A 46,687-nucleotide genomic window follows, 5' to 3' on the forward strand; every position below is an offset into this window, starting at 1 on the left:
CTCGCTCCCACAGGGACTTTCGCCTGGCAAGCTGACACGCTCATAAAACCGTCATTTTTCTTTGATACAAGCCTGTGCAGGCGCCGGAAAAGCCGGGCCATCCATCAGGGTAATGTATGCAAGTGACCGTTTTGGGCTGCGTATGAGCGTACTGGTCACTGGTGCTGCTGGGTTCATCGGGTTTCATACCGCCAGGCGGTTGTGCAGCGAGGGCCATCAGGTCATCGGCATCGACAACCTCAACAGCTACTACAGCGTCGAACTGAAGCAGGCACGGCTGGCGTTGTTGGCTGAGTACAGTAACTTCCGCTTCTTGCGGCTGGATGTGGCCGACAAGCAGGCGCTGCTGGATGTATTTGCGAAAACCCCATTCGAGTACGTCGTCCACCTGGCGGCCCAGGCTGGCGTGCGCTATTCCATCGATAATCCCGACCTGTACGCGCAAAGCAACCTGGTGGGGTTCCTCAACGTGTTGGAAGCCTGCCGTGCCCACCGGCCGGCGCACCTGGTGTTCGCCTCGAGCAGCTCGGTGTATGGCTTGAACGACCAGTTGCCCTATGCCACCACCGATCCGGTGGATCAGCCCGTGTCTTTTTATGCGGCGACCAAGCGCGCCAATGAGCTGATGGCCCACGCTTACTCGCATCTCTACGGCATTCCCACCACCGGCCTGCGGTTTTTCACCGTGTATGGACCGTGGGGGCGGCCCGACATGGCACCGTTCAAATTCACCGACGCCATCCTCAACGCTCGCGCCATTGATCTCTACAACGATGGTGCGATGTCGCGGGACTTCACCTACATCGACGACATCGTCGAAGGCCTGGTGCGGTTGTTGCCGCGGCCGCCGGCCAATGAAACAGGCGTGCGCCACAAGCTCTACAACATCGGCTTCGGCGCTCCGGTGAAGCTCTTGCAGTTCGTCGAGTGCCTGGAAGAGGCCCTGGGCATTCCCGCGATCAAGCATTTCTTGCCGTTGCAACCGGGTGACGTGGTCGACACGTGGGCGGACACGCGGGAGCTGGAAGAACACATCGGGTTTCGCCCGCAGGTCGCGGTGCCCGTCGGCGTGCAGTCGTTTGTCGATTGGTACCGCGCGTATTACCGCGTTTAACCCCTCAGCTTTTTTACTGGAGCGTCATGCACGAACCCCTTTATGTGTCGGTCCTGATTCCGGCAAAGAACGAAGCCGGCAACCTCATTCCACTGTTGGAAGAAGTGCGGGCGGCGCTGGTGGACGAGGCCTTCGAAGTCATCGTGGTCGACGATGGCAGCACCGACGCCACTGCCGCGCAACTGCGGGCGTTGCAAGACAGTGGCTATCGCCAGTTGCGGGTGCTCAGCCATGCCCGCTCCCTCGGACAAAGCACGTCGATCTACCACGCCGCTGAGGTGGCCCGCGGGCATTGGCTGGCAACCCTCGATGGCGACGGGCAGAACGACCCGGCCGACCTGCCAAAGATGCTCGACCTGGTGCGCGGTTCGGAGGGGACGCCCGCCGGTGTCAAGCTGGTGGCGGGGCATCGCGTCAACCGCCGGGACACGGCGAGCAAGCGCTGGGCCTCGCGGTTCGCCAACAAACTGCGGGCCAGCCTGCTCAAGGACCAGACGCCCGATACCGGTTGCGGCATCAAGTTGATCGAGCGCGAGGCGTTTCTGCGCCTGCCGTATTTCGATCACATGCATCGCTTCATTCCGGCGCTGATCCGTCGGCACAACGGCCGGATGCTGGTTCACCCGGTGAATCACCGTGAGCGCGGGGCCGGGGTGTCCAACTACGGCAACCTCGACCGGGCGCTGGTGGGCATTGTCGATCTGTTCGGGGTGTGGTGGTTGATAAGACGCACCCGCCTGGATATCAACGCACAAGAAACCGAGGTGTGACATGGGCAGAGAATCGATATGGCTGGTCGTTGGCTTCGGCGGCCAGTTGGCCTTCACCGGGCGTTTTGCCCTGCAATGGCTGTATAGCGAGTACAAGAAGCGCAGCGTGATACCCGTGGGTTTCTGGTACTTGAGCATCATCGGTAGCGCGCTGTTGCTGGCCTATGCCATCTACCGCGAAGACCCTGTGTTCATTGTCGGCCAGTCCTTCGGCTTCATCGTTTACCTGCGCAATTTGCAGTTGATCGCCAAGCACCACGAGCAGGAAAACCGCGAACTGGCCGAGAAGGGCTGAGACGGTGCGGATACGATTGTCTTCCTCGCGACTGGAGCTTCTGGCGCTTGTGGCATTGGCCTTGATCATGGTGGGCGCCGGCCTGGGTTGGCGCCAACCGATGAACGTCGATGAAGAGCGCTTCCTCGGCGTTGCCCTGGAGATGCTGCAGAACGGCTCATGGTTCATTCCCCATCGCGCTGGGGAAATCTACGCCGACAAACCGCCGTTGTTCATGTGGGCGGTGGCCTCGTTCGTGCAATTGACCCACCTGCCGAAAGTCGCCCTGTACCTGCCCGCGCTGTTAGCCGGCGCCGTCACCACCGCATGCCTGTATGACCTGGGCCGGCGCTTGTGGGGGCGACGCGTGGGGGGGATCGCCGCGCTTCTGTTTCTCGCCACCTACCAGACCTACAGCATCCTGCGCACCGGGCAGATCGATGGTTTTCTTGCACTCTGGACCATCCTGGGGATCTATGGCTTGTGCCGGCATTTGATGCTCGGCCCGGCGTGGCGCTGGTATTACCTGGCCTGTGCGGCGATGGGGCTGGGGGTCATCAGCAAAGGCGTGGGGTTTCTGCCGGTGTTGATGTTGATTCCCTACGCCTATGGGGTGCGTCGAGGGTGGAAAGGCCTGATGTCCATGCCGGGCAAGGCGGGGGCCTGGTGGCTGGGGCTGGTCGTGGCGCTGGCCGCCATCGCGCTGTGGCTTGGGCCGTTGCTGCTGATCGTGTGGCAGGGCAGCCCCGACAGCCTGGCGTACGCCCAGGAAATCCTGCTCAAGCAGACGGCGGGGCGTTATGCCAATGCCTGGGAGCACCGCGAACCCTTCTGGTACTTCTTCGTCCAGGTGATTCCGAAATACTGGCTGCCGATCTTTTTCATGTTGCCATGGCTGGTGCCGGCCTGGCGCAGGCAGTTGCTCAAGCAGGATGGACGCGTGCTGGTACTGCTGGGGTGGGTGGTACTGGTGCTGTTGTTCTTCAGCCTGAGCAGTGGCAAGCGCAAGCTGTATATCTTTCCCGCGTTGCCGGCCTTGATCCTGCTGGTGGCACCGCTTGTGCCGTGGCTGCTGCACCGCTGGTTCAGCCGGCGTCCGAGGGGCAGGGTGGTATTCGCTGCCTTGACGGTGGTGTGGTTGTGCGCCTGGTTTGTGCGCGGCTTCATCGAGCCCTACAGGGAAGGCATCAACCCCCACCAGACCTTGATGCGTGATGTCGCGGAGCTGACTTCAAATGCCGAGTTGGTGCTCGTCGGGTGGCGCGAGGGGCATTGGCTGTTCGCCCAGCAGCCCATCGTGCATTTTGGCTTCCATGATCGCCAGTCCCTGGAACGATCCGCCACCTGGCTACGCAGCCACCCCCAGGCCTTTGCCTTGGTGCCCGCGCGGGACCTGGCGCGTTGCTACGACCCGCAAAAGGCGCGCCGGGTCGGCGATACCTCGCGGGCCGAGTGGTTCCTGGTGGGGCCTGATGCGGACAACCAGCGCTGCCAGTCCCCGGCGCCGGAGAAGGTTTACTCGTTCACATGGGCGCATCCTTTGTAGTGGCTGAAAACTTCCTGTGGCGAGGGAGCTTGCTCCCGCTGGGGCGCGAAGCGGCCCCAGAACCGCACAACCTGGTGTGTAAGGCTAATTGAGTTGAATGCTTTGGGGCTGCTGTGCAGCCCAGCGGGAGCAAGCTCCCTCGCCACAGGGGCTCGACTGGCAATACATCCCTCGAACCATGGCCAAACCAGTCAAGCAACTTGATGGCTTTGACCATTGCCGCCACCGCCCTTCGGCGCGAGTATTTGCCTGCTCTTCACGGTTCCCCCAGCCAATAAAAAGTACAGAGGGATTCTGGTCATGCGCGATTATTCGTCCGCCACGTCACAGTTCGATTACCAGCACACCGTCAACACCGCGCTGCACGGCTCGCTCGAGGCGCTCAATGCCTGTGTCGAGTGTTGCGACCGGCATGCATTGCCGGGTCGCATCGCCTTGTTCTGGGAGGGCCGTGACGGCAGCGAAGCCACCTGGACTTACCGCGACCTGCAGGACAATGCCGCACGGTTCGCCAACTTCCTGCGCGCCCAAGGCGTCGGTAAGGGCGACAAAGTGGCCGGCCTGCTGCCGCGCACCGCGGAACTCTTGATCGTCGTACTCGCCACCTGGCGTATCGGTGCGGTGTATCAACCGCTGTTCACCGCGTTCGGACCCAAGGCCATCGAGCACCGCCTCGGCAGCTCGGGTGCGCGGATCGTCGTGACCGACGCCGTCAACCGTCCCAAGCTCAATGAAGTTGCCGGTTGCCCCACCATCGTCACGGTCGGCGGCGAAAAGGGCCAAGGCATCGTGCGGGGCGACTACAGTTTCTGGGCCGAAGTGGCGAACCAGTCCAGCCAGTGCGAACCGCTGATGCTCACTGGCGAAGACCCGTTCCTGCTGATGTTCACCTCCGGCACCACGGGACCTGCCAAGGCGCTGTCGGTGCCGCTCAAGGCCATCGTGGCGTTCCAGAGCTACACCCGTGACGCGGTGGACCTGCGCCCTGAAGACGCCTTCTGGAACGTCGCCGACCCCGGTTGGGCCTACGGCATTTATTTTGGCGTGACCGGGCCGCTGGCCATGGGGCATCCGATTACCTTCTACGATGGCCCGTTCACCCTGGACAGCACCTGCCGGATCATCAACAAATACGGCATCACCAACCTGACTGGCTCGCCCACCGCGTATCGCCTGTTGATCGCCGGGGGCGAGCAGTTTGCCCGCTCGATCAAGGGTAAGCTGCGCATCGTCAGCAGCGCCGGTGAGCCATTGAACCCAGAGGTGATCCGCTGGTTCGCCGACAACTTGAACGTGGTGATCCACGACCATTACGGCCAGACCGAACTGGGCATGGTGCTGTGCAACCACCACGGGCTGGAACACCCGGTGCACCTGGGTGCGGCCGGTTTCGCCTCGCCGGGACACCGGATCGTGGTATTGGATGAAGACCAGCGCGAGCTGGGCGTGGGCCAGCCGGGCATTCTCGCGGTGGACCGCAGCCAGTCGCCCATGTGCTGGTTCGCCGGTTACGAAGGCGCGCCGACCAAGGCCTTCGTTGGCGACTACTACTTGAGCGGCGACACCGTGGAGCTGAATCCGGATGGCAGCATCAGCTTCGTCGGCCGCAGCGACGACGTGATCACCACTTCCGGCTACCGGGTCGGTCCGTTCGACGTGGAAAGCGCGCTGATCGAACACCCGGCCGTGGTGGAAACGGCGGTGATCGGCAAGCCTGATCCGGAGCGCACCGAGTTGGTGAAGGCCTTCGTGGTGCTCAGCAGCCAATATCGCGCCTCACCGGAGCTGGCCGAGGAATTGCGCCTGCATGTGCGCAAGCGCCTGGCGGCCCATGCCTATCCCCGTGAAATCGAGTTTGTCAGTGACTTGCCGAAAACCCCAAGTGGCAAGTTGCAGCGCTTTATCTTGCGCAACCAGGAAATCGCCAAGGCTCAAGAGGCTGCGGCGCAGAACGTTTCAGCTTGACCCCAAGGAAACCATGATGCAGATCGACAACAAGATTTTCCTCGTCAGCGGCGGTGCTTCCGGCCTCGGCGCGGCCACCGCTGACATGCTGGTCAAGGCCGGCGCCAAGGTGATGCTGGTGGACCTCAACGCCGACGCCGTGGCCGCCCAGGCGCAAAAGCTGGGTTGCCAGAGCGTGGTGGCCGATATCAGCAACGAAGCGGCGGCTGAAGCGGCAGTCAAGGCCACGGTCACGGCTTTCGGGGGGCTGAATGGCCTGGTGAATTGCGCCGGTATCGTGCGCGGCGAAAAAATCCTCGGCAAGAACGGCCCCCATGGGCTGGACAGCTTCAGCCAGGTGATCAACGTCAACCTGATCGGCAGCTTTAACCTGCTGCGCCTGGCGGCTGCGGCCATTGCCGAAACCGAGGCCAACGCCGACGGCGAACGTGGCGTGATCATCAACACTGCTTCGGTAGCGGCCTTCGACGGCCAGATCGGCCAGGCCGCCTACGCGGCCTCCAAAGGCGCCATCGCCAGCCTCACGTTGCCGGCCGCCCGTGAGCTGGCGCGTTTCGGTATCCGGGTGATGACCATTGCTCCGGGGATTTTCGAAACCCCGATGATGGCCGGCATGACGCCCGAGGTGCGTGATTCCCTGGCTGCCGGCGTACCGTTTCCACCGCGTCTTGGGAAACCTTCCGAGTACGCGGCGCTGGTCAGGCATATCATTGAGAACAGCATGCTCAACGGCGAGGTGATCCGTCTCGACGGCGCCTTGCGCATGGCAGCCAAATAAGTAAGGAGGATTCATGATGTCCAACGATCCTATTGTCATCGTCAGCGCGGTCCGTACCCCCATGGGCGGTTTCCAGGGCGAACTGAAAAGCCTCACCGCCCCACAACTCGGTGCCGCCGCTATCAAGGCCGCCGTGGAGCGGGCCGGTATCGCGCCGGGTGCGGTTGAAGAAGTGCTGTTCGGTTGCGTGCTCGCCGCTGGCCAGGGCCAGGCGCCGGCACGTCAGGCCGCGCTGGGCGCCGGGCTCGACAAGTCGACCCGCTGCACCACGCTCAACAAGATGTGCGGTTCGGGCATGGAAGCGGCGATCCTGGCCCATGACATGCTCATCGCCGGGAGTGCCGAGGTGGTGGTGGCCGGCGGCATGGAGAGCATGTCCAACGCCCCGTACCTGCTGGACCGCGCCCGCGGCGGTTACCGCATGGGCCATGGCCGGGTGCTTGACCACATGTTCCTCGATGGCCTGGAAGACGCCTACGACAAAGGTCGGCTGATGGGCACCTTCGCCGAAGATTGCGCCGAGGCCAATGGCCTGGGTCGCGAGGCCCAGGACGCCTTCGCCATTGCGTCCACCACCCGCGCCCAGCAGGCGATCGAGGACGGCAGTTTCGACGCCGAGATCGTGCCGTTGCAGGTCATGGTCGGCAAGGAACAAGTGACCATTCGCCACGACGAGCAGCCACCCAAAGCGCGGATCGACAAGATTGCTTCGCTCAAGCCGGCGTTCCGCGAGGGCGGCACGGTGACGGCGGCCAACTCCAGCTCCATTTCCGATGGCGCCGCAGCCCTGGTGCTGATGCGCCAGAGCCAAGCGGTCCAACGTGGCCTCAAGCCTCTGGCGGTGATCCATGGTCATGCCGCGTTCGCCGATACCCCGAGCCTGTTTCCCACCGCGCCGATTGGTGCCGTAAAGAAACTGATGCAAAAGACCGGTTGGACGCTGGATCAGGTCGACCTGTTCGAAGTCAACGAAGCCTTTGCCGTGGTGGGGCTGGTGACCATGGACAAGCTGGAAATCGCTCATGACAAGGTCAACGTTCACGGCGGCGCCTGTGCGCTGGGCCACCCGATTGGCGCGTCTGGCGCGCGGATCCTGGTGACCCTGCTGTCGGCCCTGCGCCAGAAAGGCTTGAAGCGCGGCGTCGCGGCCATTTGCATTGGCGGCGGCGAAGCCACGGCCATGGCCGTTGAATGCCTGTATTAAGGAACCACCATGCTCCCGACTGAAGAACAGACCCAAATCCGCGACATGGCCCGGCAGTTCGCCCAGGAGCGCCTGAAACCGTTCGCGGCCGAATGGGACCGCGAGCACCGTTTCCCCCGGGAAGCCATCGCTGAGATGGCCGAGCTGGGCTTTTTCGGCATGCTGGTGCCGGAACAGTGGGGCGGCTGTGACACCGGTTACCTGGCCTATGCGATGACCCTGGAGGAAATCGCCGCTGGCGATGGCGCCTGCTCGACCATCATGAGCGTGCACAACTCGGTGGGTTGCGTGCCGATCCTCAAGTTCGGCAACGATGAGCAGAAGGCGAAATTCCTCACGCCCCTGGCCAGCGGCGCAATGCTCGGCGCGTTTGCCCTGACCGAGCCCCAGGCCGGTTCGGACGCCAGCAGCCTGAAGACGCGGGCGCGCTTGGAGGGCGATCATTACGTGCTCAACGGTTGCAAGCAGTTCATCACCTCCGGGCAGAACGCCGGGGTGGTCATTGTGTTTGCGGTGACCGATCCGAGCGCCGGCAAGCGTGGCATCAGTGCGTTCATCGTGCCGACCGATTCGCCGGGTTACAGCGTGGCGCGGGTCGAAGACAAACTCGGCCAGCATGCGTCCGACACCTGCCAGATCCTTTTCGAGGAGGTGAAGGTGCCGATGGGCAATCGCCTGGGCGAGGAGGGTGAGGGCTACAAGATCGCCCTGGCGAACCTGGAAGGCGGACGGGTGGGCATCGCGGCGCAAGCGGTGGGCATGGCCCGCGCCGCGTTCGAAGCGGCCCGGGACTATGCCCGGGAGCGCTCCAGTTTCGGCAAGCCAATCATCGAGCACCAGGCCGTGGCGTTCCGCCTGGCCGACATGGCGACCCAGATCGCCGTGGCCCGGCAAATGGTGCACTACGCCGCCGCCCTGAGGGACAGCGGCCAGCCGGCGTTGGTGGAGGCGTCCATGGCCAAGCTGTTCGCTTCGGAAATGGCTGAAAAAGTCTGCTCCATGGCGTTGCAAACCCTGGGCGGTTACGGTTACCTCAACGACTTCCCGCTGGAGCGCATCTACCGCGACGTGCGGGTCTGCCAGATCTACGAAGGCACCAGCGACATTCAGCGCATGGTCATTTCGCGCAATCTTTGAACAGGAGTCCTGCATGAGCTATGAAACGATATTATTGGAGATCAAGGACCGCGTCGGCCTGATCACCCTCAACCGTCCACAGGCCTTGAACGCCTTGAATGCGCAGATCGTCAGCGAGCTGAACCAGGCGCTGGATAGCCTGGAGGCGGATCCGAAGATCGGCTGCATCGTGCTGACGGGCTCGAAAAAAGCCTTCGCCGCCGGTGCCGACATCAAGGAAATGGCCGAGCTGACCTACCCGCAGATCTACCTGGACGACCTGTTCAGCGACAGCGACCGCGTGGCCAACCGTCGCAAGCCGATCATCGCGGCGGTGAACGGTTTTGCCTTGGGCGGTGGTTGCGAGCTGGCGTTGATGTGCGACTTCATCCTGGCCGGCGACAATGCCAAGTTCGGCCAGCCGGAAATCAACCTCGGCGTGCTGCCGGGCATGGGCGGCACCCAGCGCCTGACCCGTGCGGTGGGCAAGGCCAAAGCCATGGAAATGTGCCTGACCGGGCGCTTTATCGACGCGGTAGAAGCCGAGCGCTGCGGCATCGTTGCGCGGATCGTACCGGCCGATGAGCTGCTGGACGATGCGCTGAAAACCGCAGCGTTGATCGCCTCCAAGTCGGTGCCCATCAGCATGATGGTCAAGGAAAGCGTCAACCGCGCGTTTGAAGTCAGCCTGTCCGAAGGCGTACGTTTCGAGCGCCGGGTATTCCACGCGGCGTTCGCGACGCAGGATCAGAAAGAAGGCATGGCGGCATTCGTGGCCAAGCGCGCGGCGGAGTTTCAGGATAAGTAAGGCGGCGTTCCGACTGACGCCATCGCGAGCAAGCTCGCTCCCACAGTGGATTTGGGGTGTACGCGTCATCTGTGTACGCCATCAAACCCTGTGGGAGCGGGCTTGCCCGCGAAGACGCCGGCACATCCAGCATGGAAGTGACTGACCTACCGCTTTCGCCAGCAAGCCCGCTCCCACACTGGATTTGGGGTGTACGCGTCATCTGTGTACGCCATCAAACCCTGTGGGAGCGAGCTTGCTCGCGATGCTTTTCCTGCTGTTACACCAGGTAGTGCTTGAGTTCCCGGGCGATGACCATCCGCTGTATCTCGCTCGATCCTTCGTAGATCTGGGTGATCCGCGCATCGCGGTAATAGCGTTCTACCGGGTAATCCTCGAGGTACCCGTACCCACCGTGAATCTGTATGGCCGAGGAGCAGACTTTCTCGGCCATTTCCGAGGCAAACAGCTTGGCCTGGGAGGCTTCCGACAGGCATGGCTTGCCGGCGCTGCGCAGGCGGGCGGCGTGGAGGATGAGCAGGCGGGTGGCGTTGATGCGGGTGTGCATGTCCGCCAGCAGGTTGGCGATGCTCTGGTGCTCGATGATCGGCTTGTCGAACTGGACGCGATCGCGGGCGTAGGCGAGCGCCGCTTCGAATGCCGCGCGGGCAATACCCAAGGCTTGCGCCGCGATGCCGATGCGACCGCCTTCCAGGTTGGACAAAGCGATGGCCAGACCTTTGCCACGCGCGCCCAGCAGGTTGGCCTCGGGGACGGTGCAATTGCTCAAGGTGACCGCGCAGGTGTCCGAAGCGCGGATGCCCATCTTGTGTTCGGTGCGATCGACGATGAACCCGGGCGTATCCGTGGGCACCAGGAACGCCGAAATACCTTTTTTGCCCAGCTCCGGATCCGTCACCGCAAACACGATGGCCAATTTCGCTCGCTTGCCGTTGCTGACGAACTGCTTGGCGCCGTTGATGACCCACTGACCATCGCGCAGTTCGGCCCGGGTGCGCAGATTGTGGGCTTCGGAACCGGCCTGGGGCTCGGTCAGGCAGAAGCAGCCAATGGCCTGGCCGCTGGCGAGCTCGGCCAGCCAGGTCTGTTTCTGTTCATCGGTGCCAAAATTCAGGACCGGCCCGCAACCCACCGAGTTGTGGATGCTCATCAGCGCCCCGGTGGCACCGTCGCCCGCGGAGATTTCCTCCACCGCCAGGGCATAGGCCACGTAATCGACGTAGGTGCCGCCCCATTCTTCCGGTACCACCATCCCCAACAGGCCCAGTTCACCCATCTTTGCCACCAGGCCGTCGTCGATCCAGCCGGCCTTTTCCCACGCCTGGGCATGGGGAGCGATTTCACCACGGGCGAAGTCCCGGGCCATGTCGCGGATCATCACTTGTTCTTCGGTCAGTTCGAGGTCGTGCATGGCTCAGTTCCCGTGGTCGTCGAAGCCGTCGAAGAAACTCGCCACATGGTCGGCGTCCAGCGCCTCCAGGGTCGGCGGGTTCCAGCACGGGTTCTTGTCTTTGTCGATCAGCAAGGCGCGCACGCCTTCGATCAGGTCACCGCGTTCGAACCATTGCCGGTCCAGATGCAGTTCCAGGGCAAAACAGTCTTCCAGGCTCAAATGCCGACCGCGCCGCAGCATTTCCAGGGTCACGGCCATGGCCAGGGGCGAGCGACTCTCCAGCAAGTCTGCGGTCTTCAGCGCCCATTCGTGGCTGTTGACGACGGTGACCTGGCGCAACTGCTCGACCATGCTTGGCACATCGGGCAGGGCAAAGAAATGGTCAATGGCCGGCCGCAAATCGGCCAGGGGGGGCGCAGGGAGTTGTTGCTGGCCGAGTTTGGCCAGCAGGCTTTGCAGGTCCTTGAGCGGCGTGTCGTGCCATTCCAGCCTATCGAGGCGCTCATCGAGCTGTTTGAGTTTGCGGCTGTCGAGATACCAGTCGGCCAACCCACAGTACAGCGCGTCGGCGGCACGGATCTGTACGCCGCTGACCCCCAGGTAGATCCCCAGCTCACCAGGAATGCGCGGCAGGAAATAACTGCCACCCACGTCCGGGAAATAGCCGATGGCGACTTCCGGCATGCCCAGACGACTGCGTTCGGTCACGATCCGCAGGTCGGCGCCTTGCACCAGGCCCATGCCACCGCCCAGCACGAAGCCGTCCATCAAGGCGAGAATCGGTTTGCGGTAATGGTGGATCGTCAGGTCGAGGGCGTATTCCTCGACGAAGAAATCTTCATGCAGGGTGTCGCCCTGCTTGTGGCTGTCGTACAGCGAGCGGATATCACCGCCGGCGCAGAAGGCCTTGTCGCCCGCGCCACGCAGTACCACCGCACGAATGTGTGGGTCGAGTGCCCAAGTATCGAGTTGTTGCTGCAAGCTGCGCACCATGCCCAGGGTGAGGGCATTGAGGCCGGCGGGGCGGTTCAGGGTCAAGTGGCCAATGTGATTGCGAACGTCGACCAGCACCTCATTGGCCACGGTTTCCATGGTTTCCGCAGCTTGGGATGAAACCTGAGCTGTCATCGCTAACTCCCTGCTTTTATTGTTTTTTACGAATGGTGTCGCGCGTACCCGTTCAGGATCGTACCAGTGCAAATTTGCCTTGCACAACCGGGATACGTGCAGGTCCTGTCTGCATATTTATAGCAGCCACAGGCTCAACCGCGACCGGAAAGCACCTCCGCGATGCTGCGGCGCCTGGCGTTTCGCTCGCTGGCCTGGATCAATTGTTCGAGATCTTGCGGGGTGACGTCGAAGAAGGCCTCCATTTCCGCCAGCGCCAATTTCAGGTCTTCGGCGGTGATGGCCTGGCGGTCGACGGGAGGGTGGTCAGCCGGTATGACGGCCGCCGGTTCGCTGGCGCGCTTGGGATAGCGCACTCGCGTCAGGTTGTTGTAGGCCAGCGCACAGGCGAGCAACCCGGAGCCGGCCAACATGGCCGCGCCGACCGCCTGCCAGTCCAGGGCAACGATGGACGGATCCGCCAGCACCAAAGTCGCCGCCAGGGCGCCTGCCGGTGGGTGCAGGCAACGCAGCCAGCACATCAACACCAGCGCCATGCCGGCCGCCAGGCAGGCGCTGCCCAGCGTCCGCCCCAATACATGGGCCACCAGCAGTGCCACGACCGACGCACACAGGTAGCCGCCGACAATCGACCAGGGCTGGGCGAGGGCACCCGAGGACACGGCAAACAACAACACGGCCGAAGCGCCGAGGGGGCCGATCAGGTGTTGCGCCACCTCAAGGCCAAAGACCTGGCCACATAGCCAGACACTGAACATCGTCCCCAGGGCCATGCCGAGGGCGGCGCGACTCCATTCGGTGGGGCGGGTATTGATAGCGGCGGGAAACCAGCGAGAAAGCATTTAGCGAGAATCCAAAAAACGAACAAAAAAAGGGGCTTACGGGAAAATCCCAGAAAGCCCTTTAAGTGTTCCAACAGTTGGGGGAGGAACGGTGCACAGTGTGCCGGTCACAACCCTTGCTTACAAATTCATATTAATGCTGGTTGAGTGCATTAATTTTGAGGTAACGGTCAGGCTCAAGCGCTTCTTGAGGCGGGGAACCACGTTTGCTGGGCAATGGGCAGGTTGCGTGACTGGCCGCGGCCCATGGGAAAATAGGTAAAGCCCTTGTCGGCCATGCGTTCGGGGTCGAACAGGTTGCGCCCGTCGAAAATCACCGGGGCCTTGAGTCGCTGCCGGATCAGCTCGAAGTCCGGCGCCTTGAAGGGCTGCCATTCGGTGCAGATGACCAGCGCGTCGGCCCCTGGCAACACCGATTCCGGCGTGCCCATCAGCATGAGTCGGGTTTCGTCTGGATAGAGCAGTTGCGTCTGCTGCATCGCCTCGGGGTCAAAGGCGCGGACACTGGCTCCCGCAGCCCAGAGCGACTCCAGCAGGGTGCGGCTCGGAGCATCGCGCATGTCGTCGGTGTTGGGTTTGAAGGCCAGGCCCCACAGCGCGAAGGTCTTGCCGCGCAGGTCGCCCTGGTAGAACGCGTTGATCCGCTCGAACAGCTTGTGTTTCTGCCGACCGTTGATGGCTTCCACCGCTTGCAGCAGGTCGCTGGAACAGTGCGCCTGCTCGGCGGTGTGGATCAGGGCGCGCATGTCCTTGGGGAAGCACGAGCCGCCGTAGCCGCATCCCGGGTAGATGAAGTGGTAACCGATGCGCGAGTCGGCACCGATGCCCAGGCGCACGGACTCGATGTCGGCCCCCAGGTGTTCGGCCAGCTCGGCGATCTGGTTGATAAAGCTGATCTTGGTCGCCAGCATGCCGTTGGCCGCGTATTTGGTCAGCTCGGCGCTGCGAAGGTCCATGAACAGGACTCGATCGTGATTGCGGTTGAACGGTGCGTACAGGTCGCGCATGGTTTCGCGCACTTCATCGCGCTCGCAGCCGATCACGATGCGATCCGGACGACGGCAATCGGCGACGGCCGAGCCTTCCTTGAGGAATTCGGGGTTGGAGACGATATCGAACTGCAGCAAGCGACTGGCCTTGAGCAGGTATCTGTCGATGTGCGCCCGCAGAACGTCACCGGTGCCCACCGGCACGGTGGACTTCTCCACCACAATGAGCGGTTGCTCGCGATAACGGGCGACAGCCTCGCCAACGGCCAGCACCTGGCTCAGGTCGGCACTGCCATCGTCCCGGGAGGGCGTACCCACGGCGATAAACAGTACCTGGCCGTGTTGCACGGCAAGCTGTTCGTCACAGGTGAAGTGCAAACGCCCGGCCTCCAGCCCTTCGCGCACCAGCGCGGCCAGGCCGGGTTCGAAAATACTCACCTGGCCTTGCCGAAGGCTGTCGACCTTGCGCTCGTCGATGTCCATGCACACCACGTCATGGCCCACCTCCGCCAACACGGCGGCTTGCACCAACCCTACGTAACCACTTCCGAATACACTGATCTTCATGGCGGATTCCCTGGATCATTCCGAGCGAGCGACATGCACAACCAGCGTTCGCCGCAGTGCGCTTGGTCCAGAATAAGTCGGGGATATTGCAGTTCACTTACAGTCCGCTGAAGTCTTGCCCCGCCAATCGGTACGCGGCTGGCAGTTGCGCGACGAACTCGCCGACCACCTCCCGGGTCAGGCTGACGATGTCTTCCACTCGCTCCATTCCGGCGCCGGTCCGCCAACTGGCGACAATGTCCATGACCGATGGCAGCGGCACGCCGTCCACCAAGGTCAATGTACCCTGGGCCAGTTCGCCGACCACCAGCGCCGCGGGCATGGCGCCGATGCCAAAGCCGTCGCGAACCAGGCGGGTGATGGCCGAGGCCGAGTTCACGCAGTTGATGCGTGGCGAGACGATGTTGGCCGAGTGCAGCAGGTTGAGGATGTCCTGGTGAGGCCGTGAGTTGCGTGAGAACGTTACGATGCGTTCCTGGGACAGTTCTTCCAGTGACCCATAGGTTCGGTCATAGGCGGAGCCGGTGCGCACCACCCAGTGCATCGGATAACGGGTCAGCAACGCATTGCGCACGCTGTCCAGGCGCAGGATGTCGGTCTGGAAAATGATGTCCTGGTAGCCTTTTTCCAGCTGTGAACAGAGGTTGCTCGCGGTGTCGGCCGACAGTTCGATCTCCAGGGCCGGGTAGCATTCCATCAGGCGTGTCACCAAGGGACTAAGCCAGGTGTGGATCACCGTATCCATCGCGCCGATACGGATCCGGCCACGCACCTGGCGCGGATCCTTGATCACGGCTTTCATGCTTTGCAGGGTGTCCATGATGCGCTCGGCGTATTCCAGCACGCGCTGGCCTTCGGAGGTCAGCGACACCCCTTTGGAATCGCGCACGAACAGGCGCACGCCCATTTCATCTTCCAGGGCGGCGATCCGGCTGGAAATGGAGGCCTGGGTGGTGAACAGCTTTTCCGCGGTGAGGCGAAAGCTCTTCAGGCGGGCAACCCAGACGAAGGTTTCGAGAAACTTGATGTTCACTGGGGGCGGTTCCTTGGGACAGTCATGGGCGCATAGAAACAATGGCGACGGGAGTAACCCCACCCGGTGGGAGCAAGGCTTGCCCGCGATGAAGATAACGCGGTCTCCCTAGGAACCGAGGCCTTTGCATCGCGAGCAAGCTTTGCTCCCACAGAGAAATCCCCTCGTCACAATTGCCTAGGCGGGCTTCATTTTCTTCACTGCTCCGGTATTAGCCAAGCAGCGGACTACCTCTAGCAATTCGTCCAAATCCGGCGCGTTATCAATAATCGCCTCGGGCCGGCACCATGGATAGTCCAACCTTGATACCCAGGCCATGATCATCGGCAGATCGGTCGCCGGCAGGGTCTTCATGTGTTCTATGGTGATGGTCAATCGCTTGACCCGTTGCGACTGCGGATCGAACTGCCAGTCGTACAGGCCGCAACCGACACGCGCCTCGCCGCTGTTCTTGTCTGACATCGCCACCAGCCATTTGCACTGGAACGCCTCGGCGTTTGCCGGCGGAGGGGCGGCCAGGCAGAACGTGTAGACGTTTTCGAAGGTCTGGCCGAAGCGCCTGACCAGCACATCGCCAATGGCGGCACGGCCTTCAACGTGGTCGGGAAACGTGATGGCGCCGGTGTGCACGACCATGTCCAGGATGGCAGCCGCTGTAAAGGCCTGGTCCAGCAGGTGCGGGCGGTTGCCGTCCTTGGCACGGATGTACTGTTGAATCGAGAACTGAGCAGTATTCATCGTGGATCCCTTCAAGTCGCAAAGCAGCCTCGTTCGAGGCCTACAAATCACTGTTCCATAAGTCCGTCACCAGCATGCAACCCGGGGCGTGGGTGATGCACAGCGGTGGACGCGAGGCCTGGACCACCGATTGAGGCGTCACGCCGCAGGCCCAGAACACCGGGATCTCGTCCGCTTCCACCGGTACGGCATCACCGTAGTCCGGCGTGTCCAGGGATTGAATGCCGATCAGTGATGGATCGCCGATGTGCACCGGGGCGCCGTGGACATTGGGCATGCGCCCGGTAATCTGGATCGCCTGGATGGCCGCGGCGGCTTTCATCGGCCGCATGGTCACCACCATCTTGCCAGACAGGCGGGCGGTGGGTCGCGTGTCGATGTTGGTCTGGAACATCGCGACATTGCGTCCCAGTTCAATGTGCCGCAAACGGATGCCGGCCTCCAGCAAGGGTTGTTCGAAGGAGAACGAACAACCGAGGGCGAAGGCCACCAGGTCGTCCTGCCACAGGTGTTCGATGTCCAGCGGCGACTCGCTCAACTCGCCGTGGCGATAGACCCGGTATTGAGGCACTTCATGACGGATATCGATGGCCGCGCCCAGGTTGCGGAAGAACGGATCCCCTGGCTCGGTCACGTCAAGCACCGGGCAGGCCTGGCGGTTGAGGGTGCAGTAGCGCAGGAATTCATTGGCCCAGTCGCCGGGCAGAATCACGATATTGGCTTGCACGCGACCCTGGCCCAGGCCGCTGGTATGGCCCTGGTACTGGCCGGCGGCGATGCTTTGGCGCAGGACGAGAGGCGTGCATTGCTGCAGTTGTTCGAAGGACGTCATCACGGGTTCTCCAAGTGTTCGTTCGCTACTTTGAGAACAGCGTGGTGAGGACGTCCAACAAGGAATATTGGTACCCCGCGACAACTAAAAGTTATTCGAGAGGCGCCTGGCTGTTCAGGCCGGGGGCGGCCACCATGCGCAACGGCCCGACATCGACGGCGTACTGGCTGACCACCTGGCGGCTCATCTGGACGATGTTCTCGATCAACTCCAGGCCGACGCCAGCGCGCCAGGACGCAACGACGTCCAGTTGGGGCAGGGCGATACCGGGTTCGAGCGGGATCAATTCGCCGCTGGCCAGGGGCTTGGCCACCAGCGCGGCCGGTAAGGCGCCGATGCCGAAACCGTCACGAATCAGCCGGGTCATGGCCGAGACCGAATTGACGCAACTGACCCGCGGCGCGCTCACGCCATGGGCGTACAGCAGGTTGAGCACGTCCTGATGCGGGCGCGAATGCTTGACGAAGGTGATGATGCGCTCGCTGGCCATCTCCGCCAACGACCCATAGGGTCGGGCATAGATCGACTGGCTGGCGGCGATCCAATGCATGGGGTAGTGCCCCAGTTCCAGATTGCGCACGCTTTCGTGGCGCACCAGATCGGTCTGGAACACGATGTCCAGGTAGCCTTTCTGCAATTGCTCACAGAGGTTGCGTGCGGCATCGGCGGTGATTTCGATTTCCACGGCGGGAAAGGCCTGCATCAGCATCGACATCAATGGGCTGAGCCAGGTGTGGATCACCGTATCCATCACGCCGATGCGCACCAGGCCTTGCTGGGGGCTGCTGGTGTCCAGTGATTGCTTCAGCGCCCGTTGGACGTCGAGCATCTGTTGCGCGTAATCGAGCACCTTGAGGCCTTCGGGTGTCAGCGAGACGCCGCGCGAATCCCGTACGAACAGGCGCAAGCCCAGTTCCTCTTCCAGTGACGCGATCCGGCTGGAGATCGCCGCCTGGGTGCTGAACATCTTCTCAGCGGTGAGGCTGAAGCTTTGCAGCCGGGCGACCCAGACGAAGGTTTCGAGGAATTTGAGGTTCATGAAGGCTCTCTGGGGACGTGTAGTTCTTATTGATTGCAATTGTTACTCCAGATCGGGCCATCGGGCGCATCAAATTTTCTTATGCCCGATCCGGCTTTTTTCCCGTTTGACGCTGCGCGGATCCGGCACCAAGAATCCGCTCCACGACGCAGGCCCATTGCGCCGGTATCCCCATGACAACAATAACGAGGCGTGCGCACAGCCCTGGCGGGTTCGCTCGCGCCCATAAAAGGAGCGCGCCATGCAACATGCCACATTCCCTCGATGGACCTGCACCTCGGCGGGCACCTTGCTCAGCCTGAGCCTGATCGGCGTGCCGTGCGCCCAGGCTGACTTCATCGCCGACAGCAAAGGCAGCCTGGAGGCCCGCAACTACTACTTCAACCGCGACTTTCGCCAGGAAGGGGCACGGGACAAGGCCGAGGAATGGGCCCAGGGCTTTCTGCTGCGGATGGAATCGGGATACACCGCCGGGACCGTGGGTTTCGGCCTCGATGCCTTGGGCATGGCCGGTTTCAAGCTGGACTCCGGCGGCGGCACGGCCGGCACCAATCTGTTGCCAGCGGATTTGTCTGGCGGTTCCCAGGACCGTTATGGCGAATTGGGCCTGACCGCCAAGGTGCGCCTGTCCAATAGCACCTTGAAACTGGGGACGTTGCAGATCAAGGACCCGGCGGTGAGTTCCAACGACACGCGCCTGTTGCCGGGAACGTTCAAGGGTGGGTTGCTGAGCGTGCAGGAAATCGATCGTTTGAAGCTGACTGCCGGGCAACTCACGCAGATCAACTTTGTCGACTCCACCGACTACCAGGACATGACCGCCAACCGTATCGGTGGCAGCAGTGACAAGTTCCAGTTCGCCGGGGCGGACTATCAGTTCCTGCCGAACCTCACGGCGCAATACCGCTATAGCCAGTTGCAGGATATCTACCAGCAAAACTATTTCGGGTTCGTCCACACCCTGGACCTGGGCGCAGGCCAGTCATTCAAGAGTGACGTGCGTTACTCGCGCAGCGCCGAAGACGGCAGCTTCCGCGATCTCGACAACCAGGCCTTCGGCGCCTTGTTCACCTACAGCCTGGCGGGCCATGCCGTGGGCCTGGGCTATCAGCGCATGAGCGGCGACGATCCGTTCCCCTACATCGGCCGCAGCGATCCGTACCTGGTCAACTTCGTGCAGATCGGCGACTTCGCCAACATCAACGAACGTTCCTGGCAAGCGCGTTATGACTACAACTTCGCGGCCATTGGCGTGCCCGGGCTGACCTTCATGACTCGATACATCAGTGGCGACAACGTCCAGCGCAGCGCCGCAGGCGAAGGCAAGGAATGGGAGCGCAACACGGACATTGCCTATGTGGTGCAAGACGGCACGTTGAAGGGGCTGGGCTTGAAATGGCGCAACGCGACGGTGCGCTCGAATTTTGGTAATGACCTGGATGAGAATCGGCTGATCGTCAGCTATACGGTGGCGCTGTGGTAACGATATTCCGGTAACACCGAAGGGGGGGCCGTCGAGTCGCTAACGCCATGACGGGGATTGTTCGGCCACCAGAAGCAGTGACTGCGGCACCGGGCTTTGCGGGTGCTGCGGCTCCTGCAGGCCCACCAGTCGAAAACCAGCCATGTCCAAGGCATTGAGCCAACTGGACAAGGTGCGGAAGTACCATGGCATCGGCTGCCATTGGCCTTTGAACCCATCGAAGGTCTCTTCCCGCCAGCCGTCCTGATAGTTACCCGCCACCACGGTCCAGGGGTGCAACGTCTGGATCACCAGTGCACCGCCAGGGCTGAGTAAGGCGTTCATGGCGGCGAGCAGCGGGATGATGTCCTGATGCAACAGGGCGAAGTTGGCGCAGACCAGGTCGTAGCCGCTGCCGACGTCCACCTTCGCCTCTACCAGTGCTTCATAGCTTGCCAGATGCACCGGCGAGGATCCCGACGCCCGGGCCGCATCGACCAAGGTCGCGTCGCCATCCACACCCACCGCCTCGACGCCCCGTTCAGCCAGCGCCCGCAACAACCAACCTTCGCCACAACCCAGATCCAGCACGCGCTCGGGCTGACGGCTCAGTACTGCCAGCAGCATGGCCTGGTCGGTGACCGTCTGACGGCTTTCGATGGCCCCCGTGCGGATGGCTTCTATCCAGGCTTGGGCATTGTGCTGCCAGCTTTGGAGGAGGGTGGTTTCGGAGAGCGACATTGATCCAGCTCCGGCAATAGGTCGAGTAAGCATAGGACAACGGCTGGCGCAGAGGCGCCGCAGGTCAAAGCGGTCGGTCAAGAAACAACAGGCGTGCCGCCAGCGCTGCCATGACCCCGGCAAAACCATAGGTGCCCAGGCGTCTTGAAATCCCACCGCTTGCCAGTTTTGCCCTGAGCTGTGCGGCGCCAACACCCAGCAGCGTATGGAAGACCAGTGCAATCAGTGCCAGCAAGGCGCCAAGGAAGATCAACTGCAAGCCCACGCCGCCGGCCTTGAGGTTGACGAACTGGGGCAGGAACACCATGAAGAACAGCAGCGCCTTGGGATTCAAGAGGCTGTTGAGGGCGCCTCGGCAGAAGATTTTCCACAGTGAAGCCGCCTGGAGCTGGCTATCCTGCGTCGCTGCCGGTGTTCTGAGTGCTTGCCAGGCCAGCCACAGCAGATAACCGGCCCCGGCCAGGCGCAGCACGTCGAACGCTGGCGCCCAGCTCATGACCAGCGCGCCAATGCCAGCGCTGACCATCAGCGTCATCAGCGCGTCCGAAAAGGCAATGCCGAGGGCGGCTGCGACGCCGGCACGCCAGCCGTGGGCCAACGCATGGCTGGTGACAAAGGCCATGTTGGGCCCCGGAACGATCAGCAGAAGTACGACAGCAACCACGAACAGGTAGAGATTGGCGGTATCCGGCATGGGGAACACTCCGTGGGATGAGCCACGACAGTAAGCGAAGGGCGAGGAGGGCGTCAGTTACAGTCCGGGCTTATCTGATAGCAACAGTCGTCTCGCGATGAATCACGGTTGTCGCTAAACTGCGGCCCCGAATTCAGCAAGGAAGTCGATGGATGCGTTCGCTTGTCGGCAGTGTGCTTCTTTCCACGGCTCTGACGGCCTCGGTCATGGCCGAGCCGCGGGCGTTTTCGGTGAATGATCGCAGCGGTCAGTACCTGATCGAAGTGCTGTTCCCGGAGCCGCCGGAAGATCCACATCAGCTGGCACAAGCGTTCATTACCGTGCGCGACAGCAAAACCCTCGAAACCCTGCAGCAATTGCAGACGCCCGCCGGCAATGTGCCCGTGGACCGCAACGGTAAGGTCGATAACTGGCTACTTGGCCCCCAGAGCCTGCTGTACTTCGACGGCCGCCAGGACTTGGCGATTCGCAACGGCAATGATCCCGAGGCGAGCTACAAACCGACATTCGACGTCTACCTGCAAGACCCGCAGAAAACCCAATGGGCCCTCAACCCGGCCCTGACGAACCTGGCAAAGGAGGACAGCAAAGGCATGTTCTCCGTCAGCCCGCTGGACGGCATCCTGCTTTCGCAAACCGACCGCGACTGTTGCTGGACGCGCGCCACCCACTGGAAAATGCGTGGCGACGAGTTGGTGCTGCTCTATTCGAGCACCGAAGAGCAAATCCAGCCTACCGAGCCAGGCGAAAACACCAGCATGCCCGGCGGCTACACGCTGCGCACCACGGGTGAATTGAAAGAAGGCCAGTGGCACGAACAGTCGCGCCTGGAAGGTCCGGAAAAGGAGGATCCGGTGATCCTTGCCGGCACCTTCGACGCCAAGACCCCGGTAGAGCTCTGGTATCAGGCGCAAGGCGCCGTGATCATTGGCGAAGTGCGCTATACCCAGGCGGACAATAGCGAACCGATCAAGCTGCTGGGCATTCGGGAAGATGCTGACGATGGCCTTGTCAGCCTCCATGAATATGCCGGCGACGGTGGTCAAACGGGTACCTGGCGGATCTCCCGGGAAAAAGTCGAACCCTATTTTTTCACCGGCACATGGATCAGCGATGCCAAGGGCGACGACCGCCAACGGGCTGTCCTGCTGCATGATGAAGAACGGGAATTGGATGCCGATAAAATCGACGACGTCGACGCTGACCAGCGCAGCGGCCATTACCGGATGCGCCAGGATGCCCCGGGGCACGACGCGGATCTGGACTTGAAGATCCTCCCGGACCGCGACGCCAATGGGAAAGAAGTCGCTGAGTTCACCGTGACCACGAAGGACAACGTGACCGAACATCACATCGTGCCGATGGACACCGACAACCTGATCATCGTGCGCGAGCCGCAAGCCAGCGAGAAGAACGGGCCGTATCACATTCAATTGGTGAAAGGCTTTGCGGTCATTGGCTATAACGCGGATTCACAGGACGGATTGGCTGGGGTGTATTTGAAGCTGCGTTGAGCACCACAGCAGCCAATCGGACAGTAAGCATCTCGGGGCCGTTAGGGCAGCGACTAACGCTGCGTTCCTGTCGGTTCTACGACGCTTCGAATCAGTGAAGCGAACGTTCCGATGACCTCGTCTTCGCCATGCCGCCCCCGTACCAACGCGCCGGACAGGGCTTCTCCCGCGCCAACCAGGCCAATGCAGCATCGCTCGAGTTCGTCCGCTGACCACGTCGCATGAGGTTCGAGCACAGACATGAACATCTGCACACAGTTATCCAGAAGCTCTTGGAACACCGCCGCCTTCTCCTCGCTGCCTGCCAGGGCTGCACCCACGGCATGGAATTCGTCGGTGTTATCGGCCGCGCAATGAATGTAGGCGCTGGCCAGGACTAGCGCCGTCTCTTCCAGGCTCCGCGCAGTCTTGGACATGGCGTCGCGGAAAGCGGTGACCCGCTCGGTATCGATCCACTTGTAGAGCTCGATCAACAGCCCCGAGCGAGTGCCGAAATGATCGTAGACCACCGGTTTCGACACGCCGGCGCGCACGGCCAGATGCCCCAAGGTCAAGCGATCCGCGTCTTCCTCGCGCACGATCAATAACGCGGTGTCCAGCAACTGTCGCCGCCGTTCGGCTTTCGAAAGCCGGCGGGGAGGGGAACTGATAGCGCTTTGCTCAGTGTTGTTCTGCACGTTTTCGTTCCTGGTCGATAAAAACCTACCAATGGTAGGTTGAGGTGCGTGATGTTGTGTTAGCTTACCTACTGAAAGTAGGTTTAAACCAGAGACAAGGAGAACACACTATGTCACTTGATCCTATCTTGCTAATGGGCGGTTCTGGCGCCATTGGCCACCACACCGCCCGGGCGCTGCGCGCCGCTTACCCCGATGTACCCCTGTTGATCGGTGGTCGCGACCTTGCCAAGGCTCAGCGTGCCGCGGAGCACATTGGCCGGGCGCAGGGCGTGGTGATTGATTCCGCCGCAGACGACCTGGGCCTCGGCGATCGCCCGATCAGCGCCGTCGTGGTCTTTTATATGGACCACGCTATTGCCGGGTTGCGGTTTGCGCAGAAGCGCGGCGTGCCGCACCTCAGCATTTCCTCCGGTGTTTTCGAGATCGCGCCGGAAATCGCGACGTACATGCACAGGCCTGACGCCTCGCCCATTGTCCTGGGTTACGAATGGATGGCAGGCGCGACAACAGTGTCGACACTGAGCATTGCCCAGGCATTCAGCCGAGTCCACGATATCCGTATCAACGCGCTGGTCGACGAGCAGGACACCGGCGGCCCGACCGTCGCCACCGACTTTGAACACTTGAACAACATGCTGCCCGCCGCACTGACACGACGCGACGGTGTGTTCGTCTGGCGCGAAGGAGAGGAGTCCAAGGCCAGATTCCATGCGGTGGATGGTACGCAAATCGAGGCTGGGGGCTTTTCGTCCATTGATGTCGTTGGCCTGGCGACGGCGACGGGGGCACCGAATGTCCAGTTCAACATGGCCACCGCGGTGAGCTCAAGCCGACGCCAGGGTAGGCCGATGTCCACCGAGATCATCATCGAACTGGTTGGCGATGATCTCAAGGGCGAACCGCTGCATACACGTCATGCGGTCATCCACCCGGCAGGCGCTGCGCCCTTGACCGGCCTCAGCGTCGCCATGACGCTGGAACGGCTGCTCGGGTTGGACGGCCAGCCACCGACTCCGCCAGGGCTTTATTTCCCTTATCAATTGTTGGATGCCCGCACGTATCTGGAGCGTCTGAAGGCGGAGGGCGGTGAGTTGCGCAAGCTGCAGGAGTCATGACCTGCGCAATCCCGTGTGCTGAGCGTTTTCTCGGCGGCTCTAAAAGGTCAGATCTGCTAGCCGGCTATCGGCTAGCACGCTAATGCTGAGGGATACCCACCGGGCTACAGCTTTCCAGCCCAAACCTCAGGTTTGCGTGCTGCCCAAGGCAAGGCTCGCTCCAACTGACCTGCCAGACGCAGCAGTGAGTCCTCTCGACCAAAGCCCGCTGAGAACTGCATGCCTATAGGTAGGCCACTTGCTGGATCAAACGCCAATGGCATGGACATAGAAGGGGACCCCGTGACATTCGCTAACGCGGTGAAAGGGGAGTGGGTGAATACGCGATCTATCCAGCCTCTGCCATCCAGATGCTGCTGCCCATCGTTATAGCTGCCTATTGCAGGGGGCAGTGCTGGCAGCGTCGGACTCAACAGGACGTCGTATTTGCAGAAGAAGTGACCCATGCTACGGGTCACAAGATTTCTCGAATGCATGGCCTCAAGCAAATCGATGGCGGTGAGTTGACTCCCCATCTGATGCAGCGAAAGCGTGGCAGGTTCAAGCGTGGTGACATCAATGGGGCGGCCTGTTGCCGCAGCGATGGCATTGATCCAGGCAGCGGTATTGGCTGACCAGAACCGTGCATTCATTTCAATAAAGCCGTCCCAGCTCAGACCAATGTCCAGACGGACTTCTTCCACGCTATGACCCAGGCCTTGGAGCTGGACCGCAACATTGCGGGTCGCTTCTGCGATTGGTTCGGCGCAACGAGTGGCGTTTAGCGGATGCAGGAGAAGGCCAATCCGTAGGGAGCCAGGCTCGCGAGTCGTTTCCGCCAGATAGGAATGTTGCGTCTTAACAATCTCAAAGGGATCACCAACAGCAGCCCCTTTGGTTGCGTCCAGTAAAGCGGCACTGTCGCGCACGGTTCGACTGACGACACCGTGCACGGCAAGCCCGGCCCATACCTCGTCCACCGCAGGCCCCATTGAAATTCTGCCCCGGCTGGGCTTGAGTCCGAATAGTCCGGTAGCGGCTGATGGCACGCGGATAGAACCACCGCCATCGGTGGCATGCGCCGCAGGTACCAGGCCGGCGGCTACGGCAGCGGCCGAGCCACCACTCGATCCACCGGCGCTGCGACTCAAATCCCATGGGTTGCGCGTAGGGCCCGAAAATACGGATTCAGTGGTTGTACTGGCAGCCAATTCCGGAGTGGTGGTTCTGCCGATGGTCACGAGGCCTGCCTGTCGCAAGCGGATCATCAGGTTAGAGTCTTCAACGGCAATGCACCCGGTCGCCAAGCGACTGCCCAGCTCATTCAGGTGCCCCTTGGCAGTCAGCCCTAAGTCCTTGACCAGAAACGGCACGCCCTTGAATGGCCCGGTAGCTGCCTGAGGTTCATTTCCCCAAACCTCAACCACCGCATTGATCTTTGGATTGAGCTGCTCAATGGCGGACAGGGCCGCAGCGCTGACTTCGGCTTGAGTGACTTGACCGCTGCTGATCAGCTCAGCAAGACCCATCGCATCGTATTCGGCGTATTCAGTGGTTCTCATCGCGTTCTCCGAGCCATCTACCTGGCAAAAGCGGTATGATTACTTATCAGTATCGAGCGATACTCATTGGTATAGTAAGATACCGTTGAGTATCGATGTCAAGCGGAGAACACCATGCGGCCCGAACGAATTCCACAGTTAGCTCCCCGAGAAAGGATTCTCGATGCAGCCGAGGAGCTGTTTTTCAATGAAGGCATTAGTCGGGTGACGGTGGACGCCATCGCGGCAAAGGCCAAGTCGACCAAGATGACCGTCTACCGGCATTTCGACTCGAAAGACGCGCTGGTGCTGGAGTGGCTAAGGCTGCTCGTCGATAAATATTCCGAGATATTCGACGCGCTTTCGGCGCAGTACGCCGACGATGCAAAGGCGCAGATTCTCGGGTTTGCCGAGTTCATCGCCCAGGATCTTTCGGCAGCGTCTTATAGGGGCTGTCCGTTTACCAATTCACTGGCGGAGCTACCCGAGCCAGGAAATCCCGCCCGCCAACTCATCGAAGCGCATAAAAAGCGGCAGTTCCTCCGACTGGTGGATCTCTGTGTCGCGGCCGATTTGCCCGAATCGAACGAAGCTGCGATGGAACTCACTTATCTGATGGAGGGGGCCCAGGTCGTTTCGCAGAACAAAAGCATCGAGGGTGTCGGTGAAAATCTGATGAAGATGGTTCGGAAAAAAATCAGCGGCTAGCGCTCAAGCAGCCCCCGAACCCGCTTGGCAATGGCAAGGCAAGCGGTCAACCCGGGCGATTCGATCCCGAACAGATTGATCAATCCCGGAACGTTGTGCAGCCGTTCACTGCTGATGAGAAAGTCGCTGGCAGGTTCGCCAGGTGCGGAAATTTTCGGGCGAATCCCGCTGTACCCGGGTTGTAAACTGTTGTCCGGCAAATCGGGCCAATAGCTGCGAATCTCTGCATAGAAGGCATTGGCCCGCGATGGATCGACCCGATAGTCCTCGGTCTCGACCCATTCGGTGTCCGGGCCGAAACGCGCTTGGCCGCCCAGGTCCAAGGTCATGTGAACCCCGAGGCCGGCGGCCTCCGGCGCGGGGTAGATGAGATGTGTGAAGGGCGCGCGCTTGGCCAGGCTGAAGTAGCTGCCTTTGCACAGGTAATCCCGGGGTACCGTTTGTTGCGCCAAGCCCTCCATGCGCCTGGCTAATGCAGGCGCTTTAAGGCCGGCCGCGTTGATCAGCAGGCGGCAGGACAGCGCCATCGGTGCCGCCCCTCCGACATTGAGAAGGAAACCGTCAGCGGTGACCTGGACACTGATCAGGGGCGAGTAGAACGCTATGGTGGTGCCCGCCGCTTCAGCATCGCCCTGCAACGCCAACATCAACCCATGGGAATCCACGATGCCGGTCGACGGCGAATACAAAGCGGCAATGCATTCAAGCGCAGGTTCCAGCGCGAGGGCCTGCTCACGATCGAGCAGGCGTAGATCCTCCACGCCATTCACCAGTCCTCGCTCGAGCAAGACCTGCAGTTGGCGAACTTGCGCTTCATCCTTGGCGACGATCAGCTTTCCAGTTTTACGTGTGCTGACCCCATGGCTATCGCAGTAGGCATAAAGTGCATGCCTGCCCTCGACGCACAACTGGGCCTTGAGGCTGCCGGGCGGGTAGTAGATCCCGGCATGGATCACCTCCGAATTACGCGAGCTTGTGCCGATACCAATCGCTTCTCCGGCTTCAATCACCAGCACTTCATGACCTGCCAGGGCCATTTCCCGCGCGACGGCAAGACCGACGACACCCGCACCCACGACTACGCAATCGATATCGACACTCACCGTCATGGCTCCTTTCAATTGCATCTCTGTGCTTATTCCTGACGCAACAGCACCCTGGTCACTCGACGTTCTTCAACCTCCATCACGGTCATGCTCCATCCTTGGCAACTGAGCGTGTCGCCAATGATCGGTAAGCGATCCAGCAGGCTCATCACCAAACCAGCCAGCGTCTGGTAATCCTCTGTCGCTTTCGCCTGGAAGCCGATGTGTTCGCGGACCTGACTGAGATTCAGGGCGCCGCTGACCAGGAAACCGTCTTGCTGGGGAACAATATTCGGGCCTTCGATTTCACTGGCATCCGGCAGTTCGCCGGCAATGGATTCCAGGATGTCAGTCATGGTGAGGAGGCCGACGAAGTCACCGAACTCGTTCACCACGAACGCGATGTGGGTCGACTCTTTACGCATTTGCTCCAGTGCATTGAGGATCGTGAAGCTGTCGAGCAGGTTGATGGCTTTGCGCGCCATGACTTCCAGGTTCGGCTGATTGCCCGCCAGTATTTCCTTGAGCAGTTCTTTCTTATGGACAAAGCCTAGCGGCTCATCCACGCGTCCTTCGCGGATCAGCGGCAAGCGCGAGTAAGAAGAGTGCATCAGCGCCGTACGGATGTCTTGCGTGGTGTCTGCCAAGTCGAGGTGGTCAATTTGCGCACGAGGCGTCATCACGCTGCGTATCGGGCGCTCGGCCAATTGCAGTACGCCACTGATCATGACCCGTTCGCGCCGATGGAAAACCTGCTCCGGTTCATCGCCTTCCAGCATGTCGGCGATTTCCTCGCCGACTTCATCGGCCCCCAGCTTTTGGCCACCCAGCAGGCGCAACACCGCATGGGCGGTACGCTCGCGCATCGGTCGAAGACCTTGCAGGCTTTTCTTGCGGCGCGAGCGCGCCAACTGGTTGAACAGTTCGATCAGGATCGAGAAACCAATCGCGGCGTACAAGTAGCCTTTCGGAATGTGGAAGCCCAGGCCTTCAGCCGTGAGGCTGAAGCCGATCATCATCAGGAAGCCCAAGCACAGCATGATGACGGTAGGGTGGCCGTTGACGAATTTTGTCAGCGGCTTGCTCGCGACCATCATCAAGCCGATCGAGAACATCACCGCGATCATCATGACCGACAGGTGCTCCACCATCCCCACGGCCGTGATCACCGCATCCAGGGAAAAGACCGCGTCGAGCACCACAATCTGCGCAACGATAGGCCAGAACATCGCATAGGCGGCATTGCCGGAGCGTTGCGCCACGTGGCCCTCGAGTCGCTCATGCAACTCCATGGTCGCCTTGAACAACAGGAACACACCACCGAACAGCATGATCAAATCCCGGCCCGAGAACGTCTTGCCGAAGACCTCGAACAGCGGGTTGGTCAACGTCACCATCCAGGAGATGCTGGCGAGGAGGCCAAGGCGCATCAGCAACGCCAGGGACAGGCCGATGATACGGGCACGGTCGCGCTGCTCGGGCGGAAGTTTGTCGGCCAGGATGGCGATGAATACCAGGTTATCGATGCCGAGCACCAGCTCCAGCACGATCAACGTCAGCAGGCCCAGCCATGCCGTAGGGTCAACGATCCATTCCATGGATTATTCGCTCCCTCGGACGGTCAATGCGAGGGAAGGGGGCTGCAACGAGCGTATGCAGGCCGCTGGAGCGCAGGAGAGAAAACGATTCTTTGAAAGGCGACTGGGAGGTTCCTGGAGGGTGTTCATACAGACCTGGAAATGATTGGGGAAGAAATCCTACAACGGTTTCCAGTACTTCATACGAGACTATTTATTACAGGATCTGACAGGGAGGCGATCGATGAGAAAACCGTGCATCGCATCCGCTGCGGAGTGGAAGGTGCCGGGGTCAGCCCAGCGCTGCGCCGTCGGCCTGGACAATCAGTTGTTCCAGCCGCAGGCGAACGCGGGCACTTTCAACATCGGAAGTGTTGTCCCTGGCAACCCTGAGACTTTCTAGACCAACGGATCACCGGGGCCAAATAGCTGTCGCGTGAGCGTTTGAAACCAGTCCTCGGAAAACAACGCTTCCCGTGACAGGTCATCCTGCGACGCCTCTAGCGCCGTCAGCCCTCCAGACATCTGGATAATACGATTGTTGGACCTGTCCAGCCCGTATTGGTGGGCGATCGAGATGCCGTAGCCGGGCTCCAGCAGGCTGAAGCAAGCGTTCATGTAATGGGGGGATGGCGATGGATTGCCTGCGGCTTCGGTCGCGATTGCAAATGCGCAGACTTTGGCTTGGGACGTCGCAGAGAAAGCGGATTTCGGCATGGTTGCGGCATCGCAAGCGTCGCCGACAACGTACACGTGCTTCATCAGTGTCGACTCCATGGTGGCCTTGTCCACTGGGCACCATCCGCTCTCATTTGTCAGGTTTGAGCGTGTCAGCATGGTCCCTGCATGCTGGGGCGGGATCAGGTTGCAAATGTCGGCGGCAATGGTGTTGCCGCTTTCGAGCTTAACGTGTCTGCGCTGCACATCGACGCTGATAACTTTGCCGCCATGGGCGCCACTGATCCGTTCGATCAGGCTGTTCGACGTGCCGAAGCCGTAGAGACGCTCCCAGCCCTGCTGGAAGAGCGGCTGCTTGGAGAAACTCTCGTTGGCGTCCGCGATGATGAGTTTTGCCTTGGGCTTGTGGGTGCGCAGATAGTGCGCCACGAGACTCGCACGTTCATAGGGACCGGGTGGGCACTTATAAGTGCCGGCAGGCGGTGCGATCACGACCACGCCGTTGTCCGGGATGTTGCTGAGCTGTGACTTGAGGGCCGTAAACTGCGGCTCGCCGCCCCAGGCGTGGGGAACCTTCAGGGAATTCTCTTCGGATAAGCCCTCGATCTCCTCGTAGCGGAACTGCACACCGGTGGCGATGATGATTTTATCGAAGGCCTGCGTGCCATTGCGCTGCGTGAGTATCTTGCCAGGTTCGATGCCAGTGACCTTGTCCTGAATCCAGCGCACGCGGTTCGCCCAGTTCGCATAATCGAAGCGCAAGTCACTTTCGGGCCGCAGGCCCGCCAGGGCCTCGTTCGACTTGAAGCAAGCGTGGTAGTCCCGACCGCTTTCCAACACGGTGATGTTTACGTTGGGCATGAGCTCCAGCAAGTAGCGCGCGGCCATCAGGCCGCTGACGCCGGCACCGACAATTCCCACCCGCATGCCGGCACCCGTGAGCGGCGTGCTGGCATAGGCAAAGTTGGCCGCGATGCTGCCGAGGATTGAGGCGAGAAAGGTACGGCGACTGAAGTGCAATGATGTGGTCATGTTCGGTTGGAAGACTCAGAGAATGGAAAGAAGAATCTCGGCCTTGGCCTCGAGCTGTGCTGATGCTGGAGCGTCGTCCTGCAACTGTTGCGCGAGTTGGCGGATGGTCGGTGTTTTGAAGAGTGCCGATGCACCGATTTGTACATCGAACAACTCGCGGACTTGCGCAATGATGCGGATGGACGTCAGCGAATAGCCGCCCAGTTCAATGAAACTGTCGTCCACGCCGATTTGATCGACCTTCAGGACCTTGCACCAGATACGTTGCAGCACCTGCTCGAGCGGGTTTTCAGGCGCGGCATAACGCGCGCTCAGGGTCGGTCGCCCCTGGGACGGCGCAGGCAGCGCACGGCGGTCGAGTTTGCCGTTGAGGGTGCGCGGCAGCTCCTTCAACCATAGGTAGGCGCGCGGTAGCGCATAGGGCGGCAGATGTGCGGACAACCAGTTCCGCAGCTCGAGATCCGGGATGTTGTCCTCGCCGCCGTGGCTCACGAGATAAGCCACCAGCCGCTCGTCGAGTGCCGGATGCTGGACCACGACGGCTTCGGCGATGTCCGGATGGGCCAATAGACGCGCCTCCACTTCCTCCAACTCCAGCCGGTGTCCGGCGATCTTGATTTGACGATCGTTGCGCCCGAGAAAGACCAGCGCGCCCGTTTCATCGAGCAAGGCGTTGTCTCCAGTACAGTACATGCGCGCACCGGCCTCATCGGGCAGGAAGGTCAACGCCGTCATGGCTGGTGCGCCTGCATAGCCCAGGCTTACGCCAGCGCCACCAATGTAAAGTAGGCCAACGCTCCCTTGTGGTACGGGGTCCAACTGGTCATCCAGCAGGTAGCAGCGCGTCGCTGCGATTGGCGTGCCAATGGTGTGCTTGTCCGGTTCCAGGCGTGCCGCCGTCGACCAGATGGTGGTTTCAGTGGGGCCATAGACGTTCCATGCCTCGTCTGCTACCTCGCATAGCCAGTTGCCGAGATGAGCGGGCAGCGCCTCTCCACCCACCAGCACTTGGCTCCGTGGTGTACGCGGCCATCCTCGCAGGCGAAGTGCGGACCAAAGTGACGGTGTTGCTTGAATGACGGTATTGCCCGTGGTGTGTTCTGCCATCTGGTAAGCGTTGGGGTCCAGCGCTTGTTCACGGGTCAGCACGTGCAGCATCGCACCGCTCGCGAGGGGAAGGCCAAGTTCGAGCAGGCTGATGTCGAAGCTGAGCGCGGACGTGAGCATGACTCTGTCACCTGGCCTGGTGCGTAGCAGGTCTCGGAAATGCCTGAGTACGTTTGCATAGCTGGCATGGCTAATCTCGACACACTTGGGCGTACCCGTTGATCCGGATGTGTACATGCGGTAGGCGGGAAGCGCCGGATCAATCCTTATGCCCAAGGGCCCAGGTGACGATGGGGCCTGCTCTTCAAGTGTGCGCAGGCTTACCCAGGCTTGTGAGGGGATCAGGTGGGCACTGGCTTCGCTGCAAACGACAAGTGCCGTGTCTGCGAGCACGTGGGCGAAGCGGGCCGGTGGATCGTCTGCATCCAGCACGACAAAGCAGGCGCCTGCCCGCAGCACGCCAAGTATCGCCAAGGGCAGGTCAGCGGTACGTGGCAGCATGATCCCCACCACACTGCCAGGCCCCATTCCCCTCGCCGAAAATGCCGATGCCAGTGCCATGGACCGCAGACCCAGCTCTCGGTAGCTGAGAATGCCGTCCTTGTCGCGTACGGCTGTTGCGTTGGGGCCAAGTCGGACTTGCTCGTCGAAAAGCTCCAGCACGTTTGCCGCCTGGCTTGCGGGAGTCGTCTCACGGGCGATTAGCACCGAGCTTCGCAACTGCGGCAGTTTGTGCAGGGAGGGTAGCGGCGCGTCGATGTCGTTGGCGAGCGCGTCCAGGGCCGCTTGGTAGCACTGCGCAGCCTGGTCCGCGCGTGCCTGGCTGAAACGACGTGCGTCGAAGGCAAGGTTGTAGGAAATCAAGCCGGTTGTTGGCTCAATGTTAAAGCTTGCGGTCAATGGGAAGCTCGTGACTTCGTGGGCGAATCGGTCGTGCTGCACGAGCGTGGAGGTGGCCGGGATACGGTTGTGGAAGTTGGTGAAATAGAACAGCGACTCGGACAGCCGTTCCACACCCGCTTCCCGTTGGATCTCGGAGAACGGCAGCCGTCGGAAGCCGAAGGCCTCGCGCTGTTGCTGGCCGATACGGCAGACCAGTGTGCGCCAGGTCTCGTTGCCGATGGTGGCGCGCACCGGCAGGGTGTTGATGTAGAGACCGACTGTACGCTCTGCGGCTTCCTCGTCCAAACGCACGTTGGCGACGCTGCAGGAGAGGATTTCCCGATGGCCTGTAAGCAGGCGCAGTGCCACCAGGTGGGCACCGTTCAGCAGTACGGCCAGGGGCTCGCTGGATTGGCGCGCCGCGGCCTGCAGTTGTGTGCAGAGTCGCTCCGGCAAGGTCACCGAATGGTTCCAGTGGGAATCCCGTGTTCCTGTCTCCAACCTTGCGACAGCCACCGGTGCCAACCGCGTGGGGCTGGCGCCGGACAGGTAGTCGCGCCAGAAAGCGCGCGTCTGTTGGGAGTGCAGGGCGGCCAGTTCGGCTGCGATGAAGTCGCGGTACCGTCCGGGCGGAGGCTCGATGGTGTCCTGTCGTTTCTCGACCAGGGCACGATAGTCGGCGAAAAGCTCCGCATGGATCTGTTGGTCACTCCAGCCATCCATGATCGCGTGATGGAAACTGACGGTGAATTGGATCGTCTGGTCATCCAGTCGATGCACCTGCAGGCGCAGCAATGGCAGTTTACGCACGTCGAAGCCGCGTTCACGCTCCAGGTCTATCCATTGTGCAATTGTGCGCTGCTGCTCGTCTGGCGAACGTGTCGACAGGTCCTCGCAGTGGAGCACATCCGGGCCCTGTGACCAGACGTGCTGCACGGCGCTGCCGTCGCGGGCAATGTCGAAGCTGGTGCGCAGGCCCGGATGTCGCGCGACGAGACGCCGCGCGGCCTCCAGCAGGCAGTGTTCGTCCAGTTGCATGCCGAGCCGGTAGCTGAAGATGTCGTGGTAGCGACCGTCCAGCTCATTCTGGAAGATCATGCCCATCTGCAGGTAAGAGATCGGGAACGTATCTTCGATGCCGGGAGGCAGCGCATCGTGGTGCGGTACCGCGGCTGGGAGCGGCGGCACGTGCGACACCTCCAGGACGGCCGCCGCCACGGCAAGATCCCGCAACACCGGATGCTCGAACAGGTGTTCCACCGAGAGCATCACCCCTTGCTTGCGTGCCTCCACGGCAACAGTGATGGCACGGATCGAGTCGCCACCCTCGGCGAAGAAATGGCTCGATGGAGCCAGGTCCGGCACGCCGAGGACTTTGCTCCAGATGGCACCCAGTTTCGACTCGAGCCCTTCGGCGAGGCGTTCGTTGTCGGCGCTTTTCTCTTGGCAGAGACCCGCCAGCAACTGCCGTTCATCGACCTTGCCCTGTGGCGTGCACGGCAATTTTTCGATCGTTATGATTCGGTTGGGAAGCATGAGCGCCGGTAATTGGTTCGCCAGCCAGGCGTGCAGCGAGCGCGTCTCGACCGCAGCGCTGAGGGTGACCGCGCAGATGATGGCCGGCTGTAGCTGGCCTGGGCCCTGCTGGGCGAAAGTGTGGCAACCAGAGACGGCAGGATGTCGCAGCATCTGTGCGCTGATATGACCGGGCTCAATGCGCACGCCGTTGCGCTTGATCATGTCGTCGAGTCGGCCAAGGAATACATAATGGGAACGATCGGTGCGCCGTACTCTGTCCCCGGTCCGATAGATTCGCTCTCCGGGGTGATCCGCGTGGGGATGGGGCAGGAAGCGTTGGGCCGTCTCGCGCGGGTTGCCCACGTAGCCCATGGCCAGTTGCGCGCCGGCGATATAAAGCTCGCCGTCTTCGCCAGGCGCAACCTGCCGCAAGTGTGCATCGAGAGCGAATAGCGCAGTTTGCGGTGTTGCCGAGCCAATGGATACAGGCCCCTGTGAGAGCACGTCTGCAGGTTCGCTGTGTACGCAGCAACCGACCGTCGCTTCCGTCGGTCCGTATTCGTTGTGCACGATTGACGGCGAGCGGCACAGCGAACCGGGCAACATGCCGCCGGACAGCGCCGCGCCCCCGACGACTACATGGTCAGGCCAGCGCAGTGGCCGTGGCACCAGTGACTCCAGCGCTGCGATGCCTTGCAGGTGGGCTGGCGTCAGCTTGATGAACGACAAGGTGGGCTCGGTCAGCAGCATGCTGTACAGCTTGTCCAGCGATAGGGGCTCCGGTGCGAAGCGGATCGTTTCTCCTGCGAGCAGTGGCAGCCAGAGGCAGGTCTGGGTGAAGTCGAAGCCGAGTTCTGAATGCACCAGGGTGCCGCCTCGTTTGTCGCTGGCGTAGCGTGGACTTGCCCAGCCGAGATAGGCAGCCAGTGCGCCGTGGCTGATGGCCGAAGCCTTGGGTGCTCCAGTCGAGCCCGAAGTGAAAAGGATGTAGGCGGGCTCGGACGGATGCGGGACGTACGCGCTGCCGGTATCGTCGTCCGAAGCCAGGGCTGGTTGTGGGGGCGGCACCAGCACGGGGGGCAGGTCTGCGGCCACTTCGGGTTTCTGGATGGTTGAGACAAGCAGGTAAACGCCCGCACGTCGGCACCAGTCGGCCGTGCGTTCGGGAGGAGATTCGGCCGTGAGGGGCAGCAACGTACCACCCACCCGCCAGACGGCGAGCCACCATATGATCCAGGCTGGCCCCCGCGGGGTTTGCAGCGCCACCGTGTGCCCTGGGCTGACACCGCGGGCACGCAGTGAAGCAGCGGCTGCGCGGATGGAGTGCTCCAGCTCGGCATACGATAACGTTGCATCCTGGCCGATCAGTGCCGGCCGCTGTGGGTATTGAGATGCCCATCGGCCCACCGCTGCGCCGATATCAGCGCCACCGGTCAACGGGGCGTGGGTGAGTGCACTCCACTGGCGTGCGCCGAAGTGGGTGTTCGCCTGAGGGTCGGGAAACCGAAAGAGCTGGTTCAGATCGCTTATCACGGCTTCGAATTGTGCAGGGGGCAGGCCTCGCCCGGTCAGGCGAAGCTTACCGGGGGCGGTCACCTCAAGCTGTAGCGTGGCGGCTGATGGGGGCGGGGCAAGCACGGCTTTTTCCACGGCCATGCCGGCGAAAACGTGGGGGAGTGCGCAGGTCGGCACGAACAGGAAGCGTGGAGCGCCTTTCGCGTGCTCGGTGGATCCATCGAAATGATCTGTGTATGACAAATCCATCTCGGTCTGTTCGGCTATGGCGGCGGTTGCCTTCTCGGAGTCGATGGTCCAATCGACATTGAACGCCAGTCTAAGCATGCGGCCGATGGGGCCGATCAGATCGGCTTCCTGGGTAAAGCGAGCGCCGGGTGCCAGGTAGTCTGTCACGACACGTCCATGGCGCGTCCAACGGGACAGGAACAACACCCAGCGTGCGAACAGCCAGGTGTCGTTCGCTGCCGAGGCGCAGTGCAGTGTGGCGCTTTGCTCGGTTTCCCTGGGGGTGGCCGGTGGCGCTTCGTCGGGGGCGCCAATCCCTCTGCCAGCCCAGTAGTGGCTGCCTTGTGAGTCAGACAGCAGCCCACGGTAGCCCTCGGACAAATCCGCGTATTGGAGCACGAGGCTTGAATCTGGCAGGGCCACGTTCAGATAACTGTCAGAGAGCCGGTCGAGCACGCTCGTCATCGACCAATGATCCACGCTCCAGGCGCTGACGCCCAGTTCGAGCACGCAGCCGCCATCCGTGTCGCGCATGGCGATACAGAAGGGCTGCTGCGCGAGCGTCGGCAGGTGTTCCGGCAAGGCTGAAAGCGGCTCGTGCGCGCAAACCTGTTGTACCGGCTCGGCTCCCTCTGCCGGTACAGGCAGTACCGTGCGCAGAATTTCATATCGCTGCGCCACGTGGTTGAACGCCTCGAGCAAGCGCTCACGGTTCAACTTTCCGCACAGCTGCAGGCTGGCAACGTAGCGTTGCGGTTGCCGTTCTCGCGTCCAGGTCGCTTGTTGTTGCGGCGACAGCGGATAACCCTGCGATACGTCTTCGAGAACGCTCTTAACATCATTGGCGATCACATTGTTCATTGAAGCTCCGTGCTAGCGGATCGTTTGCCCCATCATCAGCCTGACATCGCGAGTCCCCTCGTAGGCGCAACGTCCGTGCGCCATCAGTAGGTTGTCGACGATCAGGACATCGTCCTTTTCGAGCAGCAGCTGGCGTTCGCATTGTGCGTAAGCGGCGCGTAGCTGCGTGAGTTCGTCATTTCCAATCGGTGAGCCGTCGCCGAAAAAAGAGCGGTTTGGCAGGTAGCCATCGCCGTACAAGTCTCGGATTGAACGGCGCACCGCGTTGTCCAGGCTGGTTTCGTGGAAGAACAGCGCATGGTTGAACCAAGAGGCCTCGCCCGTGACGGGGTGCTTGCTGACGGCGTCGGCGACGCGCGACAGGCTCAGGTTCGCTTCCGAATGCCAGTTGACCCGGTAACCTGCGTCACGGCAGATGGCATCGACTTCTTCGCGTTGCTCGCACTGGAACACGTACTGCCATGGCATGCCCAACGGCGGACCGAGTTCACGCTGGTAAAGTACGCCGTGCTTTTCGAATCTTTCCCGTAGTGTGTGCGGCAACCGGGCCAGTACTGCACGCGAATCCGCGAGCAGATTTTCTCCGCCCGATGGCGCGGGGGATACACACCAGAAGAACAGCGTGCCCGGCCATTGGTGGGCGTAGGAATTCTCGTTGTGCAGGTCGATGCGCTGGTGTCCCGGGTGCTCGGTTGCGCTGTAGAGATTTTCGCTGAGCCTCGTACGCGGCGTGGAGCGTTCCGTGTAGCTGACAAGTTCGCCGCACAGCCCCGTCGCCAGACGGCCCAGTTCTTGTGCGCAAAGCCCTGCAAAACCCTTGGCCAACACCGCGCCGTAACGCCGCAGCTGCGCAGTCAACTCCGTGCGTGCTTGGATCGCTGCCGTGGCGAGCGAGACGTTGCGCCGAAGTGGCTCGATACGCGGTACCGGGCAGTGCGCATCGGGCGCAATGAAATGCAGCGCTGCACTCGACGCCCCGGCCGGCTTGCGGCGCGCATTCTGCAGCTGCGCGAGCAGCGCGCTCGCTTGTGCTGGCGATGGCGCCCGTACCGCCGGTGCGATGCCCATCGCGTCATTCCTCGGTTCCAAGCGTTCGGCTCGCCTCGCGACCAGTGCCAGCCGTTCCTCTTGGATATCATCCATTCGTGCAAGCCGCGCGAGTACCGTGACGAAATCATCCCAAAGCCGCTGCATGGCTTGCTCTGAATGGCGAGCTGTATTGAATGCCAGGCTGCCTGAGTAGCTGTCTGCATCGCGCTGCAGATTGATCAGGATGTCAAATTTGGCCACGCTGGGTGGGAGCACCTGCTCATGGATGACAAGCATGGATTCATCTTCGAAGGGCGCGCGCTTATCGTTGAGAACGAATTTCACATCGAAGTGTGGCGGCAGATGGGTCTGCCTCGACTTGCGCCACGCCGCCACGAACCATTCGTAGGGATATGCCTGATGGCTGAACGCATCGGTCAATTGGCGCTGGCAGGCTTGAATCATGTCATCGACGTCACCCCTGTCAGGCAGGCGAATCGGCAGTATCAATTGATTCACCATCATCCCGGCGACCTGCTCGAATTCGGGGCGCTCACGGTTGCGCGCGTCAGTGGCGACGGTCACCGGCCGGTGGGTGGTGGGGTCCTCCATCGCCAGGCACAACGCGGCGATCAATACACTCAGCTCGCCGACACGGTGGCGTGCGGTCAGGAGGTCGACCACCTGGGCTGGCGCGCCCGCAATGGAGATGCGCATATGACCCGCCGGCGGCGCGTTCCGCGGCAACGTTTTGGCAGGGACATCGTCGTCAGATGCGGCGCGGCAGTGGATCGCCTGTTCGTGCCAGAAGGCGGCCAGGACCTCACGGCGTGCAGCCAGATGTCGGGACTGCCAGTCGGAGAAGTCCACGTATTGCCACTTCGCCTCAGTCGGTTGGATCTTTTCTCCCGCCTGGATACGTCTGTAGTCCCGCAGCAATTCGCCCAGCACCAGACGCAAGGTCGTGCCATCGCTGACGATATGGTGCAAGACAAGACAGAAACTGTGTGCATTGGCTTGCGTACGCAGCAGCAATGCGCGGATGACCCGACCGCTTTCGAGGTCAAAGGCTTCGTCGGCGAAGGCTCGCAGCAAGGGCTCCATCGGTTCGTCATTTATCACTGCGGTACGGAAATCCGCAGCGATGTCCTCACGCCAACGCTGCAGGTAGTCGCCTTGCTCGAAGCGGTATGCCGTAGTGAAAATGCGGTGGCGCTGCAAGAGTGCTTCGAAGGCCTGTTTCAAGGCGTGGGCCGAGAGGGGGCCTTGGATAGTCAATACGATGTGATCGTGGTAGGCCTGTGTTTCGCCACGGTCATGCAGGATCAGCATCGCCCGCTGTGCGGATGAGACCGGATATTCCTTCTCGCGAGGAACGCGCACCAACGCCGTTCCCTGTGGACCGGCCTTGGCTGCATGCAGCGCGCGGTAGTGGCCAGCGAGCGTGGGCGCACTATAAAAATCGCGCAGCGTGATTTCGACGCCGAAGTGCGCATTGGCCCGTCCCAACAGTTGCAAGGCGATCAGCGAATTACCGCCGGCGTCATGGAAGTTCCCATGGCCATCGAACCGGGGTAGAGCCTCGTGCCACAGGCCGAGCAGCGTTTCGAAGCCTGCGCGTTCAGCCGCACTGGCTAATACAGGGTGCCGAGAAGACATCTCCTGGGCCCGCACTTCACGCAGGAGCGCTTCGAGTCGCAGGGCATCCACTTTCTGGCTCGACGTCAACGGGATTTCGGGAATGCAGATGATGTCGCGGGGCAGGGTGCCGACCTCCCATTGGTCTGCCAGGTGGGCCAGTAACCTCTGGTCGAGCGTGTCGTCGACTTCGCCGCGGGGTACCACGAAGGCGGCGATGGTCGGCGCCGCTTGCGTCCCGTCCAGTCTGCATGCGAGTACGTACGCATCGGTGATCGCCGTATGCCGTACGAGCGCATCGCGCATCGCCGACAGTTCGACTCGGTGCCCGTTGATCTTGAATTGCGTGTCTTGACGTCCCATGAACACCAGTTGGCCGGCGGCATCGATGCGGGCACGGTCGCCGGTGGCGTAGAGCCTGCCGCCTACCGGTCCGAAAGGATCGGGGACAAAGGACGTCGCGGTCTGTACCGGCTTGCGCCAATAGCCCTGTGCGATGCCGACGCCGGCAATGTACACCTGACCTTCGACACCATGGGGTACCGGGCAGAGCCTGTCATCCAGTACGTAGACCTGGACGCCAGCCAAAGGCGTGCCGATGCTCACCGGGCCGCTGCGCCGCGCGGCAATGCTGGCACAGGTGGCCCAGATTGTTGCTTCGGTGGGGCCATAGAGGTTTGCCAATGGGGCATTGCAAGCCATGCGCATTTGCCGTAACAGACCATCGTCCAACGCTTCGCCGCCGACTGCCCAGAAGGCCAGCCGCTCAAGAGCGGGCGGCAACCGCCCGCCACGTTGAAGCAGTAGCCGGGCGGCTGACGGTGTGCATTGCAGATGCGTTGCTGGCGGGCTTGGCGCAACGCCTGTAGGCGGATGGTGGTTCGCGTTGCGCGCCGCCGCGAGTTGCTCCAGGCCGGTGTTGACGACGTCGAGGGGTAGTCCGAAATCGATCAGGCAGGCCACCTCGTCCACGCCAAGGCGATGCAGACGCTGCAATCGCTGCATGGCCGTGCATGGGCCGCAGACCAGACTCCGGTCGGCGATGAGTCGCCGTGTGGCGGTCTCGATCAGTGGGTCTTGTGCGTGCACCTCCAGGTCGGGGGCCAGACTGCGCAGTGCATCACGTGCGCCGGCGAGGTAGCGTGCAAGCAACGGTTGCGCCACCGCGACAGCCTCGGCGTCGTTCACGCCAACATACGTGTGCAGCATCAGTACGACCCGACCTGGTGGCCCGTCATCGCCGTGGAACGCGTGCCATGCCCGCCGATAGCATTCGATATTGCGGGCCAGTTGCTCAATGTCCTGCTCCAGCAGGTGTGTAAGGACATCCAGGCCTTGTTCGGCCGCCGCCTCGAACTGATCGGGGCGGTTCGATACCGTCATCGACAGCGGGATGTCGGCCAGTGGCGCTAGCGCAATGCGGGCTTCGAAGTAGCGGCCCTCGGGATCATGGAACGGGACCGATTGGCTTTTCCATAACCTGCGTAAATCGTGCAATTGTTCAAAGCGCGTGTCTGCGCGTTGCGAAATAGGGCGGTGGGCGAGAACGAAGTCGGCCGGGTTCCACCCGGATGCGAGCGAGAGGCCCGCGCGACCGCCTGAAAAACGGGAAACCGCAGCCCAGTCCTCGGCCAGTCGGACAGTATGCTGCAGCGGCCCTATCACGCTGCCCGCACGGATCGCGATACGCTGCGTCAGGGCGGCAAGGTGGGTGGCTGTCAGCGCGGGGTTGGAGAAGAAGCCTCCAAATGCGGTGAAGTGTCGTTCCGGTGTCCACAGGGTGTCGAAACCGTTGCGGTCGCCCCACTGTGCGGTCTGCTGTAGCAGCGCCAGATGATCGGACGGCGTGTAGTCGTCGGTCGAGCCAAAATAGAACAGGCCCAGTGCGGGCAATGGACCTGTTCCGTCGGGTATGGAGTGCGGTGGAGCATTGCACAGCTCGGCGAGCGATCCGATCCTGACCAGGAAGCCGCGGCTCATGGACCACAGCAGTTCCAGGATCGAGATATCGAAGGAAAGGCTGGAAACCGCAAGCCACACATCGCAGGACGTGCGTGGCACGAGCTGGTCCATCGCGCTGCAGAAGGCCTCCAGATTACCACGTGTCACGAGTACGCCCTTGGGGTTTCCCGTTGAGCCGGAGGTATAAAGCAGGTAGGCCGGCAGGCCGGCGTCAAGAGGCAGTGGAGCCGAGTCATACGGTGGCAATGAGTGGGCGTCTGCCAGCCAGAGCGAGAGATCTTGCCATTCGCCTGGAAGATTTCGAGCCGTGTCATCGGCAAGCCGCCAATGGGCCGCCGCGTCGTCGAGAATGAATCTCAGCTTGGCGGGAGGGAGGTCTGGCGCCAGTGGCACGTACGTCAGGCCGCGCGCGAGGCAAGCCCAGATTGCGCACAGTGTCGCCTGGTTGCGGTCGCCCAGGATGACGACCCGATCACCTGGGCGGGCGCCCAGGCGATCGAGACCGATCGCGATCGCTCGGATGCCGCCAAGCATCTGCGAGAACGTGAGCGTCGTCCCGTTACCAGCGTCCAGCGCCAGGTCATCGGGCCTTAGTGTGGCCTGATCAAGCAGTGCATCCAGTGGCGATGCGCAGTCGCCCGCACTCGGACGCGGTCCTTCGAGCACGGCCAGAGGCACGTTGTCGGGCATCAGTTGGCCGATGGGGGTGGTCGGGTCGTCAAGTGCTTGGCATAGCTGTATGAGCATACTGCCCAGGCCTTCGGCGAACGATTCGATGGCCGCCTCGTTGTAGAGTCCGCTGTCGTACTCGATCCAGAGGTCGATGCCGTCGGAATCTTCGGCGAGATAGACGCTGAGATCGAATTTAGCGATGCCAGTGTCCACATCCAGCATGGCCATTTCCACTTCGCCAAGTTGCAAGGGTGGCAGCGGATTGTTCTGCAGTGCGAACAATATTGACGGCGACTCACTGACCGTTTGCGGCGCTTCGTGGGCGATGCTGTAGAGCGACACCTCGCCGTGGCGCATCAGGTCGCGCAAAGTCGCCACGACGCTTGTGACGAAGTCGGCTACCGTTTCATCCGCTGCGCAGCGGTGGCGCACGATCACGGTATTGGCGAGATAGCCGACAAGGCGTTGCCGCTGTCGTTCGTTGCGGTTGGCGAGCAGGGTGGCAATGGCGATGTCGTTGTCGCCGCTGCGGCACGCAAGAAATCGCAGGAATGCGGCGAGCATCAGTTGGTAGCGCGTGACGCGCAGTGCGCGGGCCGAGGCATCGAGCGAGGCCATGATGCCGTCGAAGCGGTGCTTGAGCGTGCGTCCGCGCCGCGACTGCGGCCGAAGACGGTACGCCTCGCCGTTGGACGGAAGACGTGTCCACCGTAGCCCGTCCAGATGCTTCTTCCAATAGGCCAGCGATGCCAGATAGGCGGGCTGTCTCGTCGCATCCAATGCGTCAGCGACATAGTCGCCGATGCGATAGGGTGGTGCTGCTGGCGTAGCCTGTGGCGATCCGGTTTCGCCCGAAGTGTATGCGACATAGGCGGCCGCGATCTCTGTAATCAGGATGCCCAACGACCAACCGTCCATCACCATGTGGTGGAAAACCAGCAGCAGGATGGCGTTTCCCGGTTCCAGCGTGAGCAGGCTGGCTCGCATCAGTGGGCCATGCTCAAGATCGAAAGGACGGCGCGCTTCCTGCCGAGCGCACCGTGTCACGGCGAACTGCCGCGCGCGGACGCCCAGCGCGCTCAGGTCATGCCGCTGCCATGCCAGCTCGGCGTTGGGTTCTATGCGTGCGACCGGCTTGCCGTCTACGCAGGGGAAACGCATGCGCAGACTGTCGTGCCGAGCCATGGCCTGCCGCAGGCAGACCGCAAGCGCTGTCTCGTCGAGTGGGCCCGATAGCCGTAACGCACTGAGATGGTGATAGGCGGGATCAAGCGGATACCGTTGCGTCAGCCCCCAAAGCCGGCGTTGCCCCAGGGTCAGGGGTAATGTTTCCACGGTGCGCGCATCCAGCGCTTCGGTGTGCATGTCCGGTATCGCCATACCTAGCTGAGGCGGTCGCTGACGACCTGGAGCGTGCAGCTTCTGTCTGCCGCCAGTACGTTCATTCAGTCGAGCTGCATGACTTGAAAGATGTTGCCCTCGGGGTCGGCGCCGTCGTACATCGAATAGGCGAATCCGTCATAGCGCTTGAGCGCCTGCACGGCAACACCGGCGGCGGCAAGCGTCTCCCGATGTTTTTCCAGATTGGCAGGGACTGTGAAGACGATCTTCGTATTGGGCCCGCAATGGTCTTGCGAGGGCGGCGTGCGAAAGGCGGGGCCGACGAGGTGCAGCGCCAGCTCCACGCCGCCCGCATCGAAGACGACCCACTCGTTCTCGATTTCCTCGGTGATGATGGAAAGCCCGAAGTGCTGCTGGTAAAAAGCCTTGAGCAGCGCGACATCCCGCACATAGATAATCAACCGAGACATTCTGGCTGTCATGGTATTTTCCTTGAACGAAGAGAAGATAAGCTGAGTCGGGAAGCGCTCGAAGAAGTGCTTGACCGACTATCAGTCTTCAGTTGAACCATTCCATTTGATCCAAGAATTCGCATTGGCGTGCCGCTCGTTGCTCAGATCAGACCCAAGCTTGCGTGTGTGTCACAGGGCAAAGCATGGATCATCACGTCCTTCCGTACAAGAGGTGGATCGGAGTATCTTTAAGACGGAGTCGTCATGCAATTACCATTATCGTTATCATTTGGAATAGGATAATGTCGTATTGAAATGACAGCATGCCGTCCCGCTTGTGCGGGGGCAATGTTGCGCTGAACTGCCAGGGAAAGGATTTCAGAAGGGTGGGGAATGGTGAGTGCCAGGGACGACGATTCACTTGACGATAAGGGTGCCATCGCAATTGTTGGCATGGCTTGTCGTTTTTCTGGTGCCGCCGGCCTTCAAGCGTTCTGGCAGATGCTGCTCGAGCAACGCTGCGGTGTGCGCATGCTATCGGACGAAGCCTTGCTGGCGGCCGGCGTGCCATCCGACACATTGCTCGATCACGCCTATGTGAAAGCGAATGGCAGCCTTGAAGATGCCTTGGGTTTCGATGCCGGCTTCTTCGGTTACGCACCCCAAGAGGCTGCCCTGATCGATCCGCAGCACCGCGTCTTTCTCGAGGCTTGTTGGCACGCACGCGAGGATGCGATTGGCCTGCGTTCGGCGGATGAGCGCATCGGCGTCTACGCCGGGTCTGGTTTCAACACCTATCTGCTAACCCATGTGCACGCCGATTCCAAGTCATGGCAAGGTCCGGACCGCTGGCGCGCCGGCCTGGCGAACGATAAGGACACGCTGACCTCCAGGGTCGCGTACAAACTCGGTTTGACCGGGCCGGCCGTTACCGTGCAAACGGCGTGTTCCACCTCGTTGGTGGCCGTTCACCTTGCCTGCCAGGCCATTCTCGACGGTGATTGCGAAATGGCGCTGGCCGGCGGCGCAAGCGTGCACTTCCCGCTGGGCCACGGCTATCGTCACCATGCTGAAAGCGTTGAGGCCCAGGATGGCGTTTGCCGGCCTTTCAGTCCCGATGCGACGGGTACGGTCTTCACCGACGGTGTCGGGGTGGTCTTGCTGCGCCGGTACGAGGATGCGCAGCGTGCAGGTGATCGAATCTATGCGGTAATACGTGGTTCCGCCATCAACAACGATGGAGCCGACAAGGTCGGTTTCACGGCTCCAGGCATGCGTGGACAGGTCGACGTGATCCGCATGGCCCATGCCGTCGCCGGCATGACGGGAGAGACGGTCGATTATGTAGAGGCACATGGCACTGGGACGACCGTCGGCGACAGCATCGAGCTGCAGGCCCTGGAGCAAGCGTTCGAAACGCCCGGTTCCAGGACCTCAACCTGCCTGTTGGGGGCTGTCAAAGGTAACCTTGGGCATACCGACAATGCGGCGGGCATCGCGGGCCTGATCAAGGTGGCGCTCAGCTTGTTTCATCGCCAGTGGCCAGCGACCTTGCATGCCACTGCGCAAACGGCGACGCGACCTGGCTCGAGATTTTCCATTTGTCACCGGCCGATGTCCTGGGCTGACTGCGAGCGACTCCGGTATGCGGGCGTCAGCTCGTTCGGTATCGGTGGCACCAACGCGCACGTGGTTGTCCAGCAAACCCCTCGGCTCGAAGCGCGCAAGCACGAGCATGGCGGGAATCCTCTGGAAACGGGTTGGGGGGCGGCAGGCCACCCGTTTCAGCGAGCGCACCTCGAATACCGATCGTCAGGGCGAACGCCGCGCGAAGACGACTCAGGCGTACGTATCAACCATCTGCAATGGAGCGCCGAGGCTCAGCGACGCCACCCTTCGGAGGGCACGCTCGGCAGCATTCTCCTGGTCGCCGAAGTGGCGCCTCCCGCAGAACTGCTGCGCCGCCTCAGTACTCACGGCCAAGTCGAGCTCTGGTTGCATGCCGGGGCGAAAATCACGGGCACGCTGGCACACCCGGTATTCGACCGCTTTGACTTTACAGACAATGCACAGTGGGATCGCGCCTGGAGGCGTCGTGTGCATCAGCCTCCTTCGACGATTATCTACCTGGGTGCCCTGGAGGGCATGCCCGCGGCATTCGACGTAACGCTTGCCTGTGCGCTCGGTTTCGGCGGTGGGATTGCACGTGCGCGCAACGGGAGTTGGCCGCCAGTCGGGGTTCACTGGGTCACGGCCGGGTTGTTTGACGCTGGCGGTGTGGCACCGTTGCCAGCCCATCTGGCTATTTGGGGACCTGCGCGCGTGCTTGCGCAGGAAGTGACAGGCTTGGGCTGTCGGGTGTATGACGTCCGCGCAGGCGGGCGGCAACGCGACGTGGATGCATGGTCGACGTTGCTCACCTTGATCGCCACCGAGCCAGTTGGCGACCCGATGGCCGGATCGTTTGCCGCCTATGCGTTGCGTGGCGAACGGATTTTCGTGCCGCACGTTTCCTCGATCGTCCAACCGCCTGCGCACTC

Annotated in this window: 32 protein-coding genes; 14 read left to right on the forward strand and 18 right to left on the reverse strand. The window is 61.7% G+C overall.

Annotated features, from left to right (window positions below; all coding sequences use genetic code 11):
- The first annotated feature begins 142 nt into the window (after nt 1-142).
- The 9 genes from J4E53_RS10900 (at nt 143) to J4E53_RS10940 (ending at nt 9,575) form a co-directional block, all read left to right on the forward strand.
- Nucleotides 143-1,114 (forward strand): NAD-dependent epimerase, encoded by a 972-nt coding sequence (locus J4E53_RS10900; RefSeq protein WP_103308735.1) that lies wholly within the window; start codon nt 143-145, stop codon nt 1,112-1,114.
- A 26-nt stretch (nt 1,115-1,140) separates the two neighbouring features.
- Nucleotides 1,141-1,884, forward strand: a complete 744-nt coding sequence (locus J4E53_RS10905; RefSeq protein WP_103308715.1) for a glycosyltransferase family 2 protein — start codon at nt 1,141-1,143, stop codon at nt 1,882-1,884.
- Nucleotide 1,885: 1 nt separating this feature from the next.
- The gene (locus J4E53_RS10910; RefSeq protein ID WP_103308716.1) at nt 1,886-2,179 is read left to right on the forward strand and encodes a lipid-A-disaccharide synthase N-terminal domain-containing protein; all 294 of its coding nucleotides are present in this window, start codon (nt 1,886-1,888) and stop codon (nt 2,177-2,179) included.
- Nucleotides 2,180-2,246: 67 nt separating this feature from the next.
- Complete coding sequence (locus tag J4E53_RS10915; protein ID WP_177431705.1) at nt 2,247-3,704, forward strand: glycosyltransferase family 39 protein; 1,458 nt, start codon at nt 2,247-2,249, stop codon at nt 3,702-3,704.
- 300 nt (nt 3,705-4,004) lie between these two features.
- A complete protein-coding gene (locus J4E53_RS10920) occupies nt 4,005-5,669 on the forward strand; it encodes an AMP-binding protein (protein WP_103308718.1) in 1,665 nt (554 codons plus the stop codon).
- A gap of 16 nt (nt 5,670-5,685) precedes the next feature.
- Nucleotides 5,686-6,447, forward strand: coding sequence for an SDR family NAD(P)-dependent oxidoreductase (locus J4E53_RS10925; RefSeq protein ID WP_103308719.1), 762 nt, complete (start codon nt 5,686-5,688; stop codon nt 6,445-6,447).
- Nucleotides 6,448-6,463: 16 nt separating this feature from the next.
- The gene (locus tag J4E53_RS10930; RefSeq protein ID WP_060743213.1) at nt 6,464-7,651 is read left to right on the forward strand and encodes an acetyl-CoA C-acyltransferase; all 1,188 of its coding nucleotides are present in this window, start codon (nt 6,464-6,466) and stop codon (nt 7,649-7,651) included.
- A gap of 9 nt (nt 7,652-7,660) precedes the next feature.
- Entirely contained in the window at nt 7,661-8,788 is a 1,128-nt protein-coding gene (locus J4E53_RS10935; RefSeq protein WP_103308720.1) for an acyl-CoA dehydrogenase, read from the forward strand.
- 13 nt (nt 8,789-8,801) lie between these two features.
- Nucleotides 8,802-9,575, forward strand: a complete 774-nt coding sequence (locus J4E53_RS10940; RefSeq protein ID WP_024617255.1) for an enoyl-CoA hydratase — start codon at nt 8,802-8,804, stop codon at nt 9,573-9,575.
- A gap of 259 nt (nt 9,576-9,834) precedes the next feature.
- Here J4E53_RS10940 and J4E53_RS10945 read toward each other — a convergent pair whose 3' ends face one another.
- The 8 genes from J4E53_RS10945 to J4E53_RS10980 form a co-directional block, all read right to left on the reverse strand.
- Nucleotides 9,835-10,986, reverse strand: a complete 1,152-nt coding sequence (locus J4E53_RS10945) for an acyl-CoA dehydrogenase family protein (protein WP_092164474.1) — start codon at nt 10,984-10,986, stop codon at nt 9,835-9,837.
- A gap of 3 nt (nt 10,987-10,989) precedes the next feature.
- Complete coding sequence (locus J4E53_RS10950; protein ID WP_103308721.1) at nt 10,990-12,096, reverse strand: enoyl-CoA hydratase/isomerase family protein; 1,107 nt, start codon at nt 12,094-12,096, stop codon at nt 10,990-10,992.
- Nucleotides 12,097-12,230: 134 nt separating this feature from the next.
- Nucleotides 12,231-12,938: an HPP family protein gene (locus J4E53_RS10955; RefSeq protein ID WP_060742295.1), complete on the reverse strand. Its 708-nt coding sequence runs from the start codon at nt 12,936-12,938 to the stop codon at nt 12,231-12,233.
- A 176-nt stretch (nt 12,939-13,114) separates the two neighbouring features.
- A complete protein-coding gene (locus tag J4E53_RS10960) occupies nt 13,115-14,494 on the reverse strand; it encodes a UDP-glucose/GDP-mannose dehydrogenase family protein (protein ID WP_103308722.1) in 1,380 nt (459 codons plus the stop codon).
- A gap of 97 nt (nt 14,495-14,591) precedes the next feature.
- Nucleotides 14,592-15,527, reverse strand: coding sequence for a LysR family transcriptional regulator (locus J4E53_RS10965; protein ID WP_103308723.1), 936 nt, complete (start codon nt 15,525-15,527; stop codon nt 14,592-14,594).
- Nucleotides 15,528-15,704: 177 nt separating this feature from the next.
- Nucleotides 15,705-16,265 (reverse strand): hypothetical protein, encoded by a 561-nt coding sequence (locus J4E53_RS10970; protein ID WP_103308724.1) that lies wholly within the window; start codon nt 16,263-16,265, stop codon nt 15,705-15,707.
- A 40-nt stretch (nt 16,266-16,305) separates the two neighbouring features.
- Nucleotides 16,306-17,097 (reverse strand): putative hydro-lyase, encoded by a 792-nt coding sequence (locus J4E53_RS10975; RefSeq protein ID WP_060742299.1) that lies wholly within the window; start codon nt 17,095-17,097, stop codon nt 16,306-16,308.
- Between the two features lie 91 nt (nt 17,098-17,188).
- The gene (locus J4E53_RS10980) at nt 17,189-18,136 is read right to left on the reverse strand and encodes a LysR family transcriptional regulator (RefSeq protein ID WP_060742300.1); all 948 of its coding nucleotides are present in this window, start codon (nt 18,134-18,136) and stop codon (nt 17,189-17,191) included.
- A gap of 241 nt (nt 18,137-18,377) precedes the next feature.
- Here J4E53_RS10980 and J4E53_RS10985 point away from each other — a divergent pair, with 241 nt between their 5' ends.
- Nucleotides 18,378-19,619 carry an OprD family porin gene (locus J4E53_RS10985; protein WP_103308725.1) on the forward strand — a complete coding sequence of 414 codons (1,242 nt, stop codon included), beginning with the start codon at nt 18,378-18,380 and terminating at the stop codon, nt 19,617-19,619.
- A gap of 39 nt (nt 19,620-19,658) precedes the next feature.
- Here the strand turns inward: J4E53_RS10985 and J4E53_RS10990 are convergent, their stop codons facing one another.
- Both J4E53_RS10990 and J4E53_RS10995 read right to left on the reverse strand, forming a co-directional pair.
- Nucleotides 19,659-20,339: a bifunctional 2-polyprenyl-6-hydroxyphenol methylase/3-demethylubiquinol 3-O-methyltransferase UbiG gene (locus J4E53_RS10990; RefSeq protein WP_103308726.1), complete on the reverse strand. Its 681-nt coding sequence runs from the start codon at nt 20,337-20,339 to the stop codon at nt 19,659-19,661.
- Between the two features lie 64 nt (nt 20,340-20,403).
- Nucleotides 20,404-21,033, reverse strand: a complete 630-nt coding sequence (locus J4E53_RS10995) for a LysE family translocator (protein WP_060742303.1) — start codon at nt 21,031-21,033, stop codon at nt 20,404-20,406.
- A gap of 152 nt (nt 21,034-21,185) precedes the next feature.
- Here J4E53_RS10995 and J4E53_RS11000 point away from each other — a divergent pair, with 152 nt between their 5' ends.
- Nucleotides 21,186-22,547, forward strand: coding sequence for an XAC2610-related protein (locus tag J4E53_RS11000; RefSeq protein WP_103308727.1), 1,362 nt, complete (start codon nt 21,186-21,188; stop codon nt 22,545-22,547).
- 53 nt (nt 22,548-22,600) lie between these two features.
- On the opposite strand, the gene J4E53_RS11005 is transcribed toward J4E53_RS11000, so the two are convergent.
- A complete protein-coding gene (locus J4E53_RS11005) occupies nt 22,601-23,224 on the reverse strand; it encodes a TetR/AcrR family transcriptional regulator (protein ID WP_177431704.1) in 624 nt (207 codons plus the stop codon).
- 110 nt (nt 23,225-23,334) lie between these two features.
- Here J4E53_RS11005 and J4E53_RS11010 point away from each other — a divergent pair, with 110 nt between their 5' ends.
- Nucleotides 23,335-24,342 (forward strand): saccharopine dehydrogenase, encoded by a 1,008-nt coding sequence (locus tag J4E53_RS11010; RefSeq protein WP_103308728.1) that lies wholly within the window; start codon nt 23,335-23,337, stop codon nt 24,340-24,342.
- A 104-nt stretch (nt 24,343-24,446) separates the two neighbouring features.
- Here the strand turns inward: J4E53_RS11010 and J4E53_RS11015 are convergent, their stop codons facing one another.
- Entirely contained in the window at nt 24,447-25,883 is a 1,437-nt protein-coding gene (locus J4E53_RS11015) for an amidase (RefSeq protein WP_103308729.1), read from the reverse strand.
- Between the two features lie 114 nt (nt 25,884-25,997).
- Here J4E53_RS11015 and J4E53_RS11020 point away from each other — a divergent pair, with 114 nt between their 5' ends.
- A complete protein-coding gene (locus J4E53_RS11020) occupies nt 25,998-26,570 on the forward strand; it encodes a TetR/AcrR family transcriptional regulator (RefSeq protein ID WP_103308730.1) in 573 nt (190 codons plus the stop codon).
- Here J4E53_RS11020 and J4E53_RS11025 read toward each other — a convergent pair.
- The 6 genes from J4E53_RS11025 to J4E53_RS11050 form a co-directional block, all read right to left on the reverse strand.
- Nucleotides 26,567-27,673 (reverse strand): NAD(P)/FAD-dependent oxidoreductase, encoded by a 1,107-nt coding sequence (locus J4E53_RS11025; RefSeq protein WP_103308737.1) that lies wholly within the window; start codon nt 27,671-27,673, stop codon nt 26,567-26,569. The two genes, J4E53_RS11020 and J4E53_RS11025, sit on opposite strands and share 4 nt — an antisense overlap.
- 32 nt (nt 27,674-27,705) lie before the next feature.
- Nucleotides 27,706-29,253, reverse strand: a complete 1,548-nt coding sequence (locus J4E53_RS11030; protein WP_103308731.1) for a TerC family protein — start codon at nt 29,251-29,253, stop codon at nt 27,706-27,708.
- 378 nt (nt 29,254-29,631) lie between these two features.
- Nucleotides 29,632-30,942: an NAD(P)/FAD-dependent oxidoreductase gene (locus J4E53_RS11035; RefSeq protein ID WP_103308733.1), complete on the reverse strand. Its 1,311-nt coding sequence runs from the start codon at nt 30,940-30,942 to the stop codon at nt 29,632-29,634.
- Nucleotides 30,943-30,957: 15 nt separating this feature from the next.
- Nucleotides 30,958-37,053, reverse strand: coding sequence for a non-ribosomal peptide synthetase (locus J4E53_RS11040; RefSeq protein WP_103308734.1), 6,096 nt, complete (start codon nt 37,051-37,053; stop codon nt 30,958-30,960).
- A 12-nt stretch (nt 37,054-37,065) separates the two neighbouring features.
- Complete coding sequence (locus J4E53_RS11045; protein WP_207268137.1) at nt 37,066-43,719, reverse strand: MupA/Atu3671 family FMN-dependent luciferase-like monooxygenase; 6,654 nt, start codon at nt 43,717-43,719, stop codon at nt 37,066-37,068.
- A gap of 80 nt (nt 43,720-43,799) precedes the next feature.
- On the reverse strand, nt 43,800-44,177 hold the full coding sequence (locus tag J4E53_RS11050) for a VOC family protein (protein ID WP_060742312.1): 378 nt from the start codon (nt 44,175-44,177) through the stop codon (nt 43,800-43,802).
- Between the two features lie 366 nt (nt 44,178-44,543).
- Between J4E53_RS11050 and J4E53_RS11055 the strand changes: the two genes are divergently transcribed.
- Nucleotides 44,544-46,687: polyketide synthase (locus J4E53_RS11055; RefSeq protein WP_207268138.1), on the forward strand; the 2,144-nt coding region annotated here is incomplete at its 3' end.

The sequence above is a fragment of the Pseudomonas sp. FW305-28 genome, assembly GCF_017351395.1.
Lineage (GTDB): Bacteria > Pseudomonadota > Gammaproteobacteria > Pseudomonadales > Pseudomonadaceae > Aquipseudomonas > Aquipseudomonas fluorescens_AA.

What these genes read in the sequence shown, in the direction of transcription:
- J4E53_RS10900 (WP_103308735.1), top strand. Translation starts at nt 143, where the DNA reads ATGAGCGTACTGGTCACTGGTGCTGCTGGGTTCATCGGGTTTCATACC.
- J4E53_RS10905 (WP_103308715.1), top strand. Translation starts at nt 1,141, where the DNA reads ATGCACGAACCCCTTTATGTGTCGGTCCTGATTCCGGCAAAGAACGAA.
- J4E53_RS10910 (WP_103308716.1), top strand. Translation starts at nt 1,886, where the DNA reads ATGGGCAGAGAATCGATATGGCTGGTCGTTGGCTTCGGCGGCCAGTTG.
- J4E53_RS10915 (WP_177431705.1), top strand. Translation starts at nt 2,247, where the DNA reads ATGGTGGGCGCCGGCCTGGGTTGGCGCCAACCGATGAACGTCGATGAA.
- J4E53_RS10920 (WP_103308718.1), top strand. Translation starts at nt 4,005, where the DNA reads ATGCGCGATTATTCGTCCGCCACGTCACAGTTCGATTACCAGCACACC.
- J4E53_RS10925 (WP_103308719.1), top strand. Translation starts at nt 5,686, where the DNA reads ATGCAGATCGACAACAAGATTTTCCTCGTCAGCGGCGGTGCTTCCGGC.
- J4E53_RS10930 (WP_060743213.1), top strand. Translation starts at nt 6,464, where the DNA reads ATGTCCAACGATCCTATTGTCATCGTCAGCGCGGTCCGTACCCCCATG.
- J4E53_RS10935 (WP_103308720.1), top strand. Translation starts at nt 7,661, where the DNA reads ATGCTCCCGACTGAAGAACAGACCCAAATCCGCGACATGGCCCGGCAG.
- J4E53_RS10940 (WP_024617255.1), top strand. Translation starts at nt 8,802, where the DNA reads ATGAGCTATGAAACGATATTATTGGAGATCAAGGACCGCGTCGGCCTG.
- J4E53_RS10945 (WP_092164474.1), bottom strand. Translation starts at nt 10,986, where the DNA reads ATGCACGACCTCGAACTGACCGAAGAACAAGTGATGATCCGCGACATG.
- J4E53_RS10950 (WP_103308721.1), bottom strand. Translation starts at nt 12,096, where the DNA reads ATGACAGCTCAGGTTTCATCCCAAGCTGCGGAAACCATGGAAACCGTG.
- J4E53_RS10955 (WP_060742295.1), bottom strand. Translation starts at nt 12,938, where the DNA reads ATGCTTTCTCGCTGGTTTCCCGCCGCTATCAATACCCGCCCCACCGAA.
- J4E53_RS10960 (WP_103308722.1), bottom strand. Translation starts at nt 14,494, where the DNA reads ATGAAGATCAGTGTATTCGGAAGTGGTTACGTAGGGTTGGTGCAAGCC.
- J4E53_RS10970 (WP_103308724.1), bottom strand. Translation starts at nt 16,265, where the DNA reads ATGAATACTGCTCAGTTCTCGATTCAACAGTACATCCGTGCCAAGGAC.
- J4E53_RS10975 (WP_060742299.1), bottom strand. Translation starts at nt 17,097, where the DNA reads ATGACGTCCTTCGAACAACTGCAGCAATGCACGCCTCTCGTCCTGCGC.
- J4E53_RS10980 (WP_060742300.1), bottom strand. Translation starts at nt 18,136, where the DNA reads ATGAACCTCAAATTCCTCGAAACCTTCGTCTGGGTCGCCCGGCTGCAA.
- J4E53_RS10985 (WP_103308725.1), top strand. Translation starts at nt 18,378, where the DNA reads ATGCAACATGCCACATTCCCTCGATGGACCTGCACCTCGGCGGGCACC.
- J4E53_RS10990 (WP_103308726.1), bottom strand. Translation starts at nt 20,339, where the DNA reads ATGTCGCTCTCCGAAACCACCCTCCTCCAAAGCTGGCAGCACAATGCC.
- J4E53_RS10995 (WP_060742303.1), bottom strand. Translation starts at nt 21,033, where the DNA reads ATGCCGGATACCGCCAATCTCTACCTGTTCGTGGTTGCTGTCGTACTT.
- J4E53_RS11000 (WP_103308727.1), top strand. Translation starts at nt 21,186, where the DNA reads ATGCGTTCGCTTGTCGGCAGTGTGCTTCTTTCCACGGCTCTGACGGCC.
- J4E53_RS11010 (WP_103308728.1), top strand. Translation starts at nt 23,335, where the DNA reads ATGTCACTTGATCCTATCTTGCTAATGGGCGGTTCTGGCGCCATTGGC.
- J4E53_RS11015 (WP_103308729.1), bottom strand. Translation starts at nt 25,883, where the DNA reads ATGAGAACCACTGAATACGCCGAATACGATGCGATGGGTCTTGCTGAG.
- J4E53_RS11020 (WP_103308730.1), top strand. Translation starts at nt 25,998, where the DNA reads ATGCGGCCCGAACGAATTCCACAGTTAGCTCCCCGAGAAAGGATTCTC.
- J4E53_RS11030 (WP_103308731.1), bottom strand. Translation starts at nt 29,253, where the DNA reads ATGGAATGGATCGTTGACCCTACGGCATGGCTGGGCCTGCTGACGTTG.
- J4E53_RS11035 (WP_103308733.1), bottom strand. Translation starts at nt 30,942, where the DNA reads ATGACCACATCATTGCACTTCAGTCGCCGTACCTTTCTCGCCTCAATC.
- J4E53_RS11040 (WP_103308734.1), bottom strand. Translation starts at nt 37,053, where the DNA reads ATGAACAATGTGATCGCCAATGATGTTAAGAGCGTTCTCGAAGACGTA.
- J4E53_RS11045 (WP_207268137.1), bottom strand. Translation starts at nt 43,719, where the DNA reads ATGCACACCGAAGCGCTGGATGCGCGCACCGTGGAAACATTACCCCTG.
- J4E53_RS11050 (WP_060742312.1), bottom strand. Translation starts at nt 44,177, where the DNA reads ATGACAGCCAGAATGTCTCGGTTGATTATCTATGTGCGGGATGTCGCG.